This is a genomic window from Bordetella sp. 15P40C-2 (assembly GCF_009763235.1).
GTDB lineage: Bacteria > Pseudomonadota > Gammaproteobacteria > Burkholderiales > Burkholderiaceae_B > Bordetella_A.
Map to the genome: position 1 here is coordinate 114,957 of NZ_WSJA01000014.1, position 57,671 is coordinate 172,627.

Genomic DNA, 57,671 nt, shown 5'->3' on the forward strand with positions numbered 1-57,671 from the left:
CAATCTATTTCGCACTGGCAACGTACAGCCAGAGGCCATGAAGATTCTGGTGGTCAAAAGCTCTGTACATTTCCGCGCGGACTTTCAGCCGATTGCTGAAGCCGTACTCGTGGCGAAAGCGCCCGGCCCCATGATGGCGGACTGCGCGGACCTGCCATGGACGCGGCTTTCGCCTGGCATACGTACGCGCCCAATGGGGCAAGCGTTCGCGAGTTAAGCCGACACGGCTTGGTCTTGCCGCGCCGCTCGCACATCCCTTGCGGGCGGCGTGCCGAAGAATCGCGCATAGTCCCGGGTGAATTGCGGCACGCTTTCATAGCCCACGGCAAAAGCCGCACGACTAGCCGTTGCGGCTTGTCCATGCATCAGGCGGCGCGCCTCGATCAGGCGCAGTTGCTTTTGAAACTGCAGCGGAGACAACGACGTCGCGCGACGAAAGTGCTGGTAGAACGACGACGGACTCATGCCCGCCACGTCGGCGAGTTTTTCCATCCGCAGCTTCTGCGTGTATTCACGCCGCAGCACTGCTACCGCTCGCGCGATACGACGGGCGGGGGCATGGTTCAAGCCTAAACGTCTGATCGCGGGACTATGTTTTCCTTGGAGCAACCAGTAGTGCATTTCACGCACGAGTTGCGCCTGTAACACGGCCAGCGCGTCGGGACGATCCAGCAGTTGCACCAGCCGCAATGCGGCGTCCGCTACTTCACGCTCGGTGGATATCACTCGGATTGGACTTTCTTCCTCGGGCCCGCTGTCGGCGATCTGTTCGGTCAGTTCGGCGATCAGCGCCAGATCGAGTTCCAAGGTCAGCGCCAGATAGGGTTTGACCAGGGTCGCAGCCGTGATCTGGCTTGTGGTGGGCACATCGCCGGTGATCAAGAGCGAGTCGCCCGCATTGAAGATAAAGGTCTGGTGGCCCAGCGTGACGTGTTTTGTGCCTTGCAGGATGAGGCAAACCAGTGGACGCGGAATAGAGTGCGCGAGCCCACTGGGCGCCACTGCACGCACGGTTGTCAAACCCGCGACAGGGGTGACCCCCACGCCTTCCAGCAAGCCGTGGGCCTCGGTGTAACGCGTGACGGCATCGAGCAAGGAGTCCATGCGCAGAGTCTACTGCCGATGGCGCACTCTCGGCTGGCCGTTGGAGAATCAGGCAAGAAAATCCCAATATCCGGCAACGCGTGTTTCTCGTGGCGGCGCATCATTTGTCCACCCTCTTCACCACTTAATCGAGGAACCGCTATGACCACCATTTCCCTCATCACCGGCGCCAGCCGTGGCCTGGGCCGCAACACCGCATTGAGCATCGCCAAGCGCGGCGGCGATGTCGTCCTGACCTATCGCAGCCAGGAACAAGAAGCTCAAGCCGTCGTAGAAGAAATCCAAGCACTGGGACGCCAGGCAATCGCCCTGCGCTTGGATACGGGTAACGTTGCCAGCTTCGTGGCCTTCGCGGAAAGCCTGCGCGCCGCCTTGCGCGAAAACTGGTCGCGCGACACGATCGATCATCTCGTCAATAACGCAGGCCACGGCGACTACGCGACGATTGATCAGTTGACCGAAGCGCAGTTCGACGGCCTGGTCAACGTGCACTTCAAGGGCGTGTTTTTCCTGACGCAAACGCTGTTGCCGATCATCGCCGACGGCGGACGCATCATCAATCTGTCCACGGGTCTGACGCGTTTCAGCGCACCGGGGTACTCGGTCTACGCGGCCGCCAAAGGCGCGGTCGAGGTGCTGACCCGCTATATGGCCAAGGAACTAGGCCCGCGCGGCATCGCGGTCAATACGGTGGCGCCGGGCGCTATCGAAACCGATTTCGGTGGCGGGGTCGTGCGCGACAACCCTGAGCTCAACCGCCAGTTCGCGGCGATGACGGCGCTGGGCCGCGTAGGCGTGCCCGATGACATTGGCCCCATGATCGCGAGTCTGCTGTCCGCCGACAATCGTTGGGTAACGGCGCAGCGTATCGAGGTGTCGGGCGGACAGGCGATCTGATCTCGCACGCAAGGCGTCTCGTTCGGGCGGGCTCGCGGGCAGATCTTCTTTAATCGCGAGCCTGCCCGGTTTGATGCGCCTATTCTTGCGACATCAGCTTGCGCCAACCCTCCCAGCCCAGACGCTGCATCGTCGCGATGTTCTTCTCGTAGATCTCCGACGCGTCGGCAAAGGCTTCCACCGCCCGGTCGATGCTGTCTTCGCGCAAGATGTGCAGAATCGGATGCGGCGAACGATTCGTACAGTTTTCTATGTCGTCGGGATTCGTGTCGGCAAACTGAAAGTCAGGATGAAACGTCGCGACTTGGAAATCGCCGACAAGACGCATGCGTTTGAGCAAACGCTCGGAATAATCTTCAAAGTCGTTGAAGTCATAGAAGTCATTCAACGCGTCCGGCAGAATCAACAGCGTGGTGTCGATGTCCTCGGGCGCGGCTTCCGAGATCAGCATCAACTCGCTTTCCAGATCGGTCAGCACGCCCTCGTCATCGGTGGCGTCGCTGACCGCATAGCGCACTTGGTTCTTGACCTGCACGGCCTTTGCGAAAGGACAGAGATTCAAGCCAATGACGGCCTGCTCTACCCATCGGCGGGTCTCGTCGATGACACGCTGATAGGCGCCGTCGGTGTGAATCATTTATCTACTCGATCAAAAAGATTAAACCGGCATTTGCGCCATGATTTGCGCAACGGAAGCGGTCAGACGTTTGCCGTAAGGCACGTGCAGGAATTCATTGGGGCCGTGCGCGTTCGATCGTGGACCCAGCACGCCACACACCATGAATTGTGCTTTGGGGAAACCCTGTTGCAGCAAGCTCATCAAGGGAATGGTGCCACCCTGGCCGATATATCCGCAAGGCGCATCGTAGTACTGACGCGATGCCGCATCGAGCGCGTGGGTCAGCCAGGCCTCGGAAGCCGGGGCGTTCCAACCGGTCGCGCTGTGGTCGGCGCTGAAGATGACCTTGGCGTTGTAAGGAGAGTCCGCTTCCAGCAAGTGTTTGATCTCGTCCGACGCGGCGGCGGCATCGACCAGCGGCGGCAGGCGCAGCGACAGCTTGAACGAGGTACGCGGGCGCAAGACATTGCCCGCGCTGGTCAAGGGCGGCAGGCCTTCGGCGCCGGTCACCGAGAGCGTGGGGCGCCATGTACGGTTGAGCAAGGCTTCTTCGGGCTCGGTGGTCATCGGCAGCACAAAACTGCCATCCGCGCCACAGCTCCAGGGGAAACGTCTCCACACTTCATCGCCCAGGATGCGGGCGGCTTCGACGACCTGCTCGCGGCGTTCTGCGGGAATCTCGCAGTGCAGGCTCTGCGGCAACAAACGGCCGGTGGAACTGTCCTCAAGCCGATCCAGCAAATGACGCAGAATGCGGAAGCTCGACGGCACCACGCCGCTGGAATCGCCCGAGTGCACGCCCTCGTCGAGCACCTGCACCTCCAGCGTGCCCGCGACCATGCCACGCAGCGATGTCGTCATCCACAGCTGATCGTAGTTGCCCGCGCCGGAGTCCAGACACACCACCAACGCGACATTGCCAAGGCGGTCGCGCAGCGCATCGACGTAGGGCAGCAGGTCATAGCTGCCTGATTCCTCGCAGGTTTCCACGATGCCCACGCATCGCGGACGCGGGATGCCCTGTGCGTCCAGCGCCATGATCGCCGTGATCGACGCGTAAATCGCATAGCCGTCATCGGCGCCGCCACGGCCATACAGCTTGCCGTCTTCGTATTTCGGCGTCCACGGACCTAGATCGGACCGCCAGCCGGAGAACTCGGGCTGTTTGTCCAGATGCCCATACAACAACACCGTGTCGCCATTATCCGCACGCGTGGCCGGCGCATCGAAGAAAATCACCGGCGTGCGACCCGGCAGGCGCACCACCTCGAGTTTCAGCCCATGGATTTTCTTGGACTCGACCCACTGCGCGGCATCGCGCACGACGCGCTCGATGTACGCATTCTTTTCCCAGTCGGGATCAAATGCCGGGCTCTTGGCCGGCACTGCAATGTAATCGGTCAACGCCGGGACGATTTCGTCGTCCCATTGGCGATCGACAAACGCCTGCAAGGCGTCGGGGTCTAAGGTCGGCGGCAGAGCGTCGTCGGGGATGCGTGCATTCATGGCGCAGATCCTGTACGAAAGAGAGCAAACCCCATTTTATGCCTTTCGCGCGCGACAGTTGAGCATCGGGCGCCGACTGTGCACCGCAAGCGAGCGGTTTGGCCCCGCCGTGCCGCCGGACAGCCGGGCCGATACAGTGGCTTTATCTAGGTTTGGGGCCTAGCGCTTTCTCGATCTTTTTGTCCACGTGGTATTGGTTGAGGGCATACACCGACCAGATTGCCGCAGGCACCCAGCCAATCAAGGTCAATTGCAAAATCAGGCAGATGATGCCTGCGATGGGACGGCCGATGGTGAAAAACTGCAACCAAGGGAGCAACAGGGCCAAAATCAAACGCATATTCGAAAGCTCTCACAAAGAGTGTGTATCGGACTTAGCCGACCCAGACCCGCGCATTACGGAACATACGCATCCAGGGGGTGAACGCACCGCCGCTATCGGCCTCGCCCCATTGCTTGGGCGCCCAAGACATCATCACATTTCGCGTGACACGCTCGGGGTGCGGCATGATGACCGTAAAGCGCCCATCGGCCGTGGTCACCGAGGTCTGGCCGCCCGGGCTGCCGTTCGGGTTGAACGGATAGGCCTCGGTAGGATTGCCACGGTGGTCAATGAAGCACGCGGCCACCAGCACTTGGCTGGCGTCGCCTTGCTTGCTGTAGTCGGCATAGCCTTCGCCATGCGCCACGGCGACCGGTACGCGCGTGCCTTCCATGCCTTTGAAAAAGATCGAGGGCGACGCGGTCAGTTCGACCAGCGACAGACGGGCTTCGTATTTTTCCGACTGGTTGCGCGTAAAGCGCGGCCAGAACTCGGCGCCCGGAATCATGGGCGCGAGAGCCGCCATCATCTGGCAGCCATTGCACACGCCCAACGCGAACGTATCCTGACGGGCAAAGTACTCGGCAAACTGATCCGAGAGACGGCTGTTGAACCGGATCGTACGCGCCCAGCCCTCGCCCGCGCCCAACACGTCGCCGTAGCTAAAGCCGCCCACGGCGACCAGGCCTTGCATGGTGCTGAGGTCGATGCGACCGGACAGCAAATCCGTCATATGCACGTCGATGGCGTCAAAGCCTGCCGTATCGAACGCCCAGGCCATTTCCACCTGGCTGTTGCAACCCTGCTCGCGCAGGATGGCGACACGCGGACGCTTGCCGGTGGCGATAAACGGCGCGGCGATGTCTTCTTGCGGATCGAACGCGACGCGCGGCGACAAGCCGGGGTCTTGTGTGTCGTTCCAGATGTCCAGCTCGGCTTGCGCGCAGGCGGGGTTATCGCGGCGCGACATGATGCGATAGCTGACTTCGCTCCAGGCGCGGCCCAGATCGGCGCGCGGTTGGCTCCAGATCTTTTTGCCATCGCGATAGAACTCGATGGTATCGGAGTCGTTCAAGCCACCAATCACATGCGAATGCGCGGACAACCCTGCGCCACGCAGCACCTGCATGACGGCATCACGCTCGGAGGCAGGGACTTGAATGACAGCGCCGGCTTCTTCGCAGAACAGCGCCTTCAGTGTCAGCTCGTCGCGTTGTACCGCGACCTGTTCCGGACGGATCTTGTAGTCGCCCCAGTCGGCCGAATTGGCGTCGAAGGTGAGCATATCCAGGTTCACCGAAATACCGGTGCGGCCAGCAAACGCCATTTCGCACAGCGTGGCGAACAGACCGCCATCGGAACGATCGTGATAGGCCAGCAGCACGCCGGCTTCGGCCAGCGTACGGATCGTCACGAAGAACGCACGCAGATCCTGCGGCGAGTCGATATCGGGCACGTTTTCGCCGACTTGATTGAACGCCTGAGCCAGGATGGACCCGCCCATGCGATGCCGGCCACGACCCAGGTCGATCACGATCAACACACTGTCGCCCGCCTCGGCGCGCAGTTGCGGCGTGAGGCTGTTGCGCACATCGCCCACCGGCGAGAACGCGGTGACGATCAGCGACACCGGCGCCACGACCTGGCGATTTTCGCCGTCCTGGTTCCAGGTGGTCTTCATCGACAGCGAATCCTTACCGACCGGGATCGACAGACCCGTGGCCTGGCACAGTTCGCTGACAGCAGAAACGGTGTCATAGAGCGCGGCGTCCTGGCCCTCGACGCCGCAAGCGGCCATCCAGTTAGCGGACAGCTTGATGTCTTCCAGACGCGCCACATCGGCGGCCGCGAGGTTGGTCAGCGCTTCGGCCACGGCCATACGCCCTGAAGCCGGTGCATTCAGCACGGCCAGCGGCGTGCGTTCGCCCATGGCCATGGCTTCGCCACGGAATCCCTCGTAATCAGCCAACGTCACCGCGCAATCGGCGACGGGGACTTGCCACGGGCCGACCATTTGATCGCGGCTGGACAGGCCACCCACGGTACGATCGCCGATGGTGATGAGGAACGATTTATTGGCCACGGTCGGGTGGCGCAACACGCGGTAGGCGGCCTCGGTCAGATCGATGCCGACGAGATCCAGCGGCTCGGACACGCCGGGCAGACGCTTGACATCGCGTGTCATGCGGGGCGGTTTGCCGAGGATCACATCGATGGGCACATCGACCGGGCGGGCGTTCGCTTCGGAAGCCTGAATCAATTCGTCCAAACCGGGCAGACCCTCGCCATCGACCACGCGCAGTTGGCGCTCTTCGGTGGCGACGCCGACAACGGCATAGGGGCAACGTTCGCGGCGGGCGATGGCGTCGAAACGGGCCAGGTCCTGGGGCAGAATCGACAGAACATAGCGTTCCTGCGACTCATTGCTCCAGATTTCGGCGGGCGACAAGCCGGATTCTTCTACCGGGACGCGTTTCAGATCGAACACGGCGCCACGACCGGCATCGTTGACGAGCTCGGGGAAGGCATTCGACAAGCCACCCGCGCCCACGTCGTGAATCGCCAGGATGGGGTTGTTATTGCCTTGCTGCCAGCAGCGGTCGATGACTTCTTGTGCGCGGCGCTCGATTTCCGGGTTGCCACGTTGCACGGAGTCGAAATCCAGCTCGGCGGAGTTGCTGCCCATGCTGATACTGGAAGCCGCGCCGCCGCCCATGCCGATACGGAAGCCGGGGCCGCCCAACTGAATCAGCAAGGCACCGGGAGGGATGATTTCTTTCTTGGTCAGCTCGGCGTCGATGCTGCCCAGACCACCCGCGATCATGATGGGCTTGTGATAGCCCCAGCGCGTATCGCCAGCGGTTTGCTCGTAGGTACGGAAGTAACCCAGCAGGTTCGGACGACCGTATTCGTTATTGAAGGCCGCGCCGCCGATGGGGCCATCGATCATGATGGACAGGGGCGAGGCGATACGGTCGGGCAAACCGTGATGGTCGGCTTCCCACGGTTGAATCGCGTCGGGAAAGCGCAGATGCGACACGGTAAAGCCGGTCAGGCCGGCCTTGGGCTTGGAACCCCGGCCGGTCGCGCCTTCGTCGCGGATTTCGCCGCCCGCACCCGTGGACGCGCCCGGGAAAGGCGCGATCGCGGTCGGGTGGTTGTGCGTTTCGACCTTCATCAAGGTGTGCACGAGCGCGTCGCGGCGCACGTAGCGCGCGGCTTCGCTGCCCTGGCCATCATCGGTCGGCACGCCAGCCTGGAATCGCTGCGCGGGGCCCCCTTCCATCACGGCGGCGTTATCCGAATAGGCGATGACCGTGCCTTGCGGCTGGGCCTTGTGCGTGGCGCGGATCATGCCGAACAGGGTTTCGGACTGCGGCTGGCCGTCGATGACCCATTGCGCGTTAAAGATCTTGTGGCGGCAGTGTTCGCTATTAGCCTGGGCGAACATCATCAGTTCGACATCGGTCGGATCACGGCCCAGGGTGGTGAAGGACTGCGCAAGGTAGTCGATTTCGTCTTCCGACAGCGCCAGACCCAGCGTAGTGTTGGCTTCGACCAGCGCATCGCGTCCCTGGGCTTGCACCGCGACGGTACGCATCGGCTTGCCCGCCAGCGGCTGGAAGAGCGCCTGGCTGTCAAAATCGGCGCCCACCACGGTCTCGGTCATGCGGTCATGCAGGCAGTCGGCCGCGCGCGCCAGCATGGCGTCATCGATGGACTTCGTGCCGAGCAGGCCTTTTTCCGGGACCAGGAAATAGCGGATGCCGCGCTCGATGCGCCGCACGGCATCCAAGCCGCAGTTGTGCGCGATGTCGGTGGCCTTACTGGCCCACGGCGAAATCGTGCCCAGGCGCGGAATCACCAGCAGCGACAGGCTCTTGGCCGGCGGCTCGATCGCGTCGGCCGTGCCGTAGTCGAGCAGCTGGGTCAGCTGTTGCTGTTGTGCGGCATCGAGCGCCGCCTCCGTGCTGACAAAATGCTCGTAGCGAGCGGAAATATCCGCGACGGGCAGGCCCGCCTCTCGCAGCTGTGCCAGGAGACGCTCACGGCGGAAGGCGGAAAGGACAGATGAACCGGGCAAATGCTGGACGAGAGACACGATGCGGGCGCCGTTTGGAGAAGTGAATAGAAGCAAAAGCAGCATTTTACCTTTTCAGGGGTTTTCCCGAAGCGGCGGAGCAAAAAGAAGCTGCAATTGAGCCGCTGCCTCCGTTACAAATTCGTGGGATCGTCACCCTGCCCCCGTTTTTTGCGGCGCAAAAAGGCGGTGGCGCTGGCGCGATTCACCTGAATCCTGCCTGCACTCACGGGCGGAATGACGGCGAAATTGCCGCCCCGCAGCATAGGCGCCTGCCATTCACCCACGGGAAAACACGCACTACCTTGCGCCATTCATGCAGGTAGGATGCTGCAAGTTCGCATCGCAAGGGTGGACTGGATGGCGTTGGCCGCCTCCCATAAGGAAAGGTCAACGCTGTTTGTCCGCGTTTTATGTCCAGGCAGTTCGTTATCCATGTCCCGTCCTGACGTTCCCGTTGACCCGCCGTCTTCCCCTGAGCCCATCATCGCAGTCGAACCCGACCCGCCAGTGAAAGTGCCGCTGGCCATCGAGGACGGGCTCGCCGTGGGCGTGCTGGCCACTCTGGCTTTGATCACGCTGGGCAACGTGCTGGTGCGTTACTTCACCGACCAGTCGTTCGCCTGGACTGAAGAGATCTCGGTGTTTCTCTTGATTGTGCTGACCATGGCCGGTGCGAGCAGTGCCTTTGTCAGGAACCACCACATTCGTATCGAAGCCTTCGCCGATGGCGGGACACCCGCGCGCAGACGGGGCCTGGCTATCACCTCGCACACGATCGTTCTGCTGTTTTTCATACTGCTCACCGTGCTGTCCGCCCGTCTGGTGTGGGATGAATATCGGTATGAAGACACCTCCCCCGCCATCGGGGTGCCAACGTGGTGGTATTCAATCTGGTTGCCCGCCATGTCCGCGGCAATCACGTTGCGTACGTTGGGCATCCTGCGCCGTCTGCTGCGAGGCGCTGTGCAATGATCGCTGCGCTGCTGTTCGTCGTTTTCGCTATCTTGATGATTATCGGCGTGCCGGTGGGCGTGGCATTGGGAATCGCGGGCACGCTGGCCATCGCGCTGTCTAACCTGGACGTGGCTTGGTTCGGCCTGCTGGCCGTGCCGCAGAATTTTTATGCAGGCCTGGCGAAATACCCGCTTTTAGCGATTCCGATGTTTGTTCTGGTCGGCTCGATCTTTGATCGCTCTGGCGTGGCGCGGCGGCTGGTGGACTTAGCCATCGCCATCGTAGGCCGAGGATCGGGCATGCTGCCACTGATCGCGATCGCCGTGGCGATGTTCTTGGGTGGGATTTCCGGTTCGGGACCGGCGTGCGCGGCTGCAGTGGGCGCGGTCATGATCGCCGCCATGTCGCGTGCGGGCTATCCGGCGTCGTTTTCCGCCTCGGTCGTCGCGGCGGGCGCGGCGACGGATATTCTGATTCCACCGTCTATCGCCTTCATTATTTATTCGGTCCTGGTGCCCGGGGCGTCCGTCCCCGCCCTGTTTGCCGCTGGCATGGTGCCGGGGCTGCTGGCGGGGATCGCGCTGATCGTGCCCGCGGTGTGGCTTTCGCGTAAGTACAAACTTGGCATTCATGAATCCCATCTGCCTCGCCCGCCTTTCTGGGCGAGCCTGCGCGAGGCGGTGTGGGGGCTGGCCGCGCCGGTGCTGATTCTGGGCGGCATGCGGCTGGGCTGGTTCACACCCACCGAGGCCGCCGTGGTCGCCGTGTTCTACGGGCTGTTTGTCGGCATGTTTATTCATCGCACGATACGCGTGCGGGATCTTTATACGATCCTGCGCGAGGCGGCGGAACTGTCGGCCGTCATCATGATGGTGGTGGCGTTGGCGGGCATATTCGCGTGGGCCTTGTCGACGCTGAGCATCATCGACCCGATCACGCATGCCATCGTCAACTCTGGCTTGGGCGAATGGGGTGTGATGTCGTTATTGGTACTGCTTCTGATGGTGATGGGCATGTTCCTCGACGGCATCTCGATATTCCTGATTTTTGTACCGCTTCTGATGCCGATAGCCGATGCGTATGGCTGGAACACGGTATGGTTCGGTGTCATTCTGACCCTGATGGTCGCACTCGGTCAGTTCACGCCACCCTTGGCAGTCAACTTGATGGTGTCCTGCCGCATTGCGCGCGTGCCCATGGAATCGACGACGCGATGGGTGCTATGGCTGCTGGCGGCCATGTTCGTGGTGTTGGTAGCGGTGATCGTGTTTCCGCAGCTCGCGTTATGGCTGCCGCATCAATTGGGGTACTAGCCAGGAGGCGCAGTTGGCGTTCCAATAACGCACAGATTAGACAAACATAAGGAGACAAACCGATGAAACTACACAAGCTATTTTGCGCTGCTCTCGTTGCGGCAACGGCGTTTGCCTTAGCGCCAGCACAGGCGCGCGATTACAAGCCCGAGTACAAGCTGTCCATCGTCGTCGGCACCACATTCCCTTGGGGCCAGGGCGCGGTGATCTGGTCGGATCTGGTTCGCGAGCGGACCAACGGCCGCATCAATATCAAGGTCTACCCCGGCACCTCTTTGGTCCAGGGCGATCAGACGCGCGAGTTCACCGCGATCCGGCAAGGGGTCATCGACATGGCCGTCGGCTCGACCATCAACTGGTCCCCGCAGGTAAAGCAGCTAAACCTGTTCTCCCTGCCCTTCTTGATGCCCGATTACGCGGCCATCGACGCATTGGTGCAAGGCGAAGTCGGCAAAGAACTGTTCAAGGTGATCGAGAAAGCCGGCGTCGTGCCGCTGGCCTGGGGCGAGAACGGCTATCGCCAGCTCAGCAATTCGCGCCGGGTCATCTCCAAACCCGAGGACATGAAGGGCATGAAGCTGCGCGTGGTCGGCTCGCCGCTTTTCATCGACACGTTCACCGCCCTGGGCGCCAACCCCACGCAAATGAGCTGGGCCGATGCGCAGCCGGCCCTGGCCAGCGGCGCGGTCGATGGTCAGGAGAATCCCCTATCGATTTATACCGGTGCAAAGCTATACGATGTGGCCCAGAAATACCTGACGCTCTGGAACTATGTCGCCGACCCACTGGTATTCGTGGTCAATCGCGAGGTCTGGGAGTCCTGGTCGGAAGAAGATCGCAAAATCGTGCGCGAAGCCGCACTGGAAGCCGCAAAAAAGGAAATCGCTATCGCCCGTAAAGGGGTAACGCCGGAAGATCCCTCCTTGCTCAAGGAGATCGAGAGCCATGGCGTCACCATCACCACGCTTAACGAAGATCAACACAAGGCGTTTGTCGAGGCCACCAAACCCGTCTACGAAAAGTGGAAGCCTCGCGTGGGCAACGAACTGGTCGACCTGGCCGAGAAATCGATCGCGGCACGCAACAAATAAGCAGTAACCCAAGGGGATCGGCGGTCACACCGCCTGGGGAGGCAAGTACGCAAGTGTTTGCATCCGGCACGGACGCCATCAGGCGTCCGTGTTTTTTTCAGCCTTCAAGCTTGATGTTGCCGGCCTGAATGATGTCACGCCACTTGGCGATCTCTGCAGCGATGAGCCGCGAGAAATCCTCGCCGCCCGTCGACACGTTTTCAGAGCCAAACGAAGCAATGACGGAACGCACAGACGGCACGCTCGCCGCTTGCATGGTCGCCTCGGTCAAGCGCTTGGTGATCTGCGGATCGATGTTGGCGGGCGCCAACAGACCATACCATCCCCGCGCCTCGAAGCCATCCACGCCCGATTCGGCCACCGTGGGCACATCCGGTAGCTGCACGGTCCGGCGCGCGCTCGAGACGGCCAGCGCCTTCATCTTTCCACTTTGCAGATGCGGCTGCACAAGCGCGAGATTTTCGAACGAATACAACACCTCGCCGCCAATCACCGCGACCACGGCGGGCGCCCCACCTTTGTACGCAACATGCGTGGCATGACCACCGGTTCGCTGCTTTAACAATTCGCCGGCCAGGTGCTGCGGTGTGCCTGTTCCCGCCGAACCATAAAAGGGCGGATTCTTGGCGTCTTGCATCCGGCTCATCAGCTGATCAAACGAATTGATGCCCGATTGGCTGCCGGTGACCAACACCAGCGGCGTCGCGGCGATCAGCGAGATCGGGGTGAAATCACGGGTGGAGTCGTAAGTCAGATTTTTCTGCAGCGAGACATTGATTGCCAAAGGGCCGCTCGCGCCTAACAGCAGCGTATAGGGATCGCCCGAGGCCCGCGCCACGAACGCGGTACCGATATTGCCACCGGCCCCGGGCTTGTCCTCCACAATAATGGGTTGCCCCAGCGTTTTACTGATTTCCGCCCCGACCAACCGCGCCAGAATATCCACGATCCCGCCTGGCGGGTATGGGTTGATGATGCGCAGTGGCTGGCTCGGCCAATTAGTCGCGGCGGCACTCGCCTCCGCTGCCCACGCTCGCATAGAGTGTGTTGCGCCGAGCGCACCCGCCATGGCGGTCGCGACACCGCCTAGAAATTCACGTCTTTTCATATATTTGTCCCCCTCCAACCGGCCAACATCATGCCCTCGATCCGGCTCAAGCCGGTTGCAAGGCAAAAGTCAGCGTCGTGCCTTTCACAATAATGCCGCCGCGCTCACCCGGCGTCAGCGAGCCATAGCGCGCCGCGAACGACGGCGGCAAGGCACGCGCTTCCTTGGGCGCTAACCATAGGCGCAGCAAATGACGTTTGCGCTCCGGCTCGGGCCAATCTTCGAAATCGGTGCGCGAGTGCAGGATTTGATGGTTATGCAGGAACTGTATGTCGCCGGGCAGGAACTCCATTTGCAGACAGAACTGCGGATCGTTGGCCAGCTCGTCGAGCATGGCGAGCGCCTCGATCTCCCGCTCGGTCAGACGACGCGCCTGTGGGAAGTTTTTCTGTGCACTGCGGATGTATTGGCCCACATAGATAGTGGTGAGCTGTCCGTCGAACCAGTTGAACACCGGCACATCGAACCAGGGTTTTTGCCCGTCGGGGACTTCGCCGCGACGATCCGTGGGAAACGCATGGAACAGCTCCGCCGCGAGGTCGGGCCGGCGTTCCATCATGGCGTTGTAGATCGAATAGGAACTGACGATACGACTCTCGCCGCCAGACTTGGAAGTTTTCAAACACATCAGACCGACGATGTCGCACGAGTCGGTGTGATATTCCAGCTGCCGGTTCGTCTGATAGTAACGAGTCGCCGGCTGATTGATGTCGGCACCCGTATCACGAACATGGCCCAGCAAATGCCCGGCTGCATTTTGCGAGCGGAAACTGCCGAACCAAGAACCAATCCCGAGGTACGCGATGGCCGCCTGCTCGGTCGTATAGCGCTCAACCGGAAAGCCGCGTAGCAACACAAACCCCCGGCCGTTGAGCACCTCTTGCAGCATATCCTTCAGACGCGGTCCGAGCGTGGGTAGCAGAAAGGTCTCTGGCGAAATATCAGCGAAGGTTCGGCCGGAGGTGAGGTGGTGCCGGATGGCGGCATCGATCTCCTCGATTTCGGTGGGCGTCAGGACTTCAATCCATCGGGTGTCCCGCGCCATTTCCGCACCCAGCCAAGCACCGGGGCTGGTCAGGCGCGCGGGCGGCAGATCTTCCTGCACGTTGGCAAGCTGTTGCATCGTGGTCTCCTTCACTCAAGCATCTTGTGGCATTGCTAAAACGTGGCTATAAGTCTACTGAGCGACCCGGATCGCTCCAAACGAATAATATTTATTAACTTATCGCTTCATTCAATAGATGAGTTCCGCCAACATCACGCTCAAGCAGTTGCGCGCCTTCACCGCCGTTGCCCGCGAAGGCAGCTTCACACGCGCCTCTGAAAAGCTGCACGTGACACAGTCCACGCTCACCACATCGATCAAGATTCTGGAGAGCGAGATCGGTGTGCGTCTCTTTGATCGTTCGACGCGCGCGGTGCTGTTGACGGCTCAGGGCACGCAGTTCTTGCCAGCGGCCGAGCGCATGCTGCGTGATCTGACCGAGTCGCTCGAAGAACTGCGCCTGACGGTCACGCGACAGCGCGGCTCGGCCGTGGTCGCGGCGGCGGCTTCGTTCATCAACTATGTGATGTCACCCGCAGTGATGGAGATGGCCTCGCGGTATCCGGGCATCAGCGTACGGATGCGCGAGGAAACCACGGAAGGCGTCTGTCGGCTCGTACTAGGGGGTGATGCGGATTTTGGCGTAACGACGCTGTTCCAGACCGTACCCGAGCTCGACAGCACACTGATACTGACGGACGACTATGGCGCGGTCTATCACAGCGGCCACGCACTCGCTCAGGAAGACTCGCCCATGCCCTGGAGTCGTCTGGCCTCGCACACCATGGTGGCCCTGCATCCCTCTAACGGGATACGGGCGCTGGTCGATCTACATCCTCGCATCGCCACGCGGTATAAGAAACCCGCTTATGAAGTGGGATCGATGTCCACGCTTTTGCCATTGCTGCAACGCGGACTTGGTTACGCCGCCCTACCAGCGCTGGCTGCGGCGCCGCTAGTGACAGCGGGCTTGAAATTCAAGCCCCTACGTCAACCGGTATTGCGCAGGAACCTGTACATAGTGAAAAAACGCGGCCGAGCCCTGTCGCCTTCGGCCTATGCAATGCTCGAAGCCATGACACGCGCGGTCCAGCGTATCGATGTACACGCCCAAGTTGATGTGGCGTTTAACGAAGCCAGGATGCGGGAATTCGCGGGATAGCGGTGCTGCTTGGACCAAAGCGCTAGTCTGGGTAGCGAACCTCGAGAATATCGAGTTCCTGCACACCGCCAGGCGTGCGCAACACGACTGTGTCGCCCTCGCGCGCTTTGATCAACGCGCGCGCAACGGGCGAAATCCAGCTGATCTTGCCCGCCAGCGGCTCGGCTTCGTCCACGCCGACGATGGTGACGGTTTGCTCCTCGCCGTTCTGATCGGCGTAGGTCACCGTAGCGCCAAAGAAAACTTGATCACGATTAGGCTGGGCGGCGGGATCGACAACCTCGGCAATGTCCAGGCGTTTCGTGAGGAATCGCATGCGCCGGTCGATTTCGCGCAGGCGCTTCTTGCCGTACAGATAGTCGCCGTTTTCCGAACGGTCGCCGTTTGATGCCGCCCAGGATACGACTTGCACCACAGAAGGACGCTCGACGTTCATCAGATGCGCCAACTCATCGCGCAAACGGGCATAGCCCTCGGGCGTCATATAGTTGCGTGTACCCGTGGGCAGCGCCTGCGCTTCGGGCAATTCCTCGTCGTCGTCGCGATCGGACTCTTTAACAAAAGCCTTGTTCATTCGTCGCCTAGAACCAATCGTGCCACACGGGCTTTAAGTCATCGGGCAAGGGTGGCAAGGCGCCAAGATCCGCCTTGCTCTCCGTTGGACTATGGAAGTCGGATCCACGCGAGGCCAGAAACCCATAACGCCGTGCCACGCCGGCATAGTGGCGCGCTTCATCCGGGGTGTGGCTACCGGTCACGACCTCGATGCCTTCCCCGCCTAGTTGAAGGAATTCATCGAATAACGCCTGAAACTGCAGGATGGAGTATTTATATCGCCCCGGATGCGCGATCACCGCGCGGCCGCCCGCGCCTCTGATCCAGCCTACCGCGTCAGAGAGCGTCGCCCATTGCATCGGCACATGCCCCGGGCAGTCGTCACCGAGGAATTTGTTGAATACGGTTTGCACGTCGGGACAATAGCCGGCCTGAACCAGATAGCGCGCGAAATGGGTGCGACTGACAAGCTCCGGGTTTCCAGCCAGCGGAATTGCGCCTTCGTAGGCGCCGGGCATGCCCATTTCCGCCAGTCGATCACCCATCCGGCGGGCGCGTTCGGCGCGCCCCGCGCGCGTGCGCCGCAAGCCGTTAACCAACGTGGCGTTGCTGGCATCGAACCCCAGGCCGACAATGTGCACGGTCTGGCCGCACCAAGTCACGGATATCTCGCTGCCCGTAACGAACCGCATACCCAGTTCCCGCGCGGTGGCTTGCGCCTCGGCCAGACCGCCCACTTCGTCATGGTCGGTCAATGCCCACACATCCACCCCATTCGCATGTGCGCGCCGCGCCACTTCCGCTGGCGGCATAATGCCGTCAGACACCGTGGAATGGCAATGCAGGTCGATATTCAAGGCGGTAGGATCCATAGCGGGTATTGTACGGCTGCACACCGGGCCGACAAGCGCTAAGCGACGAGCCGCCATAAACACAGCCGTGCCTCGCACCCAAGCGAGCCTGCGGCATCAATATTGACGCGCCACGATAAACACGCGCCTGCCCGCCTCGGGCGCGGCGCGCATCCTGATAATTGGTGGCGACTGCCGGCGTTTGTACTCGCTGCGCGCGATGAGCTGCTCAACTTTCTGCAATGTGGCTCGGCCGTTCTCAGTCAGGTGTAAATCGTCAACTGTACCTTGAGCCGCCTCGCGCTCCTCGGGCTCGAGAAACGGACCTTCGACGCGCACTTTCAGAATGTCATCCAACACCTCGTACGGCGGTAAAGCGTCGGAATCCTTCTGCCCCGGCGCCAGCTCGGCCGATGGCGGCTTGTCGATGATGGCGTTCGGTATCAGCTCGCGCCCGGCCGTGTCGTTGATATGTCGCGACAACGCAAAAACCTCGGTCTTGTACAGATCGCCAATCAATCCCAAACCACCATTGGTGTCGCCATAAAGGGTGCAATAACCCACCGACGCCTCTGATTTGTTACCCGTGGTCAATAGCAAAGGCCCATACTGGTTTGAGTACGTCATCAACAACGTGCCGCGCACCCGGGCTTGCAGGTTTTCCAAAGCCAGACCACTGGGCGCCTCCTGCACGTCGCTCTGCTCCATCGAGGAGGAAAACTGCGAGACGATGTCGCGGATCGGGACCTGATATAGCGTCACACCGAGATTGCCGCACAGCGTCACCGAATCCGACACACTGCCTTCGCTGGAATAAACGGAGGGCATGGTAATGGCGACGACGTTTTCCGCGCCCAGCGCCTCGGCGGCCAAAGCGATCGTGAGTGCCGAATCAATGCCGCCGGACGAACCAACCAGGGCCTTTTTAAATCCACAGCGGCGTGCATAATCGCGCAGGCCCACGACAGCCTGACGTCGGTAGAACTCCATCAATGGCAAGCCTTCGGGGTCTATCGGCGCGAGCGCCTCGCCTTGCCCGTCAACAAACCGCGGCGGATCCAGTTCGAACCGCAAGGTCGGCGCATCTGGCTCGAACCGTTTGGCTTCGAATAGCACGGTGCCTTCTGCATCGACCGCAAACGACCCGCCATCGAACACAATATGATCCTGCCCGCCGACCTGCGCCACGCAGACCATGGACAGGTGATAGCGCGTGCAGACCTCGGCAATACGCTGGTGACGGTTGCGACGCGCGCCTTTGCTACTTGGGCTTGCCTGCAGCGACACAACCAGATCCGGCGAGGCATCAGCCAGTCGTCGCAGCGGCGCTGTCGGGCAATCCGAGCCCCCGTCGCACCACGCGTCCGCGCCAATCAGAAAACCCACGGTGGCATCGCGAATACGCAGTACTTTCACGCTTTCGCCGCCTGCGCTGAAGTGCCGATGCTCATCAAAGACGCCATCACCAGACAGCGACTGCTTGCTCTGAGTCAAGACGACCACCCCGTTGAGCAAGACCTGCACACCGTTATAAAACGATCCGCTCGCGCCACCCTCCTTGCGCAAAGGCTGGCCGACTACCCAGTAAACATCGGGAGTTTTCCGGCTGGCTTCGCACAAAAGCGCACGCGCGTCGTTCAAACGCTCGGCGAACAAGGGATCGGCCAACAGGTCGCCCGGCGTATACCCGGTGAGTGCCAGCTCCGGAAACACCACCATGTCCACGCCCTCAGCCTGCGCTTCGGCGGCGACGGCTGACATCAAGGCAATATTGCCTTCCATGTCGCCGATGGTGGGGTTGATCTGACCAAGCTTGATTGAAAGGGGGTTTCGCATAGAGAACCTTCGAAGCATTCAAATAGGCGTTGCCCGAAGTGGGTCATTACTATGACCACCTGCTCCTGGCGCGCGATGCGCGAACCCCAGCATCTATCGTTCCCATCACCCTGGACCCGGGCGGGATCATGGGTGAGTCGGCTCGCGCTCCAACAAAAATCCCACCACGGGATCGAGCTGCGCCGCATCCATCAGAGTGGGCGCATGACCGACCAGCGGGACAGTCACAAGACGCGCCCGAGGATTTCGCCGCAGCATTTCCGACGCGGTCGCCGTCGACAACAAGTCCGAGGTCTCACCGCGCACGATCAGCACCGGACAATCGAGCGAGTCGTAGGCATTCCATAACATCTGCTCGCCCGTGGAATAGACTTCCGCAGCCTGGGCGGCCAGCGGCAAGGCGAGATTCAGATCGTAGTGCTTGACCCATTTCCCATCGCGCTCTACGTAGGTTCGGCGGGTAAAGCGTTCCCACTGTTCATCTGTCATGGGACCGAACGGCGCCGCTGTCTGGCGCACCGACCGGATAGCCTCGTCCAACGAATTGAATTCCCCCGTTTGACCGACATACTGACCGATACGACCGAGCGCCAGGGGGTCCAATCTAGGCCCGACATCATTGAGCACCATGCTATCGAAACGGATCTGCGCATCAGGTGGCAAGCCCCCCACGCGAGGCTGCATGACCGAGCTCATGCGCGCCCAGTTCGCCACGCCAGCCAAGGACAAACCTATGAGTCCGCCCATCGAGGTACCCACCCACGACAGAGACGCTGGCCGCAGTCGCGCGATCAATGTCACCATATCCGCGACATATTGCGGCACGCTGTACAAAGTGGGCGTCGTCAGCCAATCCGAGCGGCCACGCCCGACCACATCCGGACACACCACTCGGAATTCACCGGCCAAACGCTGCGCGAGCTCATCGAAATCCCGCCCGTGCCGCGTCAAACCATGCACGCAGATGAGCACGCGATCATTGTCGGGGTCTCCCCATTCGGTATAGGCCATGCGATGCAGCCCGGCAGGACTGGCGCACGTGACGTAATCGAATCGCGGCGTGAACATGCGTGCTCCTGGGTGACAGAAACAGGCATCTTATCTCAAGGCCGAGGCGGCGACAGCAGGTGTTTCCCGATGCCAATAACGGCGCGCGGACTGAGCATATGACTGCACGTCCAGGCCACCCGCATAAGATTGCACGATCATGGCGCCATGATGATCGGTACGCCAAAACTGCGCGCCCGCCTCGGTCCAACGTGTTTGTACCGCGGGCGTGGGATGGTTAAACCGATTCATGTACCCCGCTTGAGCAATGACATGCTGTGCTTGCACCGTGCGCACCAACGCGGCGCTCGATGAAGTCTTCGACCCATGATGCGGAGCAAGGACGATATGAACTTGTGGCAAGGCGGCGATCAGACGGCGTTCCTGCGCAACGCCGATATCTCCGGGTAGCAGTGCGGTATGCGCTCTACCCTGGATGAGCAGTACACAACTACTCGCGTTACCCGGTTCATCGCTAGCCTGCCCCGACGCCGGATGCAGGAAGCGAAACTGCACATCATCGGCTGTCCACGTCAAACCTGCATAGCAGCGATCCATCGAATTAGGCAACCGTTCTTCGCTCGTCAGCGCGGCGTTGCTGTCGTTGCGACCTCGTTTACGCAGGAATTTCGACAGATCGAAGGAGGTATACGCACGATCGACCGGCATCGCCGCGAGCACACTGGCCAAACCGCCCGAATGATCCATGTCGGCATGCGAAACGATCAGGCCATCAATGTGTCGATGGCCTCTGGCACGTAGATACGGGACCACCACGCGCTCACCGGCATCCGTGCCTTGACGCGAGCTCGGGCCAGTATCAAAGAGCCAAACCTGTGTCGCCGTCTCCACCACAATAGCGCCTCCCTGCCCCACATCCAACGCCGTCAACGTCCAATAACCCGGCGCTGGACGGTCGGGCTTAGACAAGAGCATGGGCAGCATCAGCAGCCATCCCGCCCATCGCAATGGCAGACCCGCCGGCTGCACCGCCCAAACGACACCGCAAACCGCCAGGACTACCCACGGCAACGGCGCCGCTGCCACGTCCAGCACCGCCCATGAAGCATCGCTCATCCAGCGTACCGGGCCCATCATCGCCTCGAACACGGCATGCCCCATGACGCCGGTGACTTCGGCCAACCAATGCAATCCTGGCACGGCGCTCAACATTGCGCATGCCAAGGCGAGCGGCGTCACCACGAAGCTGACAATCGGTATCGCATACACGTTAACCAACGGCGAGACGATCGATACCTGATTCATCAGGAAAGCAAGCAAGGGAACCAAGCCTAATGTGATCGCCATCTGCACCATACCGAACTCACGCAGCATGGCTCGCAGACGTGTGCGCCAACCGTCGGTTTTCAGCGACCCGCTTTGCTCCACTGACACGGCCAGACGAAGCAAGATCGCCACCGCGCCGAACGATAACCAAAACCCTGGCGCGAGGGGCGCCCAAGGATCCATCAATGCAATCGACGCCCCAGCCACCGCCAGGATGCGCGAGGGCGACAAAGGCAGGCGTGCCATCGCCGCCAATGCTACGACGGCCAGCATGAAGAATGTTCGCCTCGCCGGCACACCCCATCCCGCCAACAGGCAATAAAGCAGTGCCACCCATAGCGCGATGGCCGCGCCCACCACTTGCGCCGGCAAATACTCGGCCAGCCGTACCCCGCGCCAGCTCGCGCGCCGCCAGAACATCATCGCCAACACGCTTCCCATTGCTGCGATTAAGGTGACATGCATGCCGCTGATCGACACCAGATGCGTAATGCCACTGCGATTGAATATTTGCCAGTCGCCTCGCTCCACCGCTGCCTGATCTCCCAACGCCAACGCAATCATCACGGGCGCATATCGACGTTCGCCCAAGGCTCGGCGCATGCCGTCGCGCAGCCAATGACGGATCCGCTCTATCAATATGCCGGGGCTATGGAATGGTTCGTCCGCCAACAGGACCGGGACGCCTCGCACAGTCGCTGTCGCCAGGATGCCCGAGGCGAACATGCGCCCTTCCGCGTCGAAGCCATAAGGATTGCGCAGCCCGTGCGGTTGACGAAGCACCAGTGCCATACGCCACAGCTGGCCAGGCTTCAGTTGAGTCGCGGGCTTATCGCCCACGACATCCCAGCTCACGGAGATACGCGCGGGTATGCCGTCGGGTCGAGGTTCGCTCACATCAGCCGCGAATCGGTAATGCCCTTCGTCGCCCTGGGGTAGATCCGCGATACGCACGACCAGACGGCTTACCACATCGTGATGGGTCCAGGCGAGCCGGTCGCCCATGCGGATTTGCGCGCGCCAGATCGCTGTGCCTAAGCCGAGGCCTAACCCTAAAACGACTGCCACCAGGCTGAGAGCGACCGTTCTTAAACAACGTCCTCGTCGTTTCGAACCTGCGGGTAAGGAAAATGGATTTGAGATCCGCGACGCCGCGTACAGGAGGGGGATTGCCGCCGCCAGTGCCGACACACCGGCGCCAATCCAACGCGAAGCCGGCAACGCGGAGAGACATTGCGCTGCAGCGGCGCCCGCGACAACGCCCAGCAGAAACAAGCGACCAATAATGGTTGACTCCCCAAATGGTCAAGCATAGGAGTCCCCCTCGTCCCTCGGAAGAGCAAGTGAACGAAAATATCCATGCGGATATTTCCCTAGGGCTTGAGATCAATCGCCCCGCATTTCGGGAAACAACGCGATGAAATCCAACAATTTCTCGCCCAAGAGATTGACATGCTCCGTCATCATCCGGTCCGCCAGATCTTCGTCACCGTCGACGATAGCCTGCAGCACTGCCGCGTGCTCTGTGAGCGAGTCAACGCGCCGGCGTCGGCGCTGCGTGACCAGTTTGCGATACGGCGCGACGCGATTACGCAGGCCCCGCGTCTGTTCGGCCAGGAACTCGTTCTGGCTGGCTTCGTAGATGACTTCATGGAAATCGCGATTGATCTCGTAAAACAGATCCACATCGTCACCGTCCGCAATCGCCTCCAGACGCGCATGGGCATCGCGCATTCGGGCAATCTGCGCGCCGGTCGCGCGGCGAGCCGCCAGCCGCGCGCACAGTCCTTCTAGTTCCGCCATGACCTGGAACATCTCGATCAGCTTGCGCGCCGACAGCGCCGACACCTCGGCGGGCTGGCGCGCCCGGACGGTGATAAGCGAAGCCGCAGCCAGCTGGCGGAACGCCTCTCGCACAGGGGTTCGCGAGCACTTGAAGCGCGCGGCGATTTCTTCCTCTTCGAGGCGAGTGCCCGGGGCGAGTACGCCTGACAAGATTTCTTGTTCGAGCGTCTGCTGAATGGTCTCGGCGTACGTTGCGGCTTCTTGCACTGAGCGGACTCCATGATCGAGAGGCGTGATTCTAACGCTAAGCGCGCAAACTCCGGTTATTTGTATACGTTTTAACCAGTTTATGTATACCTTAAGTCATAACTCCAGTGGGCCACTAATGCTCCGTCGCCGTGCACATAGGCACCCACAGCAGGCCCGAATGCCCACTTTTAGGGCATGCACCAAAAACGAGATAGGTGTAATCCCGAGCTACAAGCAAAAACATGAAGTCCCTATCATGTATACACAAACAAGATTTTTGTATTTCGAATAGGATTTCCACAATGGATTTGCAACTCAAGGGGAAGAAAGTCCTCATCACCGGGGCATCGCAAGGGATCGGCGAAGGGTTGGCCTACGCCTTTGCCGAAGAAGGGTGCGACCTACATCTCACTGCACGGTCCGAAGAAAAGCTGGAAACACTACAGCGCCAAATTTCGGAACAGCATGCGGTCGCGGTGACCACAACGGCCATCGACATGACTACATCAGGGGCGTGTGAACGCATCGTGGACGAGGCCGGTGATATTGATGTGCTGGTGAACAATGCTGGCGTCATCCCCAGCGGCACGATTTTCGACCTCGATGCGCAAAAATGGCGCGACGGCTGGGCGTTGAAGGGTTTCGGCTACGCCGACATGATCCGCCTGGTGTACCCACGCATGAAACGCCGTGGCGGCGGAGTCATTCTTAATAATATCGGCAATGGCGGCGAGGTATGCGACCCCAATTACATCGCAGGTGCGGCCGGCAACGCATCCCTGATGGCGATGACTCGCGCGCTGGGCGGTTCCAGTCTCGACGACAACATACGCGTGGTCGGTGTCAATCCGGGTCCGGTGGATACGACCCGGATCTACAACATGCTGAAAAAATTCGCCGAGAACCGGCTTGGCGATGCCGGACGCTATGAGGAACTGCTGGAACGCTACCCGCTGGGCCGTCCCGCCAAAGTCCATGAAATCACGGACTTATTCCTGTTCCTGGCGTCGTTTCGCTCTGGCTACACCTCCGGCACCATTTTCACGGTGGATGGCGGTATCGCCTCGCGCCGCGCCGTCGTCTGACCGCCCTATCACTCCGTGAACGAGACCATGAAGAACTTCGAAATCCGTAATCAGTATTTCGACCGCCTATGCAACACATCGGGACTGATGTGGCTAGGCCAGAACACCAATCATTATGCTCCCCACGAATCGGTGCGCGAGGCAGTCATTCAAGCGATGGACAATGGCGAATACCACGCGTATGCGCCGCCTGCGGGCTTTGAAGAGCTGCGTCAATTGATCCGTGAAGACATGGGCACGCCCGACGCCGCCGTCCTGGTCACCGACGGCGCGGTCGAAGCTCTCTACAACGTCTGCAGCAATATCTGCGCGCCCGACACCGACTTCATCACCACCGATCCAAGTTGGGCGTGGCCGGTGCATTTTGCGCGCAAAGCCGGCGCGAACATCATAGAGCTGCCCATTTACAACGCCGAACAGCACTACAAACTCACGGCCGAGCAGTTGCGCGCCGCCGTGACCGAGAAAACGCGCGTGATTTATCTGGTCGACCCGAACAACCCTTTGGGCACCTGCCACACCGCCGACGAGATCGAGGCCTTTACCGACATCGCGCGCTCGGTCGGCGCCTATCTGATTCACGACGCCACCTACAGCAGTTTTGCCGAACGCTTCACTCCCGCCTATCGCTTCTATCCCGAAAAATCGATCCAGATTTACAGCTTTTCTAAATGGCTGGGTTTGGCTGGCATGCGGCTGGGCGCAGTGCTGGCGCATGAAGACCTGGTGGAACGATTCGCCAGTGCGCCGCCGAACAATCTTGGCAGCAACGTACTGTCGCAGCGCGCCGCCATCGCAGGGTTAAAGACCAAGGCGCAATGGTTTCCTGAAATCTGGCAGCGGCAGCGCCGCAACCAGGAAGTCGTGGCCCAAGCCGTCGCCCGCGTACCCGGCCTGGTTCTACCGGTCTATCCGTCGCAAGCAAACCTGTTGATCATCGAGACCGTCGATGCGGGCATCACGCCCGAAGCGTTGGTGGCTGCCTATCAAACAAAAGGCATCATGATCCGGCAAGGCGCCTATCACACCAAACGATTCGGTCATCGCTTCGTCAAGGTCAGTCTGACCGTGCCGGAAGGCTGGGCCGACCGGTTCTGCGAACTGCTGCCCGAGATGGTTCAGTTGGCGCGCACCATCGACGTCCCTCAAAACTTGTTCTGAGCGTAGCCCCATGCCCTATATCAAGACCTCCGACGACATACAGCTCTATTACGAGGAAACAGGAGAAGGCGAGCCGATCATCTTCGTCCACGAATTCGGCGGTGACATGCGTAGCTGGGAGCCGCAGATGCGCTACTTCGCGCGTCGTCATCGCTGCATCGCGTTCAATGCGCGCGGCTATCCCCCATCGGATGTGCCGGACGACCTCGAACGCTATTCGCAGCGCCGCGCCGCGCTAGACGTGGTGGATGTGCTCACCGCGCTGGACATCCCAAAAGCGCACATCGTAGGCCTGTCCATGGGCGGCTTCGCGACGTTGCATGTGGGCCTGATCGCGCCCGACCGTGCACTATCGTTGGTCGTGGCCGGCGCCGGGTATGGCGCGGAAAAGGAACACGAAGCGTACTTTCGCGACGTGTCGCTAGAGGTAGCGGCGCAGTTCGAAAAACAAGGTGCAGAAGCATTCTCCAAGACCTACGCACTGGCCGCTTCGCGCATCGCCTTTCTACTGAAAGATCCGCGCGGCTGGGACGAATTCGCCGAGCATCTTTCGCAGCACTCGGCCAAGGGTGCGGCGATGACCATGCGCGGCGTGCAAGCGCGCCGCCCCTCCCTCTACGATCTGGCTGACGAATTCAAAGCCATGACCGTCCCGACTCTGATCGTAGTGGGAGACGAAGACGACCATTGCCTACAGCCCGGCATATTTCTTAAACAGACGATTCCCGCCTCGGGATTGGCGGTTCTACCAAAAGCGGGCCATACGCTCAACCTGGAAGAACCAGCACTCTTTAACCAGGTCGTCGCCGATTTCCTCGCCTCCGTTAGCCAGAACCGATGGCTGCCCCGAGACCCTCGCGCGCAGCCGTCTCAAATCATGAAGACATCATGAGCGCCCGGGTATCTGACTATGTCTCGATGCAGCGGCTATGGAACCGTCATGAAGCACTCGCGCGTATTGGCGCCACAGCCGCTGGTGGCGTGAATCGTCAGGCCTTGTCTGCTGAGGACATCGACGCATGCCGGCTGCTCATCGATTGGGGAAAATCGCTTGGCATGCAGCCCTCGCGCGATCTCGCAGGCAATGTATTTTTACGCCTGGCCGGACGCGACGATCGCGCTGCGCCGGTGCTATCGGGTTCCCATCTTGACAGCCAACCCAGCGGTGGAAAATACGATGGCGCATATGGCGTCCTGGCCGCACTCGAAGCTTGCGAGGCGATCATCGAATCGGGATGCCAGCCACAGCGAGCCATCGAAGTCGTAGCTTGGATGAACGAAGAAGGCTCCCGTTTTGCGCCAGGGATGATGGGCTCGTCCGTGTTCGCCGGAGCACGCACATTGGACGATATCGGTTCAATCCAAGACCGTGACGGCGTCACGGTAGCCAGCGCTTTGCAAACGGCGCATGACGCGTTCGCGGATATCCCTACACACCCACTGTGCACGCCGGTCCACAGCTACGTCGAAGCCCATATCGAACAAGGCCCATTATTAGAACGACTGGGAACAACCATCGGTGTGGTCAGCGGCATTCAGGGGAAACGGACATTCAAGGTACACATAGATGGTGAAGCCGCGCACGCGGGAACATCGTTGCGTCGCGAGCGCAAGGACGCACTGCTTGCCGCGGTGCGCATTATCGATGCGTTGACCCAGCGCATGCACGATGACCAGGACCTGGTGAAATTCACAGTCGGCCGGCTCGACGTGCATCCGAATGCGCCTTCCGTGGTAGCCAAAAGCGTTGAGTTCTCTATCGATTTGCGTCATCCCGATTCGGAAGCTCTGACGACGTTAGGCGATGCGGTGGCGCAGATTTGCCAGGCGCATGCCGGTCCTTGCTCGGTCAAGGTCGACGAATTGTCCAACGCGATGTCGCTCGAATTTCCGCAGTCGATGAGGCAACGCATACGGTCTGCGGCCGAAACGATAGGCGTGAGCTGGATGGTTATGCTCTCGGCGGCTGGACACGATGCGCGGTATCTGCATCCGATCTGCCCGTCCGCGATGCTCTTCATCCCTTGCCACCAAGGTATTACCCATAACGAAGCTGAATCCATTACCGCGGCCGACGCAGCCGCTGGTGCCCGAGTATTGAGTGAGGTGTTGTTGAGTTTGGCCGATTCTTAATTTTGCATTCAGAAATTCAAGGGGAAAACGATGAATGATGCTGTACTTTCAGCGCCAGTGGCGCTGCCGGTGGATGAGGAAAAACGCCTGTTCAGGAAAATCACCTGGCGCCTGATTCCATTTTTGATGTTTTGCTATGTAGCGGCCTATATTGACCGGGTAAACGTCGGCTTTGCCAAACTGCAGATGCTGGACGAGCTGGGATTCAGCGAAACGGTCTATGGCCTGGGCGCCGGAATCTTCTTTATCGGGTACTTCTTGCTCGAGGTGCCGAGCAACCTGGCGCTGCGTAAAGTCGGCGCGCGCGTCTGGATTGCTCGCATCATGCTCACCTGGGGGGTTATCTCGGCCGCATTCGTGTGGGTGACCACTCCCACACAATATTATGTGCTTCGCTTCTTACTCGGTGCCGCCGAGGCCGGTTTCTATCCAGGCGTTATCTATTACCTCATGTCCTGGTACCCATCGAGAAGACGGTCGCAAATCATTGCGCTATTCATGGTGGCGATCCCTGTGGCCGGCATACTGGGCGGGCCGATATCCGGGTGGATTATCGCCGAGTTCGACAAATTCCACGGCTATTCCGGTTGGCAATGGATGTTCTTTCTAGAAGCCTTGCCGTCAATCGCGCTGGGCGTGGCCACGTTTTTTGTGCTGGACAGCACGCCGGATAAGGCCAAATGGCTCACCGCATCTGAAAAAGCCTATATCGCGAGGGAACTCGAGCCCCCAACGAATCCGCATGCGCGGATGCTGACTTCGGTCGGGCATGTTTTCCGGGACCCGCGCATGCTGCTGCTGTCGTTGATCTATTTCTGCGTCATCATGGGGCAGTACGGCCTGACGTTCTGGATGCCAACATTGATCAAAGCGTCGGGCGTGACGGGCGTGGTCAATATCGGGCTGCTCTCCGCAGTGCCGTATATTTTCGCGATTATCGCTATGCTGGGATTCGGCCGCAGCTCCGATCGCACCGGCGAGCGGCGCTGGCACCTCATCATTCCCATGCTAATGGGAGCGACCGGATATATGGTCGTGGCGATTGCTGGAAACAACATCCCGCTCGCACTGGTGGGACTCTCGCTCGCCGCAGCCGGGGTGATCACCCCGGGCCCGCTATTCTGGGCACTGCCGTCGGCCTTTCTGGTGGGCAGCGCCGCCGCTGCGGGCGTAGCGGCCATCAACGCCTTCGCCGGCCTCGCCGGCTTCGTCAGCCCATACTTCATTGGATGGCTGCGCGATCTGACCCAAAGTTCCACCATCGCCATGTATGTCTCGGCGGCGGTGTTATTGGCCGGCGCCATGATGATTCTGTTGATCCCGGCTAAGGTGGTCAATCGCTGATTGCGCTGACTTAACGGAATGGAAGAGTGGCGCGGAGCGCAATGCCGGGCAATGGCGGTTTCAGACCTACCAAAGCACCGTTAGCGCTCCGCGCTAACCTAAAGGGCTAGCGCTAACTACACTCAAAAATACAATCGCGGTTGTTCCTCGCATTTCAGTCATTTCGGTTGTCCTCGCCTTCGGACCAGCTGAAGTGAAGTCGACAGAATACGGACGCACACCGGTATCAAAGCAGCCAGATAGAGCGCTGGTACGGCCGTGAAAACGAGAATCTGAGTAGCAGACGCAAAAGTGCTGGCGTACAGAAGCACCGGCCGCCTGGACAGCGTCGGCCCAACGTAATCATGGTTGATTACGTCATAGGCAAGTAGAGCGAAAAGGGGGATAAACAGCGCAACCAAAATCGACTTCCACATGGGAATCTTCTTCAGTTCGGCTCGAAGCAGCACTGTCTTAAGGATACTTGGCCGCACAGACCACAACATCCCCCACGCGGTAAGCAGGATGGCCCCAGGAAACAGGTAAAGCACCACCACCTTCATCGGCATCGGCTCCAAACCCGTCATGACCGCGACACGATCCACCATTCGCAGCGCATCAATCCGCTCGGTCCACTCGGCGATCCACGCACTGTCATTGGGCGGATATTCCATCAGCCATGATGCAAAAAACAACGCATAACCGACCAGCATGAAGACAAGCGCGCCGATCAGCAACGGTGCAGCTTGCCGCAAGGTGATCCGCGGCAGCCCATCGTCTGGCGCGAACTGTTTCACCAGCTCTGCCTTAAAATTTTTCCAAAACACGCCGTTCACCCTCATGCCTATGCGGTCTGCCGCCCAAACCGCTCTATCCACAAGATATAGAAACCGCTCGCGCGCCAACACCCCGAGTGAACGAAAACATCCATGAGTAATTACCGCAATGCGCGAGCCACGCGCCTTCACCGCCTCCGCGCTGAACAGTGCCGATTCATCAGTTTCATCACTCTGGCATCGGTCTGTGCGAATTGCGCGAGCAGGCTACGTGGCATCTCGTAGTCCACTTCCAATTCGGCACTGACCTGTCGCAACACGCGCAATCGTTCCGAATTGATATCCGGGTCGTCAATCAAAACGGATAGTCCGTTGGCATCACGTTTCACATAACTGCGATCCACGCGCAAAGGGTGGCGCTGCAGTTCGCAAACGTAGATAGCGAACCCTTCGCTCGTTGTCCCTACCATCCGCGTCGCCGTCGCGGTTTGCGCCGCTCTGGCCAAGCGCGTTGCCATCACGCGCGAGCGCATCGATTCCGGATTCCCAGCGTGAAATACCCTGACGTTCGTCGCGTCTTGCGACCCGTGCTCGGCGGCCGGCAACAGATCCGGAACCGTCAAACTTAAAGTCGTGGGTTCAACCACCCACTTGGCATCAAAACCGCGTGGAAACCGACACGTACGGTCGCCGATATCTATGGGATCATCGTAGCGGATCGCGACGATGGCTTCGTACAACAGCCAGTTCATCAATGCGACACAGATGATGACGAGGGTATAGAAAATCAGCGACCGCCTGCGGCTGAAAGGGGCGTTCCAAGTGATGCGTCTCATATCTGGCCACCATGACTCTATCGGTTGATAGCCGCAGCGTAACGGTGATTACGGTAGAAATACTGACGCAGTGAACGTTTTTGTCCCTTTGAAATTGTTTCAAGCAAAGCGTGAGAGGGACAGTGCAACACCCTAATGCGAACAGGCTCGCAAGGTCTATGCGGCCCGCGTCCAACGCATAAAACTTCGGCGACCTCAGACCGCAAACGAAAATTTCAACTCAAGGCTGACCCGCCGCAGCCAATCGAGGAATGACGCGATACGCGGTGCTCGTCGTCGCTCGAACAACCTCCTGCACATCCACCCCGCGCAGCTCGGCAAGCACGTCTGCAATACGGGGCAACTGATCCGGTGAATTGCGCCGATTCGGCGCATGTAGCCACGCGGGCGGAATATCCGGTGCATCGGTCTCCAAGACCAAGTGCTCCAATCCGATATCCACGGCATGGCGCCGAATCTGCAAAGCGCGCTCGAACGTCATCGCTCCGCCCAGCCCCAACGCAAAACCGCGTTCGACAAACCCCTGCGCCTGTTGCGCGCTGCCGTTAAATGCATGCGCGATGCCACAACGTACGCCGGTGCGACGACGCAGATACTTCAGCACGATATCTTGCGAGCGCCGCACATGCACCAGCACGGGCAAATCGAATTCCGCCGCCAACGCAAGCTGCACGTCGTAAAAATATTCCTGCCGTTCGCGCGCTTGGCCACTCGAAATCTCGGGCACGAAGAAATCCAACCCGATCTCGCCAATCGCGACGAACAGCGGATCGTCCATCGCGGAAATCACGCTCTGCCGCAGGACTTCGAGATCTTCATCGCGGGCGCGCGCAACGAATAAGGGATGAATGCCCAACGCATAGGCGCCACCCTGAATATCGTGTGCCAGTTCGCAAACCGTCGAAAAGTTCGCCACTTCCACGGCCGGAATCACGATGCGCTTTACGCCGGCTGACCAGGCGGCATTCGCCACCTGCTCACGATCGGCATCGAATTCCGAGGCATCGAGATGACAGTGCGTATCGATCAGCATGGCGACCTCCCGTGTTCCGTTTTAACCGGAAACGAGGTGGCCGCCGTCCATCAGCAACTGCCGGTCGGCACGCGCGGCCAACTCGTTATCATGGGTGACGATAGCAAACGCTGTTCCCGATTCGCGGTTGACCTGGGTGAGCAGTTCGAACATTTTATGCGCGGTGCCACGATCCAGATTCCCTGTGGGCTCGTCCGCCAGGACGCACGCGGGCCGCGTGACCAACGCACGTGCCAAGGCCACACGCTGACGCTCACCCCCAGACAGCTGCCCAGGGAAATGGCCTTCGCGCGCCGCCAAGCCCACCATCGCCAGAACCTCGCGCGCCGCTTCACGCGCCTTGTCGCGATTCTCGCGCCGCACGATCAGCGGCATCGCGACGTTATCCAGCGCGGAAAACTCCGACAGCAGATGATGGAACTGATACACGAATCCCAGGCTGCGATTACGCAAGGCGCTTTTCTGACTTTCCGACAAGCCAGTCGTCGAGACGCCATCGATTGTTACCTGACCCGTACTAGGCACATCCAGCAAGCCCAGAATATGCAGCAGCGTGCTCTTGCCGGACCCCGAGGCTCCAACGATCGCCACCATCTCGCCGCGTTCAACCGTGACGCTCACATCATTCAGAACCTGAATCCGCGTGGGACCTTCGTCATAGACCTTGGTCAAGTTCAGCGCTTGCAGCGCGGGCGTCGTCATATCGCGATCAATCATGGCGCAGCACCTGTGCAGGTTGCAGGCGCGAGGCGCGCCAGCTCGGATACAAGGTTGCCAGCAAGGACAAAACCAGCGAGGTCACGGCAATCACCATAATGTCTTGCGATTGCGGATCGGATGGCAACGCACTAATGAAATAGATCTCGCGCGGCAGGAAATGCACGCCCAGCAGCCCTTCGATAAACGGCACGATGACGTCCACGTTATAGGCGATCAACATGCCAGCCAATACGCCAACTATCGTCCCCACCACACCGATCAACATGCCCTGCACCAGAAAAATACGGGCAATCACGCCGGGCCCGGCACCCAGGGTACGCAGGATGGCGATATCCGACTGCTTGTCCTTGACCACCATGACCAGCGAAGACAATAGATTAAACGCCGCCACCGCCACGATAATCGCGAGGATCAAAAACATCATGCGCTTCTCGGTTTGCACGGCGGCAAACCAGGTGCGATTGTTGCGCGACCAGTCGCTGGCCATCACATACGGCGGCAGCGTCTTGCTCAGCTCCAGCGCCACCTGCGGCGCGCGCTGCATGTCATGGATACGCAGCCGCACGCCGCCCGTACCGCTGTCGCGGAACATCTTGGCGGCGTCCTGATCGTCGACAAACACCAGCGTCGAGTCATATTCATAGTGACCGGACGAGAAAATCCCGACCACCGTGAACTGTCGCATCCGGGGCGTAAAGCCGGCTGGGTTGATCGAACCTTGCGGGGCCATCAACATCAGCGTGTCGCCTTCTCTGACGCCCATCATATTGGCCAGGTCACTGCCCAATACCGCGCCAAAGCCCCCGGGCTTCAGATCGGACAGCTTGCCGCTGACCATCTGCTGCGGCAGATCCGACACCTCGCCCTCGCGCTCGGGATCAATGCCTCGAATCTGCGCACCGCGCAACGTCTGTCCGCGCACCACCATACCTTGCGCCCCGACAAAGGGCGCCGCGCCGGCGACCTCGGGATTACGCTCGGCCACATCGGCGAACTGCTGCCACTGCTCGAGCACGCGTTCCGGCGACGCGCCCGGGATATACAGTTCGATATGCGGCAACACCGACAGCATGCGGTCGCGCACCTCTTTCTGAAATCCGTTCATCACGGATAGCACCACGATCAGGGCAGCCACGCCCAGCGCGATGCCCACCATGGAACTGGCGGAAATAAAGGAGATGAAGCCGTCGCGACGGCCGCGTCTTTTGCGGAGTCTGGCCATGCCCGCATAGCGGGCGCCGATCCAAAGTTCGTAGGGTATTTTCAGCACGCGTGCATTATGGCATTAACGAAAGACGCCATTTTGAACTAAACCGAGCGGGACAGTTCCCGGCGTCGTGACGATGATAGTCACCGGACGTACCAGCCCATTTAGTCATGTAACGCGACCCGGTTTGCTGGCCTGCACCTGGGCGCACCGTAGCGACTACAATTCCAGCATGCAAATTGTGATTCCGGGGGCACTCCCCCCTTTGTCGGTCGCCGGCGAGCTGGGTCGACTGCTACCCGAGCGCGCGCCAGTGTTGCTGAGCTGGTTCCAGGCCGCCACGGCGCAAGCCGAAAATTTCGACCTGCGCGCCCTGGGCTGCACGCCGTTCGAAGCTTGGCAACTGGAACAAGCAGGCTTTCGACCCCAGCCTGGAATGCCACCAGGCGCCGGCCTCGGCCCGTTACTGGCCGGTACGAGTGTCACGGATGCGCAACCAGTCTGGTTGGCCGAGCTTGCCCACCTTTCGCTAGGTACGGATCAGGCCGCCCTGCTCCACCCGGACCATATGGACGTACGCGCCGAGGAATCGGATGCGCTCTTTGCCGCGGCACTGCCGAGTTTCGAGGCGGCCGGCTTCACCGCGACCCCAATCGCGCCACAACGCTGGCGCCTGATTCTGCCCGCGGACCTGCATCCTGCCAGCGCCAGCCCGGCTGCCGTGGCCGGCCAGCCCCTGCGTGACTGGTGGAGCCAGGACGCCGACACGCGCCCGTGGCGCCGGCTGGTCAATGAGATCCAGATGGCGTGGTACGAGCATCCCGTCAATGAGGCACGCGCACTACGTGGCGCACCGCCGGTCAACACTCTCTGGCTCTATGGCGGCGCCGCTGCCTGGCCTGCCGCCACGTCCGACGCCGCCATGCACCTGTACACCGAGCTCGCCGCCGCCCATCGCGACGAAGATTGGGCCAGTTGGCTGGATGCGCTCGGCGCCCTGGACCAACGTCTGCGCGCCGAAATCACCGGACAGCCCAAGCAGCTTATTCTGCTTGGCGCCGACCGGCGCGTCACGCTCACCTTGCAACCGCGCAGTCGCCTGCTCGCCTGGCTGCCTGCGCCTAAAAAGAATTGGAATACCTGGTGGTCTCGCCCCGTTTAACTGTCCGCTCGACCAATCACGAAGCGCGTCTCGCGCTGGAAGCCGCCGGCATCCACCCGCTGCTGGCCCGACTGTGGGCCGCGCGCGGCGTCTCGCATCCTGACCAGACGCGCCTGGCTTGGCCCGCGCTCATTCCGCCCAGCGGGTTGACCCATGTGGATCATGCCGCGCGTATCCTGGCCGACGCCATCGGAGCGGGCAAAAAGCTGCTCATCGTCGCGGACTACGATTGCGACGGCGCAACCGCTTGCGCGGTCGGCCTGCGGGCGTTGCGTGCCTTTGGCGCCAATGTCGACTTTCTCGTACCCAACCGTTTCGAGACTGGGTACGGCTTGTCGCCGGCCGTGGTCGATCTCGCTTGCGCCCATCGTAACGGCAAGCCCGATCTCATCATCACCGTCGACAACGGTATCGCCAGCGTCGACGGCGTCGCCGCCGCCAACGCAGCAGGCATCGGCGTCGTGGTCACAGATCACCACTTACCCGGCGACCGCCTCCCCGATGCGCTCGCACTGGTCAATCCGAATCAGCCCGGCTGCGGGTTCCCCTCAAAGAACCTCGCTGGTGTGGGTGTGATTTTCTACGTCATGCTCGCAGTACGCGCGGAACTTCGTCGCCGTGGCGTGTATCCACCGGATGGCGGACCTCGCCTGGACGCGCTATCTGATCTGGTCGCCCTGGGTACCGTGGCCGACGTCGTCAAACTGGACAACAACAACCGGCTGCTCGTCACGCAAGGCTTGCAGCGCATGCGCGCCGGCCGCATGCAGCCAGGCATACGCGCGCTATTCGCCGTGGCCAGCCGCGAACCGCGCAACGCCAGCGGCTTCGACCTGGGCTTCGCGCTGGGCCCGCGCATCAACGCCGCCGGGCGTCTGGCGGACATGAGCCTGGGCATCGCCTGTCTGACCACCGACGACGAAGCCGAGGCCCTGGACATGGCCCGCCAGCTCGACCAGATCAACCGCGAACGCCGCGGCATTGAAGCCGAAATGCGGGAACAGGCCCTGGCCGCCATGGAAAGCGCGGGCGCCGCCCCGGGCGCATCCGTCTGCGTCTTCGACCCCGGCTGGCACCAGGGCGTGGTGGGCCTCGTCGCCTCACGCCTGAAAGAAAAATTCTGGCGCCCGACGCTCGCCTTCGCTCCCGCCGACGACGACGAAATCCGTGGCTCGGGCCGTTCCATCCCCGACGTGCATTTGCGGGACGTGCTGGATCTGGTCTCCAAGCGCCACCCCGGCCTGATCCGCAAATTCGGCGGCCACGCCATGGCGGCCGGACTCACCCTCGGACGCCAGGATTTCCCGACCTTCGTCCCCGCCTTCGATGCGGCCGTGCAGGAGCTGACCGGCCGCAGCCAGTTCGAGCCGCTTCTGGAAACCGACGGCTCGCTCGAAACCGGCTATGCCAATGCCGAGGTCGCGACATTGCTGCAACAGCAAGTCTGGGGCGCGGGCTTTGCGGCGCCGTTGTTCCTGGACGAGTTCACCGTTCGTAATCAGCGGCTCGTCGGCGAAAAACACCTGAAGCTCTCGCTCGAACGCGGCCACCAACGTTTCGACGCCATTTGGTTCGGCCACGATCAGTCCGTACCCGAACGCGTCAATGTCGCCTACCGCCTGGAACCCAACGTCTGGAACGGCATGGTCTCCGCCCAACTCGTCGTCGAGCATGCCGAGTAAACCACGGTAAAATGCGGGGTTTCGCACTAATCGCTATCAGGAAGCACCATGGAAGCCGAACGTCAGAACCAGCTCGCCGCCCGCCTCGCCGACTACGCCGAGCGCGAGTTGGCGCTACGGGGGTATCTTTGACTACGATCTGAAGGCCGAACGCCTGCAGGTCGTCAACGCAGAACTCGAAGACCCCGCCGTCTGGAACGATCCCAAGCACGCCCAGGATCTGGGCCGTGAGAAAAAATCCCTCGAAGACGTCGTCGAAACGCTGAGCGCCTTGCACAGCGGCGTCGCTGACGCGCTGGAGCTTTTCGAGCTCGCCGCGGCCGACGATGATGACGCCACGCTGCAGTCCATCGAAAAGGACGCCGACGGATTCCAGGAAAAGCTCGAGGGGCTCGAATTCCGCCGCATGTTCTCGAATCCCGCCGATCCGCTGAACTGCTTCCTGGATATTCAGGCCGGTGCCGGCGGCACCGAAGCCCAGGACTGGGCCTCGATGCTGCTGCGTCAGTATCTGAAATACGCCGAACGCAAAGGCTTCAAGGCCGAAGTCCTCGAAGAATCCGAGGGCGAAGTCGCCGGTATCAAATCCGCCACGATCAAAATCGAAGGCGAATACGCCTTTGGTTTCCTGCGCACCGAAACCGGCGTGCACCGCCTCGTGCGCAAGAGCCCGTTCGATTCGTCCGGTGGCCGTCACACCTCGTTTGCCAGCGTGTTCGTCTACCCCGAGGTCGACGATTCGTTCGAAGTCGAGGTCAACCCGGCCGATCTGCGTGTGGACACCTACCGTGCCAGCGGCGCGGGTGGCCAGCACATTAACAAGACCGACTCGGCCGTGCGTTTGACACACATGCCGACCGGTATCGTGGTGCAGTGCCAGAACGACCGTTCGCAGCACCGCAACCGCGCCGAAGCCATGCAGATGCTCAAATCCAAGCTCTACGAGCTGGAAATGCGTAACCGCATGGCCGAACAGCAGAAACTCGAAGACTCCAAAACCGATGTGGGTTGGGGCCACCAGATCCGTTCCTACGTGCTCGACCAGAGCCGTATCAAGGACCTGCGTACCAACGTGGAAATCTCCAACACCCAGAAAGTGCTGGATGGCGACCTCGATCCCTTCATCCAGGCCAGTCTGAAACAAGGCGTGTGATCTAGCTGGGCGTCTGCGATCGCGGACGTCCCACCCATCAGGAGACCAGCGCATGACCGATACCATTGCAATCCTCACGGGCGCGTCGCGCGGCCTGGGCGCGGGTCTGGCTCGCGGCCTGCTGCGCAAAGGCACGCGCCTTATCACTTTAGCGCGCCGCCCCGATGCAGAATTGCAATCGCTGGCCGCGCAGCACGGCGTGGAACTCGAACAGATCGAGGTCGACCTGTCCGATCTGCAAGCCGCAGGCGAAGTCGCCGAACGCGTGTGCGCCAGTCTGCCTCGTGATGCGAAACGCTATCTGCTGATCAACAACGCCGGCACCGTCGAACCTGTCGCCTCCGCCGCAAAGCTTACCGATGGCGCCGCCATCAACGCCGCCTTCACGCTCAACGTATCGGCCGTCATCCTCCTGACCGCGCGTTTCGTCGCGGCGGTGCAAGACCTGCCCGCGGATCGCCGGGTGCTAAATATCTCTTCCGGCGCGGGCCGCAACCCGAACGCCGGCTGGGGCGTCTATTGCGCCACCAAGGCCGCGCTCGATATGTACACCCGTGTGCTGAAGCTCGAACAAGGCAACAGTGGCGTGCGCACCGTCTCCCTGGCCCCCGGCATCGTCGATACCGGGATGCAGGAAACGATCCGCGCCAGCGACCCGGAGAACTTCCCGGCGCTCGCCAAATTTCAGGAATACCACGCCACTGGCAAACTGGCCGCGCCCGCTGACGTCGCCGCCCGTATCCTGGCCTACCTAGACCGTGACGATTTCGGCAACACCGAAATCGACGACATTCGAAATTACAACTGATTCACCATGACCGACCACACGCCCGCCGCCCCGTCCGCCCAAGATGAAAACCGCTTGATCGCCGAGCGGCGCGGCAAACTAGCCAAACTGCGCGAAGCCGGGGTGGCCTACCCCAACGACTTCGTGCCCGACGCACGCGCCGCCGACCTGCACGCCCGCTACGACGACCAGGAGCAACAGGCCCTGGTGGACGCCGGCATCCAGGTCAAGGTCGCCGGCCGCATGATGCTCAAGCGCGTCATGGGCAAGGCCAGCTTCGCCACCGTGCAAGACAGCACCGGCCGCATCCAGATCTACCTGGAACGCGGCACGCTGGGCGAAGACGTCTACGCCGCCTTCAAGCAATGGGACATCGGCGACATCATCGCCATCGAAGGCTCGGTCTTTAAAACGAACAAGGGCGAGCTGTCGATTCACGCCACCGCCGCGCGCCTCTTGTCCAAATCCCTGCGCCCGCTGCCCGATAAATTCCACGGCGTGGCCGACCAGGAACTGCGCTATCGCCAGCGCTATGTCGATCTCATCATGACCGAGGCGACGCGCCGCACCTTCGAGGCGCGCAGCAAGGCCATCGGCAGCATTCGTCAGGTCATGCTGGATTCCGGCTTCCTCGAAGTCGAAACGCCCATGCTGCATCCCATCCCGGGCGGCGCGGCGGCCAAGCCTTTCGTCACGCACCACAATGCGCTGGACATGCAAATGTACCTGCGCATTGCCCCCGAGCTCTATCTGAAGCGCCTGATCGTCGGCGGCTTCGAGCGCGTCTTCGAGATCAACCGGAACTTCCGTAACGAAGGCGTGAGCCCGCGTCACAATCCCGAATTCACGATGATGGAGTTCTACGCGGCCTACGTGGACTACCGCTGGCTCATGGACTTCACCGAACGCGTGATCCGCGAAGCCGCCATCGCCGCCACTGGCAGCGCCGTGCTCACCTATCAAGAACGCGAACTCGATCTGTCCAAGCCGTTCGACCGTCTGACCATCTGCGAAGCGATCCTCAAATACGCCCCGCAGTACACCCAGGCGCAACTGGACGACGCCGACTTCGTGCGCGGAGAACTCAAACGCCTGGGCGCCGATGTGAATGGCCCCACGCTCTCACGCGCCGGTCTGGGCGCACTGCAACTGGCGCTCTTCGAGGAAACCGCCGAAGCGCTGTTGTGGAATCCGACTTACATCATCGACTACCCCGTCGAAGTGTCCCCCCTGGCCCGCGCCTCGGACACGCGCCCGGGCATCACCGAGCGTTTCGAGCTGTTCATGACAGGCCGTGAAATCGCCAACGGCTTCTCCGAGCTGAACGACCCCGAAGACCAGGCCGACCGTTTCCGCGCCCAAGTCGAAGCCAAGGACGCCGGCGACGAAGAAGCCATGTACTACGACGCCGACTACATCCGCGCGCTCGAGTACGGCATGCCTCCGACCGGCGGCTGCGGCATCGGCATCGACCGTCTCATCATGTTGTTGACCGACAGCCCCACGATCCGTGATGTGCTGCTCTTTCCGCACCTGCGACGCGAAGACTAACCGAGGGCCCGGCCGCCATGCTCGTCAAAATACTGATCATCGCGGCCTTCATCGGTCTCATCCTCTACGTCGTTCTACCTAAGCGACGCATCCCTCAAGCCCCAGCCGTACCCGCTCGCCGCGGGCGGCTGGTGTTCAGCTTGCTCAGCAGCGCCGCGCTGCTCTTCATCATTCTCGCTCTCTTCTGCCTGATGCTTTGGCTGGGCGGCGCGACCAGCGCCATCTCCGGTAGCGGCGAGGTGCTTAGCGGCAATGGACTATTGCGTATCGCCGGCGTACTCGGTATCTTGGCGCTCATTTGCGGTATCACGGCCTGGATTAAGCGGCCGCGCTAAAAATTCGAATTGCAAAACGCATCCCTCCAGAGGAGACACCTCAATGAAGCCGTTGTTGGGCATTCTCGCCCTTAGTTTGTCATCCGTTTGCGTCACGGCGCCGGCTGTTGCACAGACCAGCACCTTTCCCGATCGCCCCATTAAGATCGTAGTCCCCTTCCCGCCTGGCGGATCGACCGATGTGCTGTTTCGCATGATTGGCCCGCGCTTGTCCGAACGCCTCGGCCAAACCGTCGTCATCGAGAACAAGCCCGGCGCGGCTGCCACGGTGGGCGCCGACAACGTGGCCCGCTCCAACCCCGATGGCTACACATTGTTGGCCGCCTCCGCGCACCACACCATCGCGCAGGCCGTGCTGCCCACGCTCAACTACCGCATCGACAGGAGCTTCGCACCCATCGGCACCGTGGCCATGGTCCCGAACCTCGTGGTCGTCAACAGCACACTGCCCGTTGAAGACATCGACCAACTCGTCGCGCATACCAAGATTGATCCTGGCCGCTATAACTACGGCTCCGCGGGCCCGGGCACGGCGCACCATCTGATCGGGGAAATGTTCAAGCAACGCACTGGCGCACAGCTCACGCACATTCCCTATAGCGGCAGCGCTCCGGCCGTCACGGGCTTACTGTCGGATCAAGTACAGGTGATGTTCGACACCGTCCCATCGGCGCTGCCCCATATCAAGAGCGGCAAAACGCGCGCGCTGGCCACCACCACGGCTCGACGCTCCACGGCTTTACCCAACGTGCCGACGTTACAGCAAAGCGGCCTGGAAGGCTTTGATGTCGGCACCTGGATGGGCTTGGTCGCGCCCGCTGGCACCCCGCCCGAGGTCGTGGAACGCTTGAATCGTGAAATGGTCGCGGTCGTGAACGATCCCGCTGTTCAACAACAGCTACTGAACCAAGGCATCGAACCCGATCCCAGCACGCCCGAAGCGCTGCAACAGCGTATCGAACGCGAAGTCCGTCAGTTCGGCGATCTGGTCAAACAGGCCAAGCTAAAAGTCGAATGAGGATCTGACCAGGTTCTTTGCATGCTCGTTGCGTCGAGCATGCAAAGACGTCACCTCATCGCAAGACGCTGCACCGTCGCTAGACGATACTCGCCGCCTAACCCTACTTCATCGCTTGACGCTTACGCACCGCCTCGGCCCACCGGCGCGCCACCGAGGGCGACGTTGCGCACGTCGCATGCGCGGTCACGACGCGCACCGCGCGTTCCAGCAATTGAATATCTGCTTCATGTTGACGCGCGACATGCGGATCCTCGAAGAAGATCACGCGCTGGCACTGATATTCCAACACCAGTTCGGCGATCTGCGCATCGCCGCCAAGCGGCCCGCTCAGATAACGCGTCACCCAGGGCGTATCCTTAGGCCAGCCCTTCGACCAGGCCAGCTCGTTCAAACGCCCACCGGTCGTGCCCGTCGCGACACGTCGCGCATACTGCGACAGCAGATCGAAATGCTCGTCCGCAAACGCCACCATTTCGTCTTTGAGCGCATCGTGAGCGATCATGGCCAGCGTTTGGCCTTCAAAATTGAAGTAACGCGACAACGCCGGATCGGGTGCCAATCCCGCCAACACACGCTCCACCTCGATCCATTCAATCGCGCCCGCCAGCGTCGAAATAAACGGCCGTCCATGCGTGATGCACTGGCGCTTCAACGCCAACGCTTCCGGGAAAATCGAAGACGGGTCCACGGGGTCAATCAGATAGATCGCGCCATCAAACGGCGCTTGTCCGTCACGACCCTCCGTCACACGCGCCACGAGCTTCATCAATCCGCCCTCACGCCCATACGGATACCGGACCAAGCCTTTATAGCCTTGCAGCATGCCTTCCCGAATAATCGCGTCATGGGTGCGTCCCACCGTATGCAGCTCGATCCCCATCTCGCGGATCGAGGCGCCGGAGGCGCGCAACCACGTGAACAGCGCCGCATCCGGCGTTTCATGATGAAGTCGGTTGGCCGCCAGGCCAAATCGCAAAGCAGGCGCAGTCATAAGGGTCAAATCATTCAGCTAATCGAACCTGAATCATATACCGCCAGAAACACAAAACCCCGGTTCGGAACGCATCCGATACCCGGGGTTATTCGTTGATGGCCCACGCGAAAACTGCGCGAGAGGCTTCAACCCATCATTGCCGACCCAAAGCGACTCATTCGGCCTCTTCGATCCACGCCATTTGAATGGCTTCCAGAATCTTCTCGCCGCTGCGTCCGGGCTCATCATCAAAATCAGGCAAGGCCATGACCCACTCACGTAGCTGCGTGAAGCGCACGGTCTTCGGATCCACGTCCGGATGCGCATCCACCAGCGCCGCCGCGATTTCGTATGTGTCGACCCACTTCATCAATGTGCCTCTTTCGCGTGATTGATCGTGTACTTGGGGATCTCGACGGTCAAGTCCTTATCCGCAATCATGGCCTGACAGGATAACCGCGATGTAGAGCTCAGGCCCCAGGCCTTATCCAGCATATCCTCTTCGTTATCGGACGCATCCTCCAACGAAGAAAAGCCCTCGCGCACGATAACGTGACACGTCGTGCAGGCGCAGGACAGCTCGCACGCGTGCTCGATCTCGATGTCGTGATCGAGCAGGACACGGCAGATCGACTTGCCCTGCGGTGCGTCCTCGATGACGGCACCCTCGGGGCACAGTTCCGGGTGAGGTAATACAGTAAGTTTAGGCATAACTCAGGCGATTTCGTCTAGTTTACGGCCGGCCAGGGCGGCGCGGATCCCGCGGTCCATACGGCGCGCGGCAAAGTCTTCAGTCGCGTCCGACAGCGCTTGCACCGCCGCGCGCACCACGTCGACGTCGTCGGCATCCTGCGCCGCGGCGGCTGCCGCCAGACGTTCATCCACCAGCGCCCGTTCGGTCTCGTCTAACAAATCCCCGTCCGCCGCCAGCGCGGCCTGTACGGATTCCACGAGCTGGCGCGCTTCCACCTGTTGCTCGCGCAGCATACGGGCACGGGCATCGCTATCGGCCTGCGCCACGCTATCGGACAACATGCGGGTAATTTCATCGTCCGACAAGCCATAGGAGGGCTTGACCGACACCGAAGCTTCTACACCGGTACTCTGCTCGCGCGCAGTCACGCTCAGCAGCCCATCGGCATCCACTTGGAACGTGACGCGGATACGCGCCGCGCCCGCCACCATGGGCGGAATACCACGCAATTCAAATCGGGCCAGCGACCGGCAGTCAGACACCAAATCCCGCTCGCCCTGGACCACATGCACGCTCATCGCGCCCTGGCCATCCTTGAACGTGGTGAACTCCTGCGCACGCGCGACCGGAATGGTGCTGTTGCGTGGAATGATGCGTTCAACCAGCCCGCCCATCGTTTCCAGGCCCAGCGACAGCGGCGTCACATCGAGCAGCAGCCAGTCTTCACCCGGCATGCGATTACCCGCCAGCAGGTTCGCCTGCAGCGCGGCACCCAATGCCACGACTTCATCAGGATTCAGATCCACCAGCGGCTCGGTACCGAAGAATTCCGCCACCGCACGCCGAATCACCGGCATACGCGTCGCGCCACCCACCATGACGACACCTTTGACGTCGGCAACCTTCAAGCCGGCATCGCGCAACGCCGCGCGAGCGCGATCCAGGGTGCGGAGCACCAAGGGCTCGGCCAGCGTTTCAAACGCACCACGGGTGACCGTCACGTTGAGCTCACGGCCATCTTGCAGTGAGACTTGAAGCGATGCACTGCCGGCATCTGACAACGCCTCGCGCGCCGCGCGGGCCGCAACCAACACGGCGCGGCGATCAGAGGGGGCCAATGCTCCCAGCGCGCCGGCACGGCCTGGTGCAGGCGCGTCGGCAGCCTCCGCATCGGCGGCTTCGCCGGACAACGACGCCACGGCAAATTCGCCAATGGCCCAATCAAAGTCGTCCCCACCCAGCTCCGTATCGCCGCCGGTGGATACCACTTCGAACACGCCCTTGGTCAGACGCAGGATCGACACGTCAAACGTGCCACCACCGAGGTCGTACACGGCATAAGTGCCCTCGGCAGCTTGATCCAAGCCATAGGCGATCGCGGCCGCCGTCGGCTCGTTGAGCAGACGCAGTACATTCAAACCCGCCAGACGCGCCGCATCGCGCGTCGCCTGCCGTTGCGCATCGTCGAAATAAGCCGGCACCGTAATCACGGCGCCCACCAAATCATCGCCCAACACGTCTTCCGCGCGCTGGCGTAACTTTGCCAACACCTGCGCGGAAACTTCAACCGGGCTCAGCTCGCCTTGCACCGTGCGCAACCGCACCATGCCAGGAGCATCCACGAATTCATAAGGCGCGCCACTGGCTCGCGCCTCATCGAGCGAACGCCCCATGAACCGCTTGACCGACACAATCGTATTGAGCGGATCAGCCGCCTGCTGCGCCAGCGCCTCGCGGCCGATCGCGACCCCGCCATCCGCAAAATAACGCACGGCGGAGGGCAGCAACACAGCCCCCTCCTCATCACGCAACACTTCGGCCGTGCTGCTACGCACCGCCGCGACCAGGGAATTGGTGGTTCCCAGATCGATACCTACCGCCAGTTTGCGTTGGTGAGGGGCCGGCGATTCGCCAGGCTCGGAAATCTGCAATAAGGCCATGTATATGCTTTGAATCGGTTAACGCACCCGCGGCGCGGGCGTCGCGGCGCCGCCTGGCAAACCGCTATTGAGAGGAAACGGCGTCAAGTTCCTGCGCGATTTTCTCGATGAACATCCATTCGCGCACTTTGCCGCCAGCGGTGGCGTAGTCCTGTTGCTCGTCCAGCAAACGGGTCAGCGTCTCGCGCATCTGCGCGCGCGCCTCGTCAAGCTCGCCCTTCAACACGGCCTGCGCCTGCGCATCATCACGCGCATCGTCCAACATCTCGCGCCACTGCATCTGCTGCATCAGAAACGACACATCCATGGACGTATTGCTTTCCGTTTGCAGATCAACGCCGTGCTGCTCGCACAAGTAACGCGCGCGCGATAACGGATCGCGCAACAGACGATAGGCTTCATTCGCCCGCGCGGCCCATTGCATGGCCACGCGCCGCTCAGCCGCGCTGGCCGTGGCAAAACGGTCCGGATGCACCTGCGCCGCCACGGTGCGCCAAGCACTTTCGAGTGCCTGGGCATCCATGGCGAATCGCGCCGGCAAACCAAATAAGCTGAAGTGATCGTCCGCCGCCAACGTTACACCGTGAACGACTCGCCGCAGCCGCAGGTCGCCTTTTCGTTAGGGTTACGGAACTTGAAGCCTTCGTTCAAGCCCTCGCGAGCGTAGTCGAGCTCCGTGCCTTCCAGGTACGCAAAGCTCTTGGGATCGACGAAGACCTTTACTCCAAAGCTCTCGAAGACCATGTCTTCCGACGCCGGCTCATCCACGTACTCGAGCTTATACGCCATGCCCGAGCACCCCGTGGTGCGCACGCCCAGGCGCAAGCCCACACCCTTGCCGCGCTTCTGCAAATAGCGTTCTATGTGCGAGGCGGCCTTTTGAGTCAAGGTCACCGCCATATTCACCCCGCTGTCGCAACAGCAGCCGCGTCATCCTTGGCGGAAGCAACGGCATGCTTGTTCTTGTAATCCTCGACCGCCGCCTTGATCGCGTCTTCGGCCAGGATGGAACAGTGAATCTTCACCGGCGGCAAGGCCAGCTCTTCGGCGATCTGGGTATTACGAATGCTCAGCGCCTCGTCCAACGACTTGCCCTTGACCCATTCCGTCACGAGCGAGCTCGACGCGATGGCCGAACCGCAGCCGTAGGTCTTAAAGCGCGCGTCTTCGATAATGCCCGACTCGTTGACCTTGATCTGCAACTTCATTACGTCGCCACAGGCCGGCGCGCCCACCATACCGGTACCCACCGAGGTGTCGCCCTTCTCGAACGCACCCACGTTGCGGGGGTTTTCGTAGTGGTCCAGAACTTTATCGCTGTATGCCATGATGTTTCTCCCGTATCTTTGTCGTGGCGCTCAGTGAGCAGCCCATTGCACGCTGTTGAGGTCGATGCCTTCTTGGGCCATCTCCCACAGCGGCGACATGTCGCGCAATTTACCCACGCGGCTCTTGATCAATTCGATCGTGAAATCGACTTCCTGTTCCGTCGTAAAGCGACCCAGCGTAAAGCGGATCGAGCTGTGCGCGAGTTCGTCATTACGACCCAGCGCGCGCAACACATAAGACGGCTCCAGGCTGGCCGAGGTACATGCCGATCCGCTGGACACCGCCAGCTCTTTGATCGCCATGATCAACGATTCGCCTTCGACGTAGTTAAAGCTCACGTTGAGGTTATGCGGCACGCGGTGTTCCATGCTGCCGTTCAGATAGGTTTCCTCGATCTGCGACAGACCAGCCCACAGGCGATCGCGCAGCATGCGCACGCGTTCGTTCTCGGTGCCCATCTCTTCGCGCGCCAATCGGAAAGCCTCGCCCATACCGACGATCTGATGCGTAGCCAGCGTGCCCGAACGGAAACCCCGCTCGTGACCGCCGCCGTGCATTTGCGCTTCGATACGCACGCGCGGCTTGCGGCGTACGTACAAAGCACCAATGCCCTTCGGACCATACGTCTTGTGAGCCGAGAACGACATCAGATCGACTTTCAGCTTTTGCAGGTCGATCGCGACCTTGCCAGTGGCTTGGGCCGCGTCGACGTGAAAAATGATGCCCTTTTCACGGCAGATCTCGCCGATCGTTTCGATATCCTGGATCACGCCGATTTCGTTATTGACCATCATCACCGAAACCAGAATCGTGTCGGGGCGCAGCGCGGCCTTGAACACATCCAGATCCAGCAAACCGTCGTCACGAACGTCAAGGTAAGTCACCTCAAAGCCCTGACGCTCGAGTTCACGACAGGTATCCAGTACCGCCTTGTGTTCGGTCTTGACCGTGATGATGTGCTTGCCACGCTCGGCGTAAAAGTTCGCCGCGCCCTTCAATGCCAGGTTGTCAGATTCGGTCGCGCCCGAGGTCCAGATGATTTCGCGCGGATCCGCGTTCACCAGCTTGGCCACTTCGTTACGCGCGTTTTCGACGGCCTCTTCCGCGTCCCAACCGAACGCGTGGCTACGCGAGGCCGGGTTGCCGAAATTGTCATACAACCAAGGCACCATCTTTTCCACCACGCGAGGATCGACAGGCGTGGTAGCGGAGTAATCGAGATAAATGGGACGAGTAGTCATGAATGATGCTCCTGCTTATAGGGTGGCGCCGGCGGCGGCGACAGAGGGGGTGGCCACGGCGTCGCCTGCCCCGCGCTCCACTCTGACAGTGGAGCAGCCTTGGGCCGCCTTGGAGGCCTCCTGCAATTGGCGCAGCCGTTGCTGATCGACCAGATCTTGCAGGGAAACGGAATCCAGGTAGTCGACCATCTTGCGGTTCAGCGTGGTCCAGAGCTCGTGCGTCATGCACTTGCCCGACTTGCCGTCTCGCCCGCTGGTACAGTCGCGCTTGCCCCCACAGCTGGTCGCATCCAGCGGCTCATCGACTGCGAAAATGATGTCGGCGACCGTAACGTTGCGCGCCAGACGGGCGAGCGAGTAGCCGCCGCCGGGGCCGCGTACGCTATCGACCAACTCATGACGGCGCAGTTTGCCGAAGAGCTGCTCGAGATACGAGAGCGAAATATTCTGGCGCTGACTGATCGCCGCGAGCGTTACCGGACCGCTGTGCTGCCGCATGGCCAGGTCGATCATCGCGGTAACCGCGAAGCGCCCCTTAGTTGTGAGCCGCATGGTGCATTCCTGTGGAAACGTGCTGGCGCCCAAAGCCGGGCGGCCAATACCTGAGTGATTAGGTCAAGTATAGCAAATTCCTGACTAAATCGCTAGGTCTTCTTGTTGCCTGGAATAACACCGGAGGCGTGGGAGCGAGACCCCTCGCCGTTCAGCGCGTTGCGCGCCGCCCACTCACAAAAAACCGCGCCTGAGCGCGGTATGGAAAGCCGGCCATGGCCGGCGATGATGATGATCAGGCTGCCTGATATTGCGTAGCCCGCTTGCGAACCAACTCGAGCACACCTTGACAGGAGTCTTCCAGGTAGTCGAGGACCTTGCCAAAACCGTCCAATCCGCCATAATAGGGGTCAGGAACGGTAGCCTCTTCGAACTCATTGGCAAAGCGCATCAACAGCATCAGCTTGTGCTGATAGACTTTAGGGCATTGCTGTTGCAACGCGGACAGATTGTCCCAGTCCATCGCCAGAATGAGATCGAAATCGCGGAAATCCTCGGCGGTCACCTGGCGCGCTTGGCAGTGCGAAATGTCGTAGCCACGCTTACGTGCAGCCGCCTGAGCTCGGGCGTCAGGAGCCTCGCCAATGTGATAGGCGTGCGTAGCTGCGGAGTCCACGTGGACCACGTCGCCCAAACCGGCATCGTTCACCATATGGCGAAAAACGCCCTCTGCGCTGGGTGAGCGGCAGATATTACCCATGCAAACGAAAAGTACCTTGGTCATCATGGGTGTAAGTCTGAGGGAAAACCCGGAATATGGCAAGAGTTTTTTCTGTGGCGCAGCCCAGGAAACGGGCCGCCAGAACTCTCATTTTGTGCCGATACTTCAGGCACTTACAGCGCGTTTTCGGCGTAGAAATCAGGTTTGTAACGGCGACCGGACAGTAACCGCCATTAAACGCTTTTGCGGCGCAACAACGACATTTAGTTTTCGCTGCGGCGCCCACTCGGGCCCCGTACAGGGCCCCTGAAGACCACCGCCGGCCGCCCTTGCATCATCCGCCTAATATCAGGCGCTGCTTGAGGGCCGTCAACGCATCGCGCGCGGCCGCCGCCTGTTCGAACTCCAGATTCCGGGCGTGATCCATCATGAGCTTCTCGAGCCTACGGATCTCCTTGGCCATCGCTTTCTCGTCCGTCAAGATTTCGGTGTTAACGGGTGTCTCCAACGCTTCCTCGCGGGCCGGGGCCACAATGCCGTCGATCAGTTCCCGCACGGCCTTGTTCACGCCCCGCGCGGTGATACCGTGATCGGCATTGAACTTCAACTGCTTCTCGCGTCGGCGCTCGGTTTCGTCCATGGCCTTGCGCATCGAAGCCGTGATCTGATCGGCGTACAAAATGGCATAGCCATTCAGATTCCGCGCCGCGCGTCCGATCGTTTGGATCAAACTCCGTTCGGAACGCAGGAAGCCTTCTTTATCCGCATCGAGGATCGCCACCAAGGACACCTCAGGAATGTCCAAGCCTTCCCGCAAGAGGTTGATGCCGACGAGCACATCAAAAGTCCCCAGGCGCAGGTCACGGAGGATTTCGACCCGTTCGACGGTGTCAATGTCGGAGTGCAGATAGCGTACGCGGATACCGTGCTCGGTCAGGTAGTCCGTCAGATCCTCGGCCATGCGCTTGGTCAGCGTGGTCACAAGCACCCTTTCCTGCTTGGCCACGCGCAGTTTGATCTGGCCCAACAGATCATCGACCTGGGTACGTGCCGGGCGCACTTCGACGATCGGATCGACCAGACCGGTGGGACGCACGACCTGTTCGACGACGTTGTCCGCATGCTCTTGCTCATAGGCCGAAGGCGTCGCAGAAACGAAGACGCACTGACGCATGCGGGCCACGAATTCCTCGAGCTTGAGCGGCCGGTTATCCATGGCGGAAGGCAGGCGAAAGCCGTATTGCACCAGGGTTTCCTTGCGGGCGCGGTCACCACGGTACATGCCGCCAAGCTGCCCTATCGTTACGTGACTCTCGTCGATGAACATCAGCGCATCGGCGGGAAGGTAATCAATCAGCGTGGGCGGCGGCTCGCCGGGGCCGGCCCCCGACAGGTGGCGGGAATAGTTTTCGATCCCTTTGCAAAAGCCTAGCTCCTGCAGCATTTCCAGGTCAAAGCGCGTGCGTTGCTCGAGGCGTTGCGCTTCGACGAGCTTGCCTTCGGAGGTAAAGAACTTCAGGCGTTCGCGCAGTTCTTCCTTGATGGTTTCAATCGCACGCAGGACCGTGTCACGCGGCGTCACGTAATGCGAACCCGGGTAAACGGTGAAACGCGGCACTTTCTGGCGCACACGGCCCGTGAGCGGATCGAACAGCTCCAGGGTTTCAATTTCGTCGTCGAACAGCGTCAGGCGCAGTGCAAGCTCCGGGCTTTCCGCTGGGAAGATGTCTACGGTTTCGCCGCGTACACGGAAAGTGCCCCGGGTGAAGTCCGCATCATTGCGCGTGTATTGCATGGCCACCAGGCGCGCCAGAATCTCGCGCCGGGAAATGCGGTCACCCGAGCGCAGAATGAGCACCATGGCGTGATAGTCGCCGGGGTTACCGATACCGTAAATGCACGATACCGTGCCCACGATCACGGTGTCGCGGCGTTCCAGCAGGCTCTTGGTCGCCGACAATCGCATCTGCTCGATGTGCTCGTTGATGGACGAATCCTTTTCGATGAACAGATCGCGCGTCGGCACATAGGCCTCGGGCTGGTAGTAATCGTAGTACGAGACGAAATACTCGACGGCGTTCTTCGGGAAGAACTCGCGCATCTCGGCGTACAGCTGCGCGGCGAGCGTCTTGTTTGGCGCCAAGACGAGCGCCGGGCGGCCCAGACGCGCGATGATGTTCGCCATCGTATAGGTCTTGCCCGAACCGGTGACGCCCAGCAGCGTCTGGTACATGAGCCCGTCGCGGATGCCTTCGGTCAACGCCTCGATGGCCGTCGGCTGGTCACCGGCCGGCGGATAAGGCTGATAGAGGTGAAACGGGCTGTCGGGAAATTCGACGAATCCAGGAGCTGTCATGCTAGACTGTCTCTCAGGGTAAACCCCCCATTATCCATAGCACTGCTTGTTGCGTCTATCTCTCCTTAGCGAACCCTCATGAGCTCTCTTTTCGATTCCGTCGAACTTGCGCCGCGCGACCCCATTCTGGGCCTGAACGAACAGTACAACGCCGATCAGCGTCCCGGGAAAGTCAACCTGGGCGTGGGCGTGTACTACGATGACGACGGTCGCATTCCCCTGCTGAACGCCGTCCGTAAGGCCGAAATCGCGCGTATTGAAGCCGCCGCCGCGCGTGGCTATCTCCCCATCGAAGGTATCGCTGGTTACAACAAGGGTGCGCAAACGCTGCTGTTGGGCGCGGATTCCAAGCTGGCGGCCGAAGGCCGTGTGCTGACCGCCCAGGCACTGGGTGGTACGGGCGCGCTGAAAATCGGCGCCGATTTCCTGCGTCAGCTGCTGCCGCAATCCAAGGTTCTGATCAGCAACCCCAGCTGGGAAAACCACCGCGCCCTGTTCGAGCGCGCCGGCTTCCCGGTGGACACCTATGCGTATTACGATGCCGCGACGCACGGTCTGGACTTCCAAGGCATGCTGGCTTCCCTGCAAGCCGCGCCGGAACAGACGATTGTCGTGCTGCATGCTTGCTGCCATAACCCGACCGGCGTGGACCCCACGATCGAGCAGTGGGAACAGATCGCTCAGGTCGTGAAGGCACGCAATCTGGTGCCGTTCCTGGACATCGCCTACCAAGGCTTTGGCGCCGGTCTGCAAGAAGACGCCGCCGTGGTCCGTATGTTTGCCGATCTCGGTTTGACGATGCTGGTCAGCTCGTCGTTCTCGAAGTCGTTCTCGCTGTATGGCGAGCGCGTCGGCGCCCTGACGGTCGTCGCGGGCAACCAAGACGAAGCCAAGCGCGTCCTGAGCCAACTCAAGCGCGTCATCCGTACGAACTACTCGAACCCGCCCACCCACGGCGGCACGGTAGTTTCGTCGGTGCTGAACACGCCCGAGCTGTACACCCTTTGGGAAGAAGAGCTCGCTGGCATGCGCGATCGTATTCGTCTGATGCGTCAGCAGCTGGTCGAAAAGATCAAGGCCGCCGGTGCGACGCAAGACTTTAGCTTCGTGCTGCAACAGCGCGGCATGTTCTCGTACTCGGGTCTGACCTCAGCGCAGGTGGATACCTTGCGCGAAGAGCACGGTATCTACGCGGTGAGCAGCGGCCGTATCTGCGTCGCGGCGCTCAACAGCCGTAACATCGATACGGTGGCGAAAGCCATTGCCGCGGTGATCAAGTAAGCATTGCGTCACAGAGATCGAGGTGCGCGCAAGCGTTGCCTCGATCGAGAAAGCCCCTCCCCAACGAACTGTCGCAACGGGTCGTACGAGAATCCGACCCAATGCAAGGTGCGCCGATCCCAAGAAGTCGGATGTATGTCCAACTTTGGGGTGCAGCTCAGGACAAAGATAGCGGAGGGGCTTTTTTTGGCCGGTTTTGGCGGATCACGTTCATTCAGTGCCGTGCGCGACCGGGTAGAAACTCGACGCTATTGGCGGCAATTAGGCGACACCGCGCTAGCGAGCCCCCCGCGCCACACCATCGCAACGCGGTCGACTTGCATTTTCGAGCCGTCTCGTCCAGAATCCTGACTGTATATTCATACAGTCCACGCGGATCATTGCCATGGCTACCAAACTCACCGCTCGCCAACAGGAAATTTTGACCCTAATCCGGCAGACGGTGGCACGCACCGGTTTCCCCCCCACGCGCGCCGAGATCGCGCGCGCATTGGGATTTCGTTCGCCCAACGCCGCCGAGGACCATCTGAAAGCCCTGGCGCGTAAAGGCGCGATCGAGCTGACGGCAGGCGCCTCGCGGGGCATTCGGTTGATCGAATCGGTCGAGACAGCCACCGCCGCGCGCGAGAGCTCGTCAGCGGCCGCTGCTGCCTCCACGTTGGTGGGCATGGCGACGGAAACGATTACGCGGTTAATGCTGCCCCTGGTAGGACGCGTGGCCGCAGGCAGCCCCATCCTGGCCGCCGAGCATGTGGAACGTGAAGTCGGCGTAGATCCGGGGTTGTTTGCGCAAACGCCTGACTATTTGCTCAAGGTTCGCGGCATGAGTATGCGCGATGCTGGGATCCTGGAAGGTGACCTGCTGGCCGTCAAGCGCGTTGCCGAGGCACGCAATGGCCAGATCGTCGTAGCGCGCCTGGGCGACGACGTGACAGTCAAGCGTCTACAGCACCGCCAGGGACATATCGAATTATTGCCCGAGAACCCGGAATTTGAGCCGATTCGCGTCGATGGCACGCAAGAATTTGCGCTCGAAGGCATTGCCGTCGGCCTGATCCGCACTCACGCGTTGCACTGAAAAATATTGTTGTCGCGCTAACGCTGCAGGCGCGGTGTGTCTGGACCTGTAAGCGCGAGGCATGGCGCAACGTGAAGTAGTCTGCTGTGCTATCGAAGGAATGTCCCAAATCCCCATAGGAATTCAGGGCCTGGTCTCGCCATAACGAAGCGAAGACCCGTTGCCGCCGAACACAAAAGCCCGCGGCTGCAGTCGTATCGACGTCTGCAGCCGCGGGCTTTTGTGCAGCAGTGTTACTTACAGGCGCCCTTACGGACGCCCGCTGGTTGCCGCGATCAGTGCTTAATCACAGGATCAGCCGTCGCACTGGAGCTTTCCGCAGCTTTCGCCGCCAGAGGCTCCTTTACGACTTCATCCTCGGCCAGGGGCTCGGGCATGCGCTCGAGCGCCAGTTCCAGGACCTTGTCGATCCAGCGCACCGGAATGATTTCCAGCTGGTTCTTGACGTTGTCCGGGATCTCCGCCAAGTCTTTGACGTTTTCCTCGGGGATCAGCACGGTTTTGATGCCACCACGGTGAGCAGCCAGGAGTTTCTCCTTGAGCCCGCCAATCGCGAGGACTTCCCCGCGCAGCGTGATTTCGCCCGTCATCGCCACATCTGCCCGTACAGGAATGCGCGACAAGGCCGACACCATTGCGGTGGTGATGGCGATACCGGCCGACGGACCGTCTTTAGGCGTGGCGCCTTCGGGCACGTGGACGTGCATGTCACGCTTTTCAAAGACGGTATCGGCAAAGCCCAGACGGCGCGCGCGCGATCGCACGACGGTGCGCGCTGCCTCAACCGATTCCTTCATCACGTCGCCCAGCGAGCCGGTACGCTGAATAGCGCCCTTGCCAGGCATGTCCGCGACTTCGATGGTGAGCAAATCGCCGCCCACTTCAGTCCAGGCCAGTCCTGTCACCTGTCCGATCTGGTTTTCCTTCTCGGCCATACCGAACGAATAGCGGCGAACGCCCAGATATTTGCTGAGGTTGTCCGCATCCACGTGCACGGGGGTGACCGGCGCCGATGCTGCCTTGCCAGACGCCTTGGCTTCGTCGGCTTGAGCCAGCAGTTCCTTGACGACTTTACGGCAGATCTTGCCCACTTCGCGCTCGAGGGCCCGCACACCGGCTTCACGGGTGTAGTAGCGAACGATGTCGCGCAATGCCGAGTCATCCACGACCAATTCGCTTTCCTTGACGCCGTTGTTCTTCATGAGCTTCGGCAGCAAGTGATCGCGTGCGATATGGATTTTCTCTTCCTCGGTGTAACCCGACAGACGGATGACTTCCATACGGTCCAGCAGCGCGGGCGGAATATTCAGCGTGTTGCTGGTCGCCACGAACATCACATCAGACAAATCGAAATCGACTTCGATGTAGTGATCCTGGAACGTGTGATTTTGCTCGGGGTCGAGCACCTCGAGGAGCGCGGACGCGGGATCACCACGGAAGTCCATGCCAAGTTTGTCGATCTCGTCGAGCAAGAATAAGGGATTGCGCACCCCGACTTTGCTCATGTTCTGCAAGATCTTTCCGGGCATCGAGCCGATATAAGTGCGACGGTGGCCGCGAATCTCTGCCTCGTCGCGCACACCGCCGAGCGCCATCCGCACGAACTTGCGGTTGGTCGCACGCGCGATGGACTGACCCAGCGAAGTTTTACCCACGCCCGGAGGGCCAACCAGACACAGGATCGGTGCCTTGACCTTGTCGACGCGCTGTTGCACGGCCAGGTATTCGACGATGCGTTCTTTGACCTTTTCAAGACCGTAGTGATCGTCGTCCAACACTTTCTCGGCGTTGCCGATCGAGTTGTTGATCTTGCTTTTCTTTTTCCAAGGCAGGCCGATGAGCGTGTCGATATAGTTGCGCACAACCGTCGCTTCGGCCGACATGGGCGACATCAGCTTGAGCTTTTTCAGCTCGGCGTCAGCCTTCTTGCGCGCATCCTTCGGCATATGCGCCGCGATGATTTTCTTTTCGAGCTCTTCGATGTCGGCGCCTTCCTCGCCCTCGCCCAGCTCTTTCTGGATGGCCTTGACCTGTTCGTTCAGGTAGTAGTCGCGCTGCGACTTCTCCATCTGCTTTTTGACCCGGCCGCGAATGCGTTTTTCGACCTGGAGGATGTCGATTTCCGTTTCGAGCTGGGTCAGCAGGCCTTCCAGGCGCTCGGACGTGGCCAGCACCTCGAGCATGCTTTGCTTTTGCTCGAGTTTGAGCGGCAAATGCGCGGCGATGGTGTCGGCCAGACGGCCCGCGTCGTCAATGCCCGCCAGCGAAGTGAGAATCTCGGGCGGAATCTTTTTGTTCAGTTTGACGTACTGCTCGAACTGCGCGACGATCGCGCGGCGCAAGGCTTCGGTTTCAGAGCTTTGAGTGACGTCGAGTTCTACCGGTGTAACACGGCAAACAAAATGGGTTTCGGCGTCATCGATCGTATCGATACGCGCGCGCTGCGTGCCTTCGACCAGAACTTTGACGGTGCCGTCGGGCAGTTTCAACATCTGCAGGATGCTTGCGACGCAACCGATTTCGTAGACGTCTTCGGGAGTCGGATCGTCCTTGCCGGCGGATTTCTGCGCGACCAGCATGATGCTCTTGCCCGACTCCATGGCGACTTCCAGCGCTTTGATCGAGCGAGGACGCCCGACAAACAGCGGAATAACCATGTGCGGGAACACCACCACGTCGCGCAACGGCAGCAGCGGCAGATCGATGGGTTCAGAAGGCAGGGTCTGGCTGGCAGACATATCGGATTCCTTGATTTGACTCGGCGTAGTGAAAAGCGGACGCCAGGCAAACCCAGCTATCCTCGTCATCACGTCTCATATGGGAACAATAGCCGAAAATTCAAGCTATCGTCGTGCAGAGGGGCAGCAAAACACAAAAAAACCCGTTACAAAACGGGTCATTTGCCTACTCAGCGGCCGGCTGCGTCACAGTGGCGCGCGCTCGGCGCGCGCCGTTCCGTTTACTCGCTGTTGCTAGTATGTCAGCCGTGTTAAGCCGCCGCACCGCGAACCTGCGATTGATCCGATTTATCGGACGATTCGCCCTCTTCAGCGTAAATCAATAGCGGCTTGCCGTCGCCTTCGATGGCGTTTTCGTCAAGCACGACACGATTGACGTTGCCTTGTGACGGCAGGTCGTACATCGTATCGAGCAAAGCACCCTCGATAATCGAGCGCAGACCACGCGCACCGGTCTTGCGCTTGAGCGCCTTACGAGCAATCGCCTTGAGCGCGCCGGGCCGTACATCGAGTTCAGCGCCTTCCATCGCGAAGAGCTTCTGGAATTGCTTGATGAGCGAGTTCTTGGGCTCGGTCAAGATCTGAACCAGCGCGGCTTCGTCCAGCTCGTCCAGCGTGGCCACCACGGGCAGCCGACCAACCAGCTCGGGGATCAAGCCGAACTTGATCAGGTCCTCGGGCTCGACTTCGCTAAACAGTTCGCCCACGCCGCGTTCGGACTTGGCTTTGACCGAAGCCGAGAAACCGATGCCGGATTTTTCCGTACGATCACGGATCACCTTTTCCAGGCCGTCGAACGCACCGCCCACGATGAACAGGATGTTGGTGGTGTCGACTTGGACAAAATCCTGGTTCGGGTGCTTGCGTCCGCCCTGCGGAGGCACGGAAGCCACGGTGCCTTCGATAAGCTTGAGCAGCGCCTGTTGCACGCCCTCACCCGATACATCACGGGTGATCGAGGGGTTGTCGGACTTACGGGAGATCTTGTCGATCTCGTCGATGTAGATAATGGCGCGCTGTGCCTTGTCTACCTCGTAGTTGCAGTTTTGCAGCAACTTTTGAATGATGTTTTCGACGTCCTCGCCCACGTAACCGGCTTCGGTAAGCGTGGTGGCATCTGCCATGACGAACGGGACGTTCAGCATGCGAGCCAGCGTCTGCGCCAGCAAGGTCTTGCCCGAGCCGGTGGGCCCGATGAGCATGATGTTGCTCTTGGACAGCTCGACTTCGTCGCCCTTGATTTCGCCGTGGCGAATACGCTTGTAGTGGTTATATACCGCTACGGCCAGCATGCGCTTGGGCAGCGTCTGACCAACAACGTACTGATCCAGGAAAGTCTTGATCTCAGCCGGCGTAGGCAGCTCAGATCGAATGGCCGCGCGCGCGGTGGCCTGAGCCTCCTCGCGGATAATGTCATTGCAAAGGTCGATACACTCGTCGCAAATGAACACGGATGGCCCCGCGATCAGCTTGCGGACTTCGTGCTGGCTCTTATTGCAGAACGAGCAGTGCAGCACCTTGGCGTCGGCCGGTCCCTTTTTATCAGGCATATGTGTTTCGTATCTCTGGTGAGAATGCGCCAGCCACAGGGCCGGCGTATTCAACGCTTACTTGGACGTCACCGCACTGCTCCGGGTTTTACCGCGAGCTTAGCCCTCGGAGCGGGATGCGAGAACCTTGTCCACCAACCCATACGATACCGCATCTTCAGCCGACATGAAGTTGTCGCGCTCGGTGTCGACGGCGATTCTCTCTACCGGCTGTCCGGTATTGTCGGCCAGAATGCGGTTCAAACGCTCGCGCAGGTCCAGGATTTCGCGAGCCTGGATCTGAATATCCGAAGCCTGACCCTGGGCACCGCCGGACGGCTGGTGAATCATGATGCGCGAGTTAGGCAGCGTGAAACGTTTGCCCTTCTTGCCAGCCGCCAGCAAGAATGCGCCCATGCTGGCCGCCAAGCCCGTGCACAATGTCGAAACATCGGGCTTGATGAACTGCATGGTGTCGTAAATGGCCATCCCGGCATACACCGACCCGCCAGGCGAGTT

Annotated in this window: 52 protein-coding genes (2 of these 52 cut by a window edge); 20 read left to right on the forward strand and 32 right to left on the reverse strand. The window is 60.7% G+C overall.

All coding sequences use genetic code 11. From position 1 onward, the window contains the following. Window positions 1–217, forward strand: partial view of a M81 family metallopeptidase gene (locus tag GOQ25_RS06110; RefSeq protein WP_160349570.1) — the end only. Its footprint begins 1,277 nt before the window's first position; 217 of the gene's 1,494 nt are visible here — the last part of the coding sequence; the start codon falls outside the window, past its left edge; it ends in the stop codon at window positions 215–217. Here the strand turns inward: GOQ25_RS06110 and GOQ25_RS06115 are convergent. Continuing rightward, window positions 214–1,104: an AraC family transcriptional regulator gene (locus GOQ25_RS06115; protein WP_160349571.1), complete on the reverse strand. Its 891-nt coding sequence runs from the start codon at window positions 1,102–1,104 to the stop codon at window positions 214–216. The two genes, GOQ25_RS06110 and GOQ25_RS06115, sit on opposite strands and share 4 nt — an antisense overlap. Before the next feature lie 141 nt (window positions 1,105–1,245). Here GOQ25_RS06115 and GOQ25_RS06120 point away from each other — a divergent pair, with 141 nt between their 5' ends. Then, window positions 1,246–2,001 (forward strand): SDR family NAD(P)-dependent oxidoreductase, encoded by a 756-nt coding sequence (locus GOQ25_RS06120; protein ID WP_160349572.1) that lies wholly within the window; start codon window positions 1,246–1,248, stop codon window positions 1,999–2,001. A gap of 79 nt (window positions 2,002–2,080) precedes the next feature. On the opposite strand, the gene GOQ25_RS06125 is transcribed toward GOQ25_RS06120, so the two are convergent. From GOQ25_RS06125 to purL, 4 genes are all read right to left on the reverse strand, one after another. Beyond that, window positions 2,081–2,638, reverse strand: a complete 558-nt coding sequence (locus tag GOQ25_RS06125) for a DUF1415 domain-containing protein (RefSeq protein WP_160349573.1) — start codon at window positions 2,636–2,638, stop codon at window positions 2,081–2,083. A gap of 21 nt (window positions 2,639–2,659) precedes the next feature. After that, window positions 2,660–4,126: a M20 family metallopeptidase gene (locus tag GOQ25_RS06130; RefSeq protein WP_160349574.1), complete on the reverse strand. Its 1,467-nt coding sequence runs from the start codon at window positions 4,124–4,126 to the stop codon at window positions 2,660–2,662. Window positions 4,127–4,268: 142 nt separating this feature from the next. Then, a complete protein-coding gene (locus GOQ25_RS06135; RefSeq protein ID WP_160349575.1) occupies window positions 4,269–4,466 on the reverse strand; it encodes a YqaE/Pmp3 family membrane protein in 198 nt (65 codons plus the stop codon). 34 nt (window positions 4,467–4,500) lie between these two features. Beyond that, entirely contained in the window at window positions 4,501–8,550 is a 4,050-nt protein-coding gene (gene purL / locus GOQ25_RS06140; protein ID WP_160349576.1) for a phosphoribosylformylglycinamidine synthase, read from the reverse strand. A 414-nt stretch (window positions 8,551–8,964) separates the two neighbouring features. Here purL and GOQ25_RS06145 point away from each other — a divergent pair, with 414 nt between their 5' ends. From GOQ25_RS06145 to GOQ25_RS06155, 3 genes are all read left to right on the forward strand, one after another. Continuing rightward, on the forward strand, window positions 8,965–9,504 hold the full coding sequence (locus tag GOQ25_RS06145; RefSeq protein WP_160349577.1) for a TRAP transporter small permease: 540 nt from the start codon (window positions 8,965–8,967) through the stop codon (window positions 9,502–9,504). Continuing rightward, window positions 9,501–10,799: a TRAP transporter large permease gene (locus GOQ25_RS06150; RefSeq protein WP_160349578.1), complete on the forward strand. Its 1,299-nt coding sequence runs from the start codon at window positions 9,501–9,503 to the stop codon at window positions 10,797–10,799. The genes GOQ25_RS06145 and GOQ25_RS06150 overlap by 4 nt, the downstream gene beginning before the upstream one ends. Before the next feature lie 62 nt (window positions 10,800–10,861). Beyond that, window positions 10,862–11,890, forward strand: coding sequence for a DctP family TRAP transporter solute-binding subunit (locus tag GOQ25_RS06155; RefSeq protein WP_160349579.1), 1,029 nt, complete (start codon window positions 10,862–10,864; stop codon window positions 11,888–11,890). A gap of 97 nt (window positions 11,891–11,987) precedes the next feature. Here the strand turns inward: GOQ25_RS06155 and GOQ25_RS06160 are convergent, their stop codons facing one another. Together GOQ25_RS06160 and GOQ25_RS06165 are read right to left on the reverse strand one after the other, a co-directional pair. Continuing rightward, window positions 11,988–12,998 carry a tripartite tricarboxylate transporter substrate binding protein gene (locus GOQ25_RS06160; protein ID WP_160349580.1) on the reverse strand — a complete coding sequence of 337 codons (1,011 nt, stop codon included), beginning with the start codon at window positions 12,996–12,998 and terminating at the stop codon, window positions 11,988–11,990. Window positions 12,999–13,044: 46 nt separating this feature from the next. Next, the gene (locus GOQ25_RS06165) at window positions 13,045–14,121 is read right to left on the reverse strand and encodes a TauD/TfdA family dioxygenase (RefSeq protein WP_160349581.1); all 1,077 of its coding nucleotides are present in this window, start codon (window positions 14,119–14,121) and stop codon (window positions 13,045–13,047) included. A 118-nt stretch (window positions 14,122–14,239) separates the two neighbouring features. Between GOQ25_RS06165 and GOQ25_RS06170 the strand changes: the two genes are divergently transcribed. After that, entirely contained in the window at window positions 14,240–15,205 is a 966-nt protein-coding gene (locus GOQ25_RS06170; RefSeq protein ID WP_160349582.1) for a LysR family transcriptional regulator, read from the forward strand. 22 nt (window positions 15,206–15,227) lie between these two features. On the opposite strand, the gene greB is transcribed toward GOQ25_RS06170, so the two are convergent. The 6 genes from greB to GOQ25_RS19760 all read right to left on the reverse strand — a co-directional run bounded on the left by greB (window position 15,228) and on the right by GOQ25_RS19760 (window position 22,833). Beyond that, window positions 15,228–15,779 carry a transcription elongation factor GreB gene (gene greB, locus GOQ25_RS06175; RefSeq protein WP_160349583.1) on the reverse strand — a complete coding sequence of 184 codons (552 nt, stop codon included), beginning with the start codon at window positions 15,777–15,779 and terminating at the stop codon, window positions 15,228–15,230. Between the two features lie 7 nt (window positions 15,780–15,786). Then, the gene (locus GOQ25_RS06180) at window positions 15,787–16,632 is read right to left on the reverse strand and encodes a 3',5'-nucleoside bisphosphate phosphatase (RefSeq protein ID WP_160349584.1); all 846 of its coding nucleotides are present in this window, start codon (window positions 16,630–16,632) and stop codon (window positions 15,787–15,789) included. A 96-nt stretch (window positions 16,633–16,728) separates the two neighbouring features. Then, window positions 16,729–18,447, reverse strand: coding sequence for an NAD+ synthase (locus tag GOQ25_RS06185; protein WP_160349585.1), 1,719 nt, complete (start codon window positions 18,445–18,447; stop codon window positions 16,729–16,731). Window positions 18,448–18,573: 126 nt separating this feature from the next. Beyond that, entirely contained in the window at window positions 18,574–19,515 is a 942-nt protein-coding gene (locus tag GOQ25_RS06190; RefSeq protein WP_160349586.1) for an alpha/beta fold hydrolase, read from the reverse strand. A gap of 30 nt (window positions 19,516–19,545) precedes the next feature. Further along, on the reverse strand, window positions 19,546–22,056 hold the full coding sequence (locus GOQ25_RS06195) for a DNA internalization-related competence protein ComEC/Rec2 (RefSeq protein ID WP_370519896.1): 2,511 nt from the start codon (window positions 22,054–22,056) through the stop codon (window positions 19,546–19,548). Between the two features lie 111 nt (window positions 22,057–22,167). After that, the gene (locus tag GOQ25_RS19760) at window positions 22,168–22,833 is read right to left on the reverse strand and encodes a GntR family transcriptional regulator (protein ID WP_160349587.1); all 666 of its coding nucleotides are present in this window, start codon (window positions 22,831–22,833) and stop codon (window positions 22,168–22,170) included. A gap of 284 nt (window positions 22,834–23,117) precedes the next feature. On the opposite strand from GOQ25_RS19760, the gene GOQ25_RS06205 reads away from it, so the two are divergent. The 5 genes from GOQ25_RS06205 to GOQ25_RS06225 are packed head-to-tail and all read left to right on the forward strand — an operon-like array spanning window position 23,118 to window position 28,538. Continuing rightward, on the forward strand, window positions 23,118–23,900 hold the full coding sequence (locus tag GOQ25_RS06205; protein WP_160349588.1) for an SDR family oxidoreductase: 783 nt from the start codon (window positions 23,118–23,120) through the stop codon (window positions 23,898–23,900). Window positions 23,901–23,927: 27 nt separating this feature from the next. Beyond that, the gene (locus GOQ25_RS06210; RefSeq protein WP_160349589.1) at window positions 23,928–25,061 is read left to right on the forward strand and encodes a pyridoxal phosphate-dependent aminotransferase; all 1,134 of its coding nucleotides are present in this window, start codon (window positions 23,928–23,930) and stop codon (window positions 25,059–25,061) included. A gap of 10 nt (window positions 25,062–25,071) precedes the next feature. Continuing rightward, window positions 25,072–25,953: an alpha/beta fold hydrolase gene (locus GOQ25_RS06215; RefSeq protein ID WP_160349590.1), complete on the forward strand. Its 882-nt coding sequence runs from the start codon at window positions 25,072–25,074 to the stop codon at window positions 25,951–25,953. Further along, window positions 25,950–27,194 carry a M20 family metallo-hydrolase gene (locus tag GOQ25_RS06220; RefSeq protein ID WP_160349591.1) on the forward strand — a complete coding sequence of 415 codons (1,245 nt, stop codon included), beginning with the start codon at window positions 25,950–25,952 and terminating at the stop codon, window positions 27,192–27,194. The genes GOQ25_RS06215 and GOQ25_RS06220 overlap by 4 nt, the downstream gene beginning before the upstream one ends. A gap of 30 nt (window positions 27,195–27,224) precedes the next feature. Then, complete coding sequence (locus tag GOQ25_RS06225) at window positions 27,225–28,538, forward strand: MFS transporter (protein WP_160349592.1); 1,314 nt, start codon at window positions 27,225–27,227, stop codon at window positions 28,536–28,538. 158 nt (window positions 28,539–28,696) lie between these two features. On the opposite strand, the gene GOQ25_RS06230 is transcribed toward GOQ25_RS06225, so the two are convergent. The 5 genes from GOQ25_RS06230 to GOQ25_RS06250 form a co-directional block, all read right to left on the reverse strand. Then, window positions 28,697–29,353, reverse strand: coding sequence for a hypothetical protein (locus GOQ25_RS06230; RefSeq protein ID WP_160349593.1), 657 nt, complete (start codon window positions 29,351–29,353; stop codon window positions 28,697–28,699). 128 nt (window positions 29,354–29,481) lie between these two features. Beyond that, window positions 29,482–30,129: a hypothetical protein gene (locus tag GOQ25_RS06235; RefSeq protein WP_160349594.1), complete on the reverse strand. Its 648-nt coding sequence runs from the start codon at window positions 30,127–30,129 to the stop codon at window positions 29,482–29,484. 220 nt (window positions 30,130–30,349) lie between these two features. Continuing rightward, window positions 30,350–31,162, reverse strand: coding sequence for a TatD family hydrolase (locus tag GOQ25_RS06240; protein ID WP_160349595.1), 813 nt, complete (start codon window positions 31,160–31,162; stop codon window positions 30,350–30,352). A gap of 21 nt (window positions 31,163–31,183) precedes the next feature. Further along, a complete protein-coding gene (locus GOQ25_RS06245; protein WP_160349596.1) occupies window positions 31,184–31,879 on the reverse strand; it encodes an ABC transporter ATP-binding protein in 696 nt (231 codons plus the stop codon). Then, complete coding sequence (locus tag GOQ25_RS06250; protein WP_236844502.1) at window positions 31,872–33,104, reverse strand: lipoprotein-releasing ABC transporter permease subunit; 1,233 nt, start codon at window positions 33,102–33,104, stop codon at window positions 31,872–31,874. Before GOQ25_RS06250 ends, GOQ25_RS06245 begins: the two co-directional genes overlap by 8 nt. Window positions 33,105–33,321: 217 nt before the next feature. Here GOQ25_RS06250 and GOQ25_RS06255 point away from each other — a divergent pair, with 217 nt between their 5' ends. The 7 genes from GOQ25_RS06255 (at window position 33,322) to GOQ25_RS06285 (ending at window position 40,777) form a co-directional block, all read left to right on the forward strand. Continuing rightward, window positions 33,322–34,251 (forward strand): hypothetical protein, encoded by a 930-nt coding sequence (locus GOQ25_RS06255; protein WP_160349598.1) that lies wholly within the window; start codon window positions 33,322–33,324, stop codon window positions 34,249–34,251. Then, the gene (gene recJ / locus GOQ25_RS06260; protein ID WP_160349599.1) at window positions 34,233–35,933 is read left to right on the forward strand and encodes a single-stranded-DNA-specific exonuclease RecJ; all 1,701 of its coding nucleotides are present in this window, start codon (window positions 34,233–34,235) and stop codon (window positions 35,931–35,933) included. Before GOQ25_RS06255 ends, recJ begins: the two co-directional genes overlap by 19 nt. 48 nt (window positions 35,934–35,981) lie before the next feature. Further along, window positions 35,982–37,086, forward strand: a protein-coding gene (gene prfB / locus GOQ25_RS06265; RefSeq protein ID WP_160349600.1) for a peptide chain release factor 2 whose coding sequence is annotated in 2 segments (ribosomal slippage) — window positions 35,982–36,062 and window positions 36,064–37,086 — 1,104 coding nt in all. Because the reading frame shifts where the segments join, the coding sequence is not laid out codon by codon here. A gap of 52 nt (window positions 37,087–37,138) precedes the next feature. Further along, a complete protein-coding gene (locus GOQ25_RS06270) occupies window positions 37,139–37,894 on the forward strand; it encodes an SDR family oxidoreductase (protein WP_160349601.1) in 756 nt (251 codons plus the stop codon). A gap of 6 nt (window positions 37,895–37,900) precedes the next feature. Then, window positions 37,901–39,424, forward strand: coding sequence for a lysine--tRNA ligase (gene lysS / locus GOQ25_RS06275; protein WP_160349602.1), 1,524 nt, complete (start codon window positions 37,901–37,903; stop codon window positions 39,422–39,424). Window positions 39,425–39,441: 17 nt separating this feature from the next. Beyond that, window positions 39,442–39,759: a hypothetical protein gene (locus tag GOQ25_RS06280; protein ID WP_160349603.1), complete on the forward strand. Its 318-nt coding sequence runs from the start codon at window positions 39,442–39,444 to the stop codon at window positions 39,757–39,759. A gap of 43 nt (window positions 39,760–39,802) precedes the next feature. Further along, the gene (locus GOQ25_RS06285; RefSeq protein ID WP_160349604.1) at window positions 39,803–40,777 is read left to right on the forward strand and encodes a tripartite tricarboxylate transporter substrate binding protein; all 975 of its coding nucleotides are present in this window, start codon (window positions 39,803–39,805) and stop codon (window positions 40,775–40,777) included. 103 nt (window positions 40,778–40,880) lie between these two features. Here the strand turns inward: GOQ25_RS06285 and GOQ25_RS06290 are convergent, their stop codons facing one another. The 11 genes from GOQ25_RS06290 to uvrB form a co-directional block, all read right to left on the reverse strand. Further along, complete coding sequence (locus tag GOQ25_RS06290) at window positions 40,881–41,771, reverse strand: methylglyoxal synthase (protein WP_160349605.1); 891 nt, start codon at window positions 41,769–41,771, stop codon at window positions 40,881–40,883. Between the two features lie 157 nt (window positions 41,772–41,928). Continuing rightward, window positions 41,929–42,123, reverse strand: a complete 195-nt coding sequence (gene iscX, locus GOQ25_RS06295; protein WP_160349606.1) for a Fe-S cluster assembly protein IscX — start codon at window positions 42,121–42,123, stop codon at window positions 41,929–41,931. After that, entirely contained in the window at window positions 42,123–42,464 is a 342-nt protein-coding gene (fdx, locus tag GOQ25_RS06300) for an ISC system 2Fe-2S type ferredoxin (protein WP_160349607.1), read from the reverse strand. Before fdx ends, iscX begins: the two co-directional genes overlap by 1 nt. Before the next feature lie 3 nt (window positions 42,465–42,467). Beyond that, window positions 42,468–44,387: a Fe-S protein assembly chaperone HscA gene (gene hscA / locus GOQ25_RS06305; protein ID WP_160349608.1), complete on the reverse strand. Its 1,920-nt coding sequence runs from the start codon at window positions 44,385–44,387 to the stop codon at window positions 42,468–42,470. A gap of 64 nt (window positions 44,388–44,451) precedes the next feature. Then, on the reverse strand, window positions 44,452–44,961 hold the full coding sequence (gene hscB / locus GOQ25_RS06310; RefSeq protein WP_160349609.1) for a Fe-S protein assembly co-chaperone HscB: 510 nt from the start codon (window positions 44,959–44,961) through the stop codon (window positions 44,452–44,454). 2 nt (window positions 44,962–44,963) lie between these two features. Further along, window positions 44,964–45,287: an iron-sulfur cluster assembly protein IscA gene (gene iscA / locus GOQ25_RS06315; RefSeq protein ID WP_160349610.1), complete on the reverse strand. Its 324-nt coding sequence runs from the start codon at window positions 45,285–45,287 to the stop codon at window positions 44,964–44,966. A gap of 2 nt (window positions 45,288–45,289) precedes the next feature. Next, window positions 45,290–45,715, reverse strand: a complete 426-nt coding sequence (gene iscU, locus GOQ25_RS06320) for a Fe-S cluster assembly scaffold IscU (protein WP_160349611.1) — start codon at window positions 45,713–45,715, stop codon at window positions 45,290–45,292. A 30-nt stretch (window positions 45,716–45,745) separates the two neighbouring features. Further along, window positions 45,746–46,957 (reverse strand): IscS subfamily cysteine desulfurase, encoded by a 1,212-nt coding sequence (locus GOQ25_RS06325; RefSeq protein WP_160349612.1) that lies wholly within the window; start codon window positions 46,955–46,957, stop codon window positions 45,746–45,748. 15 nt (window positions 46,958–46,972) lie between these two features. Continuing rightward, on the reverse strand, window positions 46,973–47,509 hold the full coding sequence (gene iscR / locus GOQ25_RS06330; RefSeq protein ID WP_160349613.1) for a Fe-S cluster assembly transcriptional regulator IscR: 537 nt from the start codon (window positions 47,507–47,509) through the stop codon (window positions 46,973–46,975). 235 nt (window positions 47,510–47,744) lie between these two features. Beyond that, window positions 47,745–48,236: a low molecular weight protein-tyrosine-phosphatase gene (locus GOQ25_RS06335; protein WP_160349614.1), complete on the reverse strand. Its 492-nt coding sequence runs from the start codon at window positions 48,234–48,236 to the stop codon at window positions 47,745–47,747. Window positions 48,237–48,504: 268 nt separating this feature from the next. Further along, on the reverse strand, window positions 48,505–50,526 hold the full coding sequence (gene uvrB / locus GOQ25_RS06340; RefSeq protein WP_160349615.1) for an excinuclease ABC subunit UvrB: 2,022 nt from the start codon (window positions 50,524–50,526) through the stop codon (window positions 48,505–48,507). Between the two features lie 78 nt (window positions 50,527–50,604). Between uvrB and GOQ25_RS06345 the strand changes: the two genes are divergently transcribed. Continuing rightward, a complete protein-coding gene (locus tag GOQ25_RS06345) occupies window positions 50,605–51,807 on the forward strand; it encodes an amino acid aminotransferase (RefSeq protein WP_160349616.1) in 1,203 nt (400 codons plus the stop codon). A 385-nt stretch (window positions 51,808–52,192) separates the two neighbouring features. Further along, window positions 52,193–52,885, forward strand: coding sequence for a transcriptional repressor LexA (gene lexA, locus GOQ25_RS06350; protein WP_160349617.1), 693 nt, complete (start codon window positions 52,193–52,195; stop codon window positions 52,883–52,885). Between the two features lie 275 nt (window positions 52,886–53,160). Here lexA and lon read toward each other — a convergent pair whose 3' ends face one another. From lon to clpP, 3 genes are all read right to left on the reverse strand, one after another. Next, window positions 53,161–55,623, reverse strand: a complete 2,463-nt coding sequence (lon, locus tag GOQ25_RS06355; protein ID WP_160349618.1) for an endopeptidase La — start codon at window positions 55,621–55,623, stop codon at window positions 53,161–53,163. Window positions 55,624–55,874: 251 nt separating this feature from the next. Continuing rightward, the gene (gene clpX, locus GOQ25_RS06360; protein WP_160349619.1) at window positions 55,875–57,173 is read right to left on the reverse strand and encodes an ATP-dependent Clp protease ATP-binding subunit ClpX; all 1,299 of its coding nucleotides are present in this window, start codon (window positions 57,171–57,173) and stop codon (window positions 55,875–55,877) included. 99 nt (window positions 57,174–57,272) lie between these two features. Further along, a protein-coding gene (gene clpP, locus GOQ25_RS06365) for an ATP-dependent Clp endopeptidase proteolytic subunit ClpP (RefSeq protein ID WP_160349620.1) crosses the window boundary here: on the reverse strand, window positions 57,273–57,671 show its 3' portion. Its footprint extends 255 nt past the window's final position; the window shows 399 of its 654 coding nt (coding positions 256–654); its start codon lies beyond the right edge, outside the window; the stop codon is at window positions 57,273–57,275.

Coding starts and splice junctions, on each gene's coding strand:
- GOQ25_RS06115 (WP_160349571.1), bottom strand. CDS start 1,104: ATGGACTCCTTGCTCGATGCCGTCACGCGTTACACCGAGGCCCACGGC.
- GOQ25_RS06120 (WP_160349572.1), top strand. CDS start 1,246: ATGACCACCATTTCCCTCATCACCGGCGCCAGCCGTGGCCTGGGCCGC.
- GOQ25_RS06125 (WP_160349573.1), bottom strand. CDS start 2,638: ATGATTCACACCGACGGCGCCTATCAGCGTGTCATCGACGAGACCCGC.
- GOQ25_RS06130 (WP_160349574.1), bottom strand. CDS start 4,126: ATGAATGCACGCATCCCCGACGACGCTCTGCCGCCGACCTTAGACCCC.
- GOQ25_RS06135 (WP_160349575.1), bottom strand. CDS start 4,466: ATGCGTTTGATTTTGGCCCTGTTGCTCCCTTGGTTGCAGTTTTTCACC.
- GOQ25_RS06145 (WP_160349577.1), top strand. CDS start 8,965: ATGTCCCGTCCTGACGTTCCCGTTGACCCGCCGTCTTCCCCTGAGCCC.
- GOQ25_RS06150 (WP_160349578.1), top strand. CDS start 9,501: ATGATCGCTGCGCTGCTGTTCGTCGTTTTCGCTATCTTGATGATTATC.
- GOQ25_RS06155 (WP_160349579.1), top strand. CDS start 10,862: ATGAAACTACACAAGCTATTTTGCGCTGCTCTCGTTGCGGCAACGGCG.
- GOQ25_RS06160 (WP_160349580.1), bottom strand. CDS start 12,998: ATGAAAAGACGTGAATTTCTAGGCGGTGTCGCGACCGCCATGGCGGGT.
- GOQ25_RS06165 (WP_160349581.1), bottom strand. CDS start 14,121: ATGCAACAGCTTGCCAACGTGCAGGAAGATCTGCCGCCCGCGCGCCTG.
- GOQ25_RS06170 (WP_160349582.1), top strand. CDS start 14,240: ATGAGTTCCGCCAACATCACGCTCAAGCAGTTGCGCGCCTTCACCGCC.
- greB (WP_160349583.1), bottom strand. CDS start 15,779: ATGAACAAGGCTTTTGTTAAAGAGTCCGATCGCGACGACGACGAGGAA.
- GOQ25_RS06180 (WP_160349584.1), bottom strand. CDS start 16,632: ATGGATCCTACCGCCTTGAATATCGACCTGCATTGCCATTCCACGGTG.
- GOQ25_RS06185 (WP_160349585.1), bottom strand. CDS start 18,447: ATGCGAAACCCCCTTTCAATCAAGCTTGGTCAGATCAACCCCACCATC.
- GOQ25_RS06190 (WP_160349586.1), bottom strand. CDS start 19,515: ATGTTCACGCCGCGATTCGATTACGTCACGTGCGCCAGTCCTGCCGGG.
- GOQ25_RS06205 (WP_160349588.1), top strand. CDS start 23,118: ATGGATTTGCAACTCAAGGGGAAGAAAGTCCTCATCACCGGGGCATCG.
- GOQ25_RS06210 (WP_160349589.1), top strand. CDS start 23,928: ATGAAGAACTTCGAAATCCGTAATCAGTATTTCGACCGCCTATGCAAC.
- GOQ25_RS06215 (WP_160349590.1), top strand. CDS start 25,072: ATGCCCTATATCAAGACCTCCGACGACATACAGCTCTATTACGAGGAA.
- GOQ25_RS06220 (WP_160349591.1), top strand. CDS start 25,950: ATGAGCGCCCGGGTATCTGACTATGTCTCGATGCAGCGGCTATGGAAC.
- GOQ25_RS06225 (WP_160349592.1), top strand. CDS start 27,225: ATGAATGATGCTGTACTTTCAGCGCCAGTGGCGCTGCCGGTGGATGAG.
- GOQ25_RS06235 (WP_160349594.1), bottom strand. CDS start 30,129: ATGAGACGCATCACTTGGAACGCCCCTTTCAGCCGCAGGCGGTCGCTG.
- GOQ25_RS06240 (WP_160349595.1), bottom strand. CDS start 31,162: ATGCTGATCGATACGCACTGTCATCTCGATGCCTCGGAATTCGATGCC.
- GOQ25_RS06245 (WP_160349596.1), bottom strand. CDS start 31,879: ATGATTGATCGCGATATGACGACGCCCGCGCTGCAAGCGCTGAACTTG.
- GOQ25_RS06250 (WP_236844502.1), bottom strand. CDS start 33,104: ATGGCCAGACTCCGCAAAAGACGCGGCCGTCGCGACGGCTTCATCTCC.
- GOQ25_RS06255 (WP_160349598.1), top strand. CDS start 33,322: ATGCAAATTGTGATTCCGGGGGCACTCCCCCCTTTGTCGGTCGCCGGC.
- GOQ25_RS06270 (WP_160349601.1), top strand. CDS start 37,139: ATGACCGATACCATTGCAATCCTCACGGGCGCGTCGCGCGGCCTGGGC.
- lysS (WP_160349602.1), top strand. CDS start 37,901: ATGACCGACCACACGCCCGCCGCCCCGTCCGCCCAAGATGAAAACCGC.
- GOQ25_RS06280 (WP_160349603.1), top strand. CDS start 39,442: ATGCTCGTCAAAATACTGATCATCGCGGCCTTCATCGGTCTCATCCTC.
- GOQ25_RS06285 (WP_160349604.1), top strand. CDS start 39,803: ATGAAGCCGTTGTTGGGCATTCTCGCCCTTAGTTTGTCATCCGTTTGC.
- GOQ25_RS06290 (WP_160349605.1), bottom strand. CDS start 41,771: ATGACTGCGCCTGCTTTGCGATTTGGCCTGGCGGCCAACCGACTTCAT.
- iscX (WP_160349606.1), bottom strand. CDS start 42,123: ATGAAGTGGGTCGACACATACGAAATCGCGGCGGCGCTGGTGGATGCG.
- fdx (WP_160349607.1), bottom strand. CDS start 42,464: ATGCCTAAACTTACTGTATTACCTCACCCGGAACTGTGCCCCGAGGGT.
- hscA (WP_160349608.1), bottom strand. CDS start 44,387: ATGGCCTTATTGCAGATTTCCGAGCCTGGCGAATCGCCGGCCCCTCAC.
- iscA (WP_160349610.1), bottom strand. CDS start 45,287: ATGGCGGTGACCTTGACTCAAAAGGCCGCCTCGCACATAGAACGCTAT.
- iscU (WP_160349611.1), bottom strand. CDS start 45,715: ATGGCATACAGCGATAAAGTTCTGGACCACTACGAAAACCCCCGCAAC.
- GOQ25_RS06325 (WP_160349612.1), bottom strand. CDS start 46,957: ATGACTACTCGTCCCATTTATCTCGATTACTCCGCTACCACGCCTGTC.
- iscR (WP_160349613.1), bottom strand. CDS start 47,509: ATGCGGCTCACAACTAAGGGGCGCTTCGCGGTTACCGCGATGATCGAC.
- GOQ25_RS06335 (WP_160349614.1), bottom strand. CDS start 48,236: ATGATGACCAAGGTACTTTTCGTTTGCATGGGTAATATCTGCCGCTCA.
- uvrB (WP_160349615.1), bottom strand. CDS start 50,526: ATGACAGCTCCTGGATTCGTCGAATTTCCCGACAGCCCGTTTCACCTC.
- GOQ25_RS06345 (WP_160349616.1), top strand. CDS start 50,605: ATGAGCTCTCTTTTCGATTCCGTCGAACTTGCGCCGCGCGACCCCATT.
- lexA (WP_160349617.1), top strand. CDS start 52,193: ATGGCTACCAAACTCACCGCTCGCCAACAGGAAATTTTGACCCTAATC.
- lon (WP_160349618.1), bottom strand. CDS start 55,623: ATGTCTGCCAGCCAGACCCTGCCTTCTGAACCCATCGATCTGCCGCTG.
- clpX (WP_160349619.1), bottom strand. CDS start 57,173: ATGCCTGATAAAAAGGGACCGGCCGACGCCAAGGTGCTGCACTGCTCG.